49 protein-coding genes (2 of these 49 cut by a window edge) are annotated in these 57,671 nt (G+C 61.9%); 24 read left to right on the forward strand and 25 right to left on the reverse strand.

Features of this window, described 5'->3' with window-relative positions:
- Positions 1–1,621: the 5' portion of a GTPase domain-containing protein gene (locus M3N53_03335; protein MDP9067369.1), read on the reverse strand. It extends 71 nt beyond the left edge of the window; only the first 1,621 of its 1,692 coding nucleotides appear in the window; the start codon lies at positions 1,619–1,621; the stop codon falls past the left edge of the window.
- A 127-nt stretch (positions 1,622–1,748) separates the two neighbouring features.
- On the opposite strand from M3N53_03335, the gene M3N53_03340 reads away from it, so the two are divergent.
- From M3N53_03340 to M3N53_03380, 9 genes are all read left to right on the forward strand, one after another.
- Positions 1,749–2,912, forward strand: a complete 1,164-nt coding sequence (locus M3N53_03340) for a sensor histidine kinase (GenBank protein MDP9067370.1) — start codon at positions 1,749–1,751, stop codon at positions 2,910–2,912.
- Entirely contained in the window at positions 2,909–3,574 is a 666-nt protein-coding gene (locus M3N53_03345; protein MDP9067371.1) for a response regulator transcription factor, read from the forward strand. The genes M3N53_03340 and M3N53_03345 overlap by 4 nt, the downstream gene beginning before the upstream one ends.
- A 75-nt stretch (positions 3,575–3,649) precedes the next feature.
- The gene (locus tag M3N53_03350; protein ID MDP9067372.1) at positions 3,650–3,943 is read left to right on the forward strand and encodes a hypothetical protein; all 294 of its coding nucleotides are present in this window, start codon (positions 3,650–3,652) and stop codon (positions 3,941–3,943) included.
- 156 nt (positions 3,944–4,099) lie between these two features.
- Positions 4,100–5,773 (forward strand): right-handed parallel beta-helix repeat-containing protein, encoded by a 1,674-nt coding sequence (locus tag M3N53_03355; GenBank protein MDP9067373.1) that lies wholly within the window; start codon positions 4,100–4,102, stop codon positions 5,771–5,773.
- Between the two features lie 19 nt (positions 5,774–5,792).
- The gene (locus M3N53_03360; protein MDP9067374.1) at positions 5,793–5,996 is read left to right on the forward strand and encodes a DUF2277 domain-containing protein; all 204 of its coding nucleotides are present in this window, start codon (positions 5,793–5,795) and stop codon (positions 5,994–5,996) included.
- Positions 5,997–6,021: 25 nt separating this feature from the next.
- On the forward strand, positions 6,022–6,993 hold the full coding sequence (locus M3N53_03365) for an aldo/keto reductase (GenBank protein MDP9067375.1): 972 nt from the start codon (positions 6,022–6,024) through the stop codon (positions 6,991–6,993).
- A gap of 69 nt (positions 6,994–7,062) precedes the next feature.
- Complete coding sequence (locus tag M3N53_03370) at positions 7,063–7,983, forward strand: DMT family transporter (GenBank protein MDP9067376.1); 921 nt, start codon at positions 7,063–7,065, stop codon at positions 7,981–7,983.
- Positions 7,980–8,822 (forward strand): patatin-like phospholipase family protein, encoded by an 843-nt coding sequence (locus M3N53_03375; GenBank protein ID MDP9067377.1) that lies wholly within the window; start codon positions 7,980–7,982, stop codon positions 8,820–8,822. The genes M3N53_03370 and M3N53_03375 overlap by 4 nt, the downstream gene beginning before the upstream one ends.
- Before the next feature lie 36 nt (positions 8,823–8,858).
- Positions 8,859–9,893 (forward strand): 1-acyl-sn-glycerol-3-phosphate acyltransferase, encoded by a 1,035-nt coding sequence (locus tag M3N53_03380; protein MDP9067378.1) that lies wholly within the window; start codon positions 8,859–8,861, stop codon positions 9,891–9,893.
- Between the two features lie 76 nt (positions 9,894–9,969).
- On the opposite strand, the gene M3N53_03385 is transcribed toward M3N53_03380, so the two are convergent.
- The 6 genes from M3N53_03385 to M3N53_03410 form a co-directional block, all read right to left on the reverse strand.
- Positions 9,970–10,374 (reverse strand): response regulator transcription factor, encoded by a 405-nt coding sequence (locus tag M3N53_03385; protein MDP9067379.1) that lies wholly within the window; start codon positions 10,372–10,374, stop codon positions 9,970–9,972.
- 128 nt (positions 10,375–10,502) lie between these two features.
- Entirely contained in the window at positions 10,503–11,051 is a 549-nt protein-coding gene (locus tag M3N53_03390) for a DUF488 domain-containing protein (protein MDP9067380.1), read from the reverse strand.
- Positions 11,052–11,104: 53 nt separating this feature from the next.
- Entirely contained in the window at positions 11,105–11,848 is a 744-nt protein-coding gene (locus M3N53_03395; protein ID MDP9067381.1) for a hypothetical protein, read from the reverse strand.
- Between the two features lie 178 nt (positions 11,849–12,026).
- On the reverse strand, positions 12,027–12,623 hold the full coding sequence (locus M3N53_03400; protein ID MDP9067382.1) for a hypothetical protein: 597 nt from the start codon (positions 12,621–12,623) through the stop codon (positions 12,027–12,029).
- Between the two features lie 95 nt (positions 12,624–12,718).
- The gene (locus M3N53_03405; GenBank protein MDP9067383.1) at positions 12,719–14,986 is read right to left on the reverse strand and encodes an LPXTG cell wall anchor domain-containing protein; all 2,268 of its coding nucleotides are present in this window, start codon (positions 14,984–14,986) and stop codon (positions 12,719–12,721) included.
- 112 nt (positions 14,987–15,098) lie between these two features.
- Positions 15,099–15,893 (reverse strand): response regulator transcription factor, encoded by a 795-nt coding sequence (locus tag M3N53_03410; protein MDP9067384.1) that lies wholly within the window; start codon positions 15,891–15,893, stop codon positions 15,099–15,101.
- Between the two features lie 203 nt (positions 15,894–16,096).
- Here M3N53_03410 and M3N53_03415 point away from each other — a divergent pair, with 203 nt between their 5' ends.
- The 4 genes from M3N53_03415 to M3N53_03430 all read left to right on the forward strand — a co-directional run bounded on the left by M3N53_03415 (position 16,097) and on the right by M3N53_03430 (position 20,720).
- Positions 16,097–17,260 (forward strand): hypothetical protein, encoded by a 1,164-nt coding sequence (locus tag M3N53_03415; GenBank protein MDP9067385.1) that lies wholly within the window; start codon positions 16,097–16,099, stop codon positions 17,258–17,260.
- A 3-nt stretch (positions 17,261–17,263) separates the two neighbouring features.
- Positions 17,264–18,529 (forward strand): M10 family metallopeptidase domain-containing protein, encoded by a 1,266-nt coding sequence (locus M3N53_03420; protein MDP9067386.1) that lies wholly within the window; start codon positions 17,264–17,266, stop codon positions 18,527–18,529.
- Positions 18,530–18,719: 190 nt separating this feature from the next.
- On the forward strand, positions 18,720–19,562 hold the full coding sequence (locus M3N53_03425) for a cyclase family protein (protein MDP9067387.1): 843 nt from the start codon (positions 18,720–18,722) through the stop codon (positions 19,560–19,562).
- Between the two features lie 189 nt (positions 19,563–19,751).
- Positions 19,752–20,720, forward strand: a complete 969-nt coding sequence (locus tag M3N53_03430; protein ID MDP9067388.1) for a site-specific integrase — start codon at positions 19,752–19,754, stop codon at positions 20,718–20,720.
- 202 nt (positions 20,721–20,922) lie between these two features.
- Here M3N53_03430 and M3N53_03435 read toward each other — a convergent pair whose 3' ends face one another.
- On the reverse strand, positions 20,923–21,447 hold the full coding sequence (locus M3N53_03435) for a L,D-transpeptidase (protein MDP9067389.1): 525 nt from the start codon (positions 21,445–21,447) through the stop codon (positions 20,923–20,925).
- 489 nt (positions 21,448–21,936) lie between these two features.
- Between M3N53_03435 and M3N53_03440 the strand changes: the two genes are divergently transcribed.
- The gene (locus M3N53_03440) at positions 21,937–22,737 is read left to right on the forward strand and encodes a hypothetical protein (GenBank protein ID MDP9067390.1); all 801 of its coding nucleotides are present in this window, start codon (positions 21,937–21,939) and stop codon (positions 22,735–22,737) included.
- Positions 22,738–22,845: 108 nt separating this feature from the next.
- On the opposite strand, the gene M3N53_03445 is transcribed toward M3N53_03440, so the two are convergent.
- Positions 22,846–23,460 (reverse strand): hypothetical protein, encoded by a 615-nt coding sequence (locus M3N53_03445; GenBank protein ID MDP9067391.1) that lies wholly within the window; start codon positions 23,458–23,460, stop codon positions 22,846–22,848.
- Positions 23,461–23,681: 221 nt separating this feature from the next.
- Between M3N53_03445 and M3N53_03450 the strand changes: the two genes are divergently transcribed.
- The 7 genes from M3N53_03450 to M3N53_03480 all read left to right on the forward strand — a co-directional run bounded on the left by M3N53_03450 (position 23,682) and on the right by M3N53_03480 (position 29,580).
- Entirely contained in the window at positions 23,682–24,740 is a 1,059-nt protein-coding gene (locus M3N53_03450; protein MDP9067392.1) for a hypothetical protein, read from the forward strand.
- On the forward strand, positions 24,737–25,249 hold the full coding sequence (locus M3N53_03455; protein ID MDP9067393.1) for a ribonuclease HI family protein: 513 nt from the start codon (positions 24,737–24,739) through the stop codon (positions 25,247–25,249). The genes M3N53_03450 and M3N53_03455 overlap by 4 nt, the downstream gene beginning before the upstream one ends.
- A gap of 216 nt (positions 25,250–25,465) precedes the next feature.
- Positions 25,466–25,969: a hypothetical protein gene (locus M3N53_03460; GenBank protein ID MDP9067394.1), complete on the forward strand. Its 504-nt coding sequence runs from the start codon at positions 25,466–25,468 to the stop codon at positions 25,967–25,969.
- Between the two features lie 770 nt (positions 25,970–26,739).
- Positions 26,740–27,324, forward strand: coding sequence for a DnaA/Hda family protein (locus M3N53_03465; GenBank protein MDP9067395.1), 585 nt, complete (start codon positions 26,740–26,742; stop codon positions 27,322–27,324).
- Between the two features lie 164 nt (positions 27,325–27,488).
- Entirely contained in the window at positions 27,489–28,790 is a 1,302-nt protein-coding gene (locus M3N53_03470; GenBank protein ID MDP9067396.1) for a hypothetical protein, read from the forward strand.
- Complete coding sequence (locus M3N53_03475; GenBank protein ID MDP9067397.1) at positions 28,787–29,011, forward strand: hypothetical protein; 225 nt, start codon at positions 28,787–28,789, stop codon at positions 29,009–29,011. Before M3N53_03470 ends, M3N53_03475 begins: the two co-directional genes overlap by 4 nt.
- Positions 29,008–29,580, forward strand: coding sequence for a GIY-YIG nuclease family protein (locus M3N53_03480; GenBank protein MDP9067398.1), 573 nt, complete (start codon positions 29,008–29,010; stop codon positions 29,578–29,580). Before M3N53_03475 ends, M3N53_03480 begins: the two co-directional genes overlap by 4 nt.
- Here the strand turns inward: M3N53_03480 and M3N53_03485 are convergent.
- The 4 genes from M3N53_03485 to M3N53_03500 all read right to left on the reverse strand — a co-directional run bounded on the left by M3N53_03485 (position 29,577) and on the right by M3N53_03500 (position 31,990).
- Positions 29,577–29,987 (reverse strand): hypothetical protein, encoded by a 411-nt coding sequence (locus tag M3N53_03485; GenBank protein ID MDP9067399.1) that lies wholly within the window; start codon positions 29,985–29,987, stop codon positions 29,577–29,579. The genes M3N53_03480 and M3N53_03485 overlap by 4 nt on opposite strands.
- A gap of 57 nt (positions 29,988–30,044) precedes the next feature.
- Complete coding sequence (locus tag M3N53_03490; protein ID MDP9067400.1) at positions 30,045–30,236, reverse strand: hypothetical protein; 192 nt, start codon at positions 30,234–30,236, stop codon at positions 30,045–30,047.
- Positions 30,236–30,643 carry a DUF3883 domain-containing protein gene (locus M3N53_03495; GenBank protein ID MDP9067401.1) on the reverse strand — a complete coding sequence of 136 codons (408 nt, stop codon included), beginning with the start codon at positions 30,641–30,643 and terminating at the stop codon, positions 30,236–30,238. The genes M3N53_03490 and M3N53_03495 overlap by 1 nt, the downstream gene beginning before the upstream one ends.
- A 69-nt stretch (positions 30,644–30,712) precedes the next feature.
- Positions 30,713–31,990 carry a VWA domain-containing protein gene (locus M3N53_03500; protein ID MDP9067402.1) on the reverse strand — a complete coding sequence of 426 codons (1,278 nt, stop codon included), beginning with the start codon at positions 31,988–31,990 and terminating at the stop codon, positions 30,713–30,715.
- A gap of 251 nt (positions 31,991–32,241) precedes the next feature.
- Between M3N53_03500 and M3N53_03505 the strand changes: the two genes are divergently transcribed.
- Positions 32,242–33,627: a stress response protein gene (locus M3N53_03505; protein ID MDP9067403.1), complete on the forward strand. Its 1,386-nt coding sequence runs from the start codon at positions 32,242–32,244 to the stop codon at positions 33,625–33,627.
- A 288-nt stretch (positions 33,628–33,915) separates the two neighbouring features.
- Here the strand turns inward: M3N53_03505 and M3N53_03510 are convergent, their stop codons facing one another.
- The 5 genes from M3N53_03510 to M3N53_03530 form a co-directional block, all read right to left on the reverse strand.
- Positions 33,916–37,299: a TM0106 family RecB-like putative nuclease gene (locus M3N53_03510; GenBank protein MDP9067404.1), complete on the reverse strand. Its 3,384-nt coding sequence runs from the start codon at positions 37,297–37,299 to the stop codon at positions 33,916–33,918.
- Between the two features lie 52 nt (positions 37,300–37,351).
- Positions 37,352–37,603: a hypothetical protein gene (locus M3N53_03515; GenBank protein MDP9067405.1), complete on the reverse strand. Its 252-nt coding sequence runs from the start codon at positions 37,601–37,603 to the stop codon at positions 37,352–37,354.
- A gap of 290 nt (positions 37,604–37,893) precedes the next feature.
- The gene (locus M3N53_03520) at positions 37,894–40,872 is read right to left on the reverse strand and encodes a DEAD/DEAH box helicase family protein (GenBank protein ID MDP9067406.1); all 2,979 of its coding nucleotides are present in this window, start codon (positions 40,870–40,872) and stop codon (positions 37,894–37,896) included.
- A gap of 2 nt (positions 40,873–40,874) precedes the next feature.
- On the reverse strand, positions 40,875–42,923 hold the full coding sequence (locus M3N53_03525) for a site-specific DNA-methyltransferase (protein MDP9067407.1): 2,049 nt from the start codon (positions 42,921–42,923) through the stop codon (positions 40,875–40,877).
- Positions 42,924–43,086: 163 nt separating this feature from the next.
- Positions 43,087–44,100, reverse strand: coding sequence for a hypothetical protein (locus M3N53_03530; protein MDP9067408.1), 1,014 nt, complete (start codon positions 44,098–44,100; stop codon positions 43,087–43,089).
- Positions 44,101–44,331: 231 nt separating this feature from the next.
- Here M3N53_03530 and M3N53_03535 point away from each other — a divergent pair, with 231 nt between their 5' ends.
- Positions 44,332–45,399, forward strand: coding sequence for a DUF4268 domain-containing protein (locus M3N53_03535; GenBank protein ID MDP9067409.1), 1,068 nt, complete (start codon positions 44,332–44,334; stop codon positions 45,397–45,399).
- Between the two features lie 95 nt (positions 45,400–45,494).
- On the opposite strand, the gene M3N53_03540 is transcribed toward M3N53_03535, so the two are convergent.
- The 4 genes from M3N53_03540 to M3N53_03555 form a co-directional block, all read right to left on the reverse strand.
- Complete coding sequence (locus tag M3N53_03540) at positions 45,495–45,707, reverse strand: hypothetical protein (GenBank protein ID MDP9067410.1); 213 nt, start codon at positions 45,705–45,707, stop codon at positions 45,495–45,497.
- 267 nt (positions 45,708–45,974) lie between these two features.
- Positions 45,975–47,435, reverse strand: coding sequence for a restriction endonuclease (locus M3N53_03545; protein ID MDP9067411.1), 1,461 nt, complete (start codon positions 47,433–47,435; stop codon positions 45,975–45,977).
- A 477-nt stretch (positions 47,436–47,912) separates the two neighbouring features.
- Positions 47,913–49,076: a hypothetical protein gene (locus M3N53_03550; GenBank protein MDP9067412.1), complete on the reverse strand. Its 1,164-nt coding sequence runs from the start codon at positions 49,074–49,076 to the stop codon at positions 47,913–47,915.
- Between the two features lie 63 nt (positions 49,077–49,139).
- Positions 49,140–49,568, reverse strand: a complete 429-nt coding sequence (locus M3N53_03555; protein MDP9067413.1) for a hypothetical protein — start codon at positions 49,566–49,568, stop codon at positions 49,140–49,142.
- Between the two features lie 30 nt (positions 49,569–49,598).
- Here M3N53_03555 and M3N53_03560 point away from each other — a divergent pair, with 30 nt between their 5' ends.
- Positions 49,599–49,817, forward strand: coding sequence for a hypothetical protein (locus tag M3N53_03560; protein ID MDP9067414.1), 219 nt, complete (start codon positions 49,599–49,601; stop codon positions 49,815–49,817).
- Between the two features lie 14 nt (positions 49,818–49,831).
- Here M3N53_03560 and M3N53_03565 read toward each other — a convergent pair whose 3' ends face one another.
- From M3N53_03565 to M3N53_03575, 3 genes are all read right to left on the reverse strand, one after another.
- The gene (locus M3N53_03565) at positions 49,832–51,439 is read right to left on the reverse strand and encodes an adenylosuccinate synthetase (protein MDP9067415.1); all 1,608 of its coding nucleotides are present in this window, start codon (positions 51,437–51,439) and stop codon (positions 49,832–49,834) included.
- A gap of 1,733 nt (positions 51,440–53,172) precedes the next feature.
- Entirely contained in the window at positions 53,173–54,474 is a 1,302-nt protein-coding gene (locus M3N53_03570; GenBank protein MDP9067416.1) for a hypothetical protein, read from the reverse strand.
- Between the two features lie 137 nt (positions 54,475–54,611).
- A protein-coding gene (locus M3N53_03575; GenBank protein ID MDP9067417.1) for an AAA family ATPase crosses the window boundary here: on the reverse strand, positions 54,612–57,671 show its 3' portion. 414 nt of this gene lie beyond the right edge of the window; 3,060 of the gene's 3,474 nt are visible here — the last part of the coding sequence; its start codon lies off the right edge, out of view; it ends in the stop codon at positions 54,612–54,614.

Consider the following 57,671-nt stretch of genomic DNA (forward strand, 5'->3'; position numbering starts at 1 on the left):
CATCTCGGCGCGCCGCGGCCTCGAAACGGACGGCCTCGGCCTCCAGCAGATGGCGAAGCCGCGACAACAGGTCGCTGCGCGCCTCGTTCGTCAGCATCCGGACGGCCTCGTCGCCGAACAACGCCTCCAACAGGCGCTGGCTGAGCGCTGCGGTACCTCCCGCGATCGCGACCTCGCCCCCCGTCAGCCCACCGGTCTGCGCGAACACCGCGATCATCAGCGCCGCTCCCACCGCGTTCACCCCGAAGGACACCGCGCGTCCCGCGGCGCGTTTTCCCGCGCCCTGGGCTTTGACGAGCTCCAGCACCCGCCCCTGCCACGCCCGCACCTCAGATTCGATGGCGCCCGCGAGCTGCGCCGACGACCGGCGTGGGACGTCTGGGTCCTGCACCAGCGACCGCGCCGGCGGCGTTGCGCGCCATGCCGACAGCGTGTGCTCCACCGCCTTGTCGGCGGCTGCCACGACGACGGTTTCGATGCTGCGCTGCACCTCCGTTCGAACCTCCTTCTCGACCGGCGGCTGTCCCAGGATCAACTCGTTGAGGCGGTCGCGGAAGCGACCGATCCCACTCTGCAGCGAGCGCATGACGTCACCGGTCCCGACGAACTCGTGCCACCGCGCAAGCACCTCAGAGCGAAGCAACGCGCCGCCGCTCAGCGCGTGCTCGACCTCTTCGAGTGCAACGTCGTACGCGCGCGACGCCTCCGAAGCCAGCGCGTCCGCGGCGTCGCTCTGCGCCTCGAGCTGAACGACTACAACCTCGACGCGCGCCGGGAGCGAAGACAGCGCCCCGGCCAGCGTCCTCCGCACCACCTCCGCCCGAGCGTTCGCATCGGAGGCGAGGTCTTGCAGCCACGTCACCACCGGCTCGAGCTGAGCGCCCGGGATCAGCTCACCCTCGAGCGGCGCCTCTGGAACCGTCAGGACCGGCGCGTCCTCCAACCCCTCTCGCCGCAGCATCTCGCGCAGGTGGTTCGGGACCTCCTCCAGCGCCTCCACGGGCACCCGGTTCAAGACGAGCGCGAGCGCGGTGCTGCGGGCGCGCGCTCTCCGAAGGAAGTCCCACGGAACGGCATCCGCATAGCGGGCCGCGGTCGTCACGAACATCCAGAGGTCCGCAGCGGCCAGCAGTTGCGTCGCGAGCTCCCGGTTCGCCTGGACGACCGAATCAACGTCGGGCGCGTCCAGCAGCGCGATCCCTCTAGGGACGTCGGCATCGGCCACGAGATGCAGCGAGCGTGAGCCCGCAGCGGGCACGCCGGTGGCACGGGGAAGGCCCGGCAGGATCCGTTCCCCCTCGAACCACGAGATGTCGTCGGGGTGGGCAACCAGCACCGGCGTCGTGGTCGTGGGCCGCAGCACGCCCGCCGCCGAGACCACCCGCCCCACGAGGCTGTTGACCAGCGTGGACTTCCCGGCCCCCGTCGAACCGCCCGCCACCGCCAGCAGCGGCGCGTCGATCTGCAACAGCCGGGGCAACAGGTAGTCCTCGATCTGTCCCACGAGCTCGTCCCGGATCGCGCCGGCCTCCGCCGCTCCGTCGATGCCCAGCGGGAAAAGCGCCCGGCGAAGCTCTGAGCCGAGAGCCGACACGGCGTCGTGGAGGTGGGCACTGTCCATCTCCGGTTCCTACCCCACCTGGTTGCCCGCGGAGCCGGCGGTTGTCCTCCATCTACTCCACGCGGAGTAGTCGTCGCTGCTTCCGTGATACGACGACCGCGTCCCGGTGCTCGCCTAGGCTGGGTCGATGACCTGCGGTCCGGACCGCGAGCCGCCGCCGCGACCACCTTTCCGGCCGGCGCGCGTGGCGATGGTGCTCGGACTCGCGGCGTTCCAGGTCGCCGGTACGAGCTTCGCCGCACATCATCAGCCGGGCGAACCTCGACTCGGGGCGTTCGGTGTGGCGCTGCTGGTGGCCGGACCCGCGGCACTGCTGTGGCGACGGCGCCACCCGGTGGCCGTGCTGTGGTTCACCGCCGCGATCACGCTGCTATACCGGCTACTCGGCCTCCCCGACGGGCCCGTCTTCGTAGCCGTGGCGATCGCCTACTTCACCTGCATCGCGAAGGGCCATCGGGCCACCGCAGCCGTCGCCGCGGTGACGATCTACGTCGGATTCCTGTGGGGGCCGTACCTGCTGGGGCGCCCCGACGCTCCTGAAACCGGTGACATCTTCGGTATCCCCGCGTGGCTCATCGCGATCGCCGCAGCAGCAGAGGTGTTGAGGTCCCGCCGCCAACAGGCGAGCGAGGCGCGGCAGCGGCGGCGCGAGCAGGAGCAGAGGAGGGCATCGGAAGAGCGCGTCCGCATCGCCCGTGAACTGCACGATGTGCTTGCGCACAACATCTCGTTGATCAACGTGCAGGCGGGAGTGGCGCTCCACCTGATGGACAAGGACCCGGAACAGGCACGCACTGCGCTGGCGGCGATCAAGGAGGAAAGCCGCGGCGCGCTGCAGGAGGTGCGATCCGTACTCGGCGTGCTGAGGCGGGCCGACGAGAGGGCTCCCCGCGCTCCCGCTCCGACGTTGGCCCGTCTGGACACCCTTGTCGCGAGCATGGACGCGGCGGGGATCGAGGTATCGCTCGCTACAGACGGTAAGCCACACCCGCTGCCGGCGCAGGTCGACCTTGCCGCCTTCCGCATCGTCCAGGAGGCGTTGACGAACGTGGCGCGGCACGCCGGCACGTCTACAGCTCGAGTGAGGCTGGGCTACGGCGAAGATCACCTGACCGTGGAGGTCGAAAACAAGGTCCGGGGGCCCATCCAGACGCTCGTCCAGGACACCGGGAACGGCATAGCCGGCATGCGCGAGCGGACGCTGGCACTGGGTGGAGAGTTCTTGGCAGGGCCACGGCCCTCCGGCGGATTCCATGTATGGGCGCGGCTCCCGATAGAGCGACAGACATGATCCGCATCCTGCTGGCGGACGACCAAGTGCTGGTGCGAGCGGGCTTCAAGGCTCTACTCGAGTCCGAGGGCGACATCGAGGTCGTGGGTGAGGCGGGAGATGGGGCCGATGCCGTGGGACTTACGAAGCGGCTGGTTCCCGACGTCGTGCTGATGGACATTCGCATGCCGGGGATGGACGGCCTCGAAGCGACCAAACGGATCGCGTCTGCCGAGAGGTTGGACCAGGTCAGGATCGTGATCCTCACGACGTTCGAGATGGACGAGTACGTCTTCGAGGCCCTCCGCAACGGCGCCAGTGGATTCCTGGTCAAGGACACCGAGCCCGCCGATCTCATCCGTGCGGTCCGGGCGGTGGTGGCTGGAGACGCGCTCCTGTCTCCCAGCGTCACCGCGCGATTGATCGCCGAGTTCGCCTCGCGAGCGAAAGATCCGGGACCAGCGAGGCAGCTCGAGGTGCTCACCGCACGCGAGCGAGAGGTCCTGAGCTTGGTCGGCGAAGGGCTGTCGAACGACGAGATAGCCGAGCGTCTGGTGCTGAGCCCGGCAACGGTGAAGACCCACGTGAGCCGCGCCATGATCAAGCTTCACGCACGCGATCGGGCGCAACTGGTCGTTCTCGCTTACGAGTCCGGCCTCGTGCGTCCCGGCTGGGCCGGCTGACTACCCCGCAAGATGTAGACGAGGTGCCTCCGCACAGCGGATTCGCACGAACCGGTCCGGCTTCAGGATCGGTTCGTGACCGCCGGAGCGGCCGGCGGCGGAGCGAAAGGGGTTGCGATGCTTCTCGCAGCGGCACCGATCCTGGCGGACCACCTTCATCACGACCACAGCGGGTGGTGGCCGATCTTCCCGTTGCTGTGGCTTGCGTTCTTCTTCGGCATCATCTTTTTGATCCGGCGCCGCGGTGGCTGCGGCTCGGGCGGATGGCGCAGGGGCGAGGCGGTCCTGGCGGAGCGATACGCGCGCGGCGAGATCAGCGAGCAAGAGCTCGACGAGCGCCGCGAGATACTGCGCAAGCGCCGGTCTTGAACTTGGGCGGGGGTCCGTTCGGACGGGCCCCCGCTTGGCCGCCCCACGCAGGACGAGCGTGTTGTCTCGGCGGGGGAGGGTCCTGGGCGTAAGGGGCGAAAGGTTAGGGAATAACCGACGCAAGCACACCAAGCCGACCCAACCTCCGGGGGACAGATGAACCTCTCGACCCGCCGCACCACGTTCCTCGCCTTGGCGCTGCTGCTCTCACTGATCGCGAGCTCTGGCGTGGCTCTGGGGCATGCGGAGCGCGACGCCGCCTTCCCCGACGGCACCGGGAAGGTGCCGACGTACCGGCCGATGATCGCGGAGCCAAACCTGGTCGTGTGCGCGCGGGATAGCCGCGACCGGATCATGAACATCGACGACCGCGAGCTGCGCACGATCAACCTCAAGCTCGCGGCGAAGTGCGAGTTCGAGAACCTGCAGGACGCTGTGAACGCCGTAACCGAGCGCCGCACGACCATCTACATGCTTCCCGGCGTTTATCGGGAGACGCCTTACCGGGCTCAGCCGAAGTGCGCGAAAGAGCTGGCGCAGAACGACGGCGAGTCGGGCGCGCCGATCCTCAGCTACGAGCAGCAGCTCATGTGCCCCCACGCGCAGAACCTGATCGGCATCTTCGGAGACATCAAGCCCGGAGACGACAAGCGCGAGTGCAACGCTGCGGTCTGCGACCTCCAGATCGAGGGGACCGGCGACGACGCGGAAGACGTCATCATCACCGGGGGCTTCACCAAGGACGGCAACTGGATGAAGCTCAACGGGATCCGCGGCGATCGCGCCGATGGCCTCTACCTCAAGAACTTCACGATCGAGCTGTTCGAGTTCAACGCGGTCTACATCCTGGAGACCGACGGCTTCGTCATCGACGAGGTGGTCGGTCGCTGGAACGACGAGTACGCGTTCCTGACCTTCGCGGTCGACCATGGGCTCTACAAGAACTGTGAGGGCTACAACAACGGCGACTCCGCGATCTACCCGGGCTCGGCCTCGAACGTGAACGACGACGACGGATACGGCCAGACCAAGAGATGGTCGGTCGAGATCCGCAACTGCAAGGCTCACCACAATACGGCTGGTTACTCCGGCACCGCCGGCAACTCTGTGTACGTCCACGACAGCGACTTCTACGCGAACCAGACGGGCATGGTGACCGACTCGATCTACCCGGACCATCCCGGCCTCCCGCAGGACCACGCGTGGGTCACCGGCAACCGCTTCTATTCGAACAACTCGAACTACATCGAGCGCTACGTCCACTCGGGCATCTGCGACAAGAAGCCGGCCGAGCGGGGCTACAAGCCGCCTCCCGGGAAGCCCAAATGGGCCGGCACCGTATGTCCCGTGATCCCGGCGCCTGTGGGGGCAGGCATGGTGATCGCCGGCGGGAACTGGAACCTGCTCGAGAACAACGACGTGTGGGACAACTGGCGCGCCGGGTTCATGTTGATCAGCGTTCCGGCGATCGTGCGCAACGAGCCCGAGAACGGCTTCGACACCTCTCACTTCAACAAGTACTCGGGCAACACCCTCGGGATCGCGCCCAGCGGAAAGGTCGACCTGAACGGTCTCGACTTCTGGTGGGACGACCAGGGCGAGGGCAACTGCTGGGAGAAGAACAAGGGTCCGAAGGACCGGGGCATCACCACCAACACGATGTATCCGTTCGGGCTGCCGGACTGCGAGAGCGGCGGGTCGTACGGCCTCCCGAACAACCCGTACAAGTCAGGGCGGATCGCGAGCTGCGCGCTCTACGACCGCCGCGACCCGATCTTCCGCGACCCGCCCGGCTGCCCGTTCTTCGATACGCCCGAAGAACCGGAGTAACGTCCGGTAGGTTCGCGTCATGTGCAGAAGCATCAAGACGCTGCGTGACCCCCAAGAGCCACCGTCCAACGAGGAGATCCGCGCCGCGGCATTGCAGTACGTGCGTAAGGTGAGCGGCTACCGGGCGCCGTCGCGCGCCAACAGCGACGTCTTCGACCAAGCGGTCGAGGAGGTCGCGCTCGCGACGAAGAACCTGCTCGACCGCCTGGTGGTGAAGGCCTGAAGCCGCTTCACCTCCGCAGGACCTGATGGACTACAAGCACCTCGGCCGTAGCGGCCTCAGCGTGTCGCGCCTGTGCCTCGGCACGATGAACTTCGGACCGCAGACGAGCGAAGAGGACTCGCACGCGATCATGGATCGCGCGCTCGAGGTGGGCATCAACTTCTTCGACACCGCGAACGTCTACGGGTGGAGGAAGGGCGAGGGCTGGACGGAGCAGATCATCGGCCGTTGGTTCGCCCAAGGCGGCGGCCGGCGCGACAAGACCGTGATCGCCACGAAGCTCTACGGCTCGATGAGCGAGTGGCCGAACGACACCTTCTTGTCCGCGCGCAACATCCGACACGCGTGCGACGCATCGCTCGCGCGCCTGCAGACGGACCACATCGACCTGTACCAGATGCACCACGTTGACAGGAGCACGCCGTGGGAGGAGATCTGGGAGGCGATGGAGGTCCTGCGCCAGCAGGGAAAGGTGCTTTACGTCGGCTCCAGCAACTTCGCCGGGTGGCACATAGCGAAGGCTCAAGCCGCGGCCGAGCGGCGCAACTTCATGGGCCTCGTGTCCGAACAATCGATCTACAACCTCGCGACCCGGGCCGTGGAGCTCGAGGTGCTGCCCGCCTGTCTGGACTACGGCGTCGGCGTGATCCCGTGGAGCCCGCTGCATGGTGGCTTGCTGGGAGGTGTCCTGCGCAAGGAGCAGGAGGGCAAACGCCGTCGGACGGGACGGGCGAGGGACGCGCTGGAGGAACGTCGCGACCAGATCCAGGCCTACGAGGACTACTGCTCAGAGATCGAACAGGACCCTGCAACCGTCGCCCTCGCGTGGCTGTTGCACCAGCCCGCCGTGACCTCTCCGATCGTCGGGCCGCGCACGATGGAGCAACTCGACACATCGCTCGCGGCCCTGGAACTGGAGCTCGGTCCCGACGAGCTGGCGCGACTAGACGAGATCTGGCCCGGACACAAGCCCGCGCCGGAGGACTACGCCTGGTAACGGATCGCTGATGACGGACCCGCGCGACCCAGCAGGATCCGCACAAGGAGGGCCTCCTACAATCGCCCGATGGTGACATCGGACGAGCAGGTCGCGGAACAGACGACGCCTGCTCCCGCACTCAGCCTCGATGCCTTCTCCGCGACCGACTGGTTACTCCTGGTCGGCACCGCACTCACCTGGGGCTCGTCCTTCGTCTGGATCGAGGTCGGGCTCGAGTTCTTCGCCCCCACCCTCATCACTTTCTTGCGGATCGCCCTCGGCGCCGCCACCCTCGCGTTTTTCTCGAAGGCCCGGGCGAAGGTCGAGCGCGAGGACCTCGCCGCCATAGCTCTGCTCGGCGTCTTGTGGATGGCGGCCCCGTTTCTGCTGTTCCCGATCGCACAGCAATGGATCGACTCCTCGCTGGCCGGGATGATCAACGGAGGGGTCCCGATCTTCGCCGGGGTCGTCGCGGCTCTCCTCCTACGCCGGCTTCCGCCGCCCAAGACGGTCGCCGGACTGCTGGTCGGCTTCGCCGGAGTCGTGGCGGTGAGCTGGCCGGCGGTGCAGGGATCCAGCGCCACCGCGCTGGGGGCCGGGCTCGTGGTGCTGGCGACCTTGTTCTATGGGATCTCGCTCAACATCGCGGTTCCGCTGCAGCAACGCTACGGGCCGCTGCCGGTGGTCCTTCGCGTGCAGCTCGTGTCGCTCGTCCTCACGATCGGCCCCGGCATCTACGGCGCAACGCGCTCGAACTTCGACTGGGTGAGCTTCGCTGCCATGATCCCGCTCGGCTGTCTGGGGACCGGGCTCGCCTTCGTTTGGATGTCCACGCTGGTGGGGCGGGTGGGCGCCGCCCGAGGCTCCGTCACCATCTACTTCGTGCCCGTCATCGCGATCGCGCTGGGAGCGCTCTTCCGCAACGAGTCGATCTCGCCCATATCGCTCCTTGGGACCGCGCTCGTCATCGGCGGCGCCTTCCTCGCCAGCCGCGTGCAGCAGCGATGACCGCGTCCAAGCTCGCGTTCGTCCTTGGCGGGGGCGGACACCTCGGGGCCTACGAGGTCGGGATGCTCCGCGGGCTGGTGGAGAGCGAGATCGAGCCCGAGCTGGTGGTGGGCACATCGGTGGGGGCGCTGAACGGTGCCGCGATCGCGGCCGAGCCCAGTCTCGAGACGGTCGATCGCCTGGAAGAGGTGTGGACGACGCTCAACCAAAACGCGGTGTTCTCCGGATCACCGTTCCAGGGCGCCCGGAACCTTGTCCGCACTCGGACCGCGTTGCACTCGAACCAGCCACTGCGAGCGTTTATAGAAGAGGTCCTCCCCCCGCGGTTCGAAGACCTGAAGGTGCCGTTCCAGTGCGTGGCGGCGTGGATCGAGCAGGCCGCGGAGCACTGGTTCTCGTCCGGCCCCCTCGTCGACCCGATCCTGGCGTCGACGGCGGTTCCCGGGATCTTGCCGCCCGTCGCGATCGACGGGCAGCACTACATCGACGGCGGCATCGTGAACAGCCTTCCGATCGGACGCGCCGTGGAACTGGGCGCGACCGAGATCTTCGTCTTGCACGTCGGGCGCATCGAACGCCCGCTCGCGGCGCCGACCAACCCGTGGCAGGTGGCGATGGTGTCTTTCGAGATAGCGCGGCGACACCGCTTCGCGAGGGACATGGCTTCGCTACCGGAGGGCGTGATCGCTCACGTGCTCCCGTCCGGCGAGCGAGAGCCGGAGCGCTACGACAGCCTCTCGCAGCTCAGATACCGCAACTTCCGCTCGGTGCCGCAACGGATCGAACGGGCATATGAGGCGACGCTGTCATATCTAAAGGAGGCCGGGCTCTCCGGCTGAGCGCTAGGGTTCTCGTCAACCTCAGGGGGAGGGTGAGTGGACAGGCTGCCACCGCGGATCGTTCGACGGCTCGTCATCGCGCCACTTGTCGTCGTCATCTGCTTGGCGCTGCTGGCGGTGTCGCCGGTGCTGCTCCTGATCGCGGTCGTCGCGGACCTGTTCCTGCCGGGGAACTGGCGAACGACGCGGCTCCTCTCGTTCGCCGTGGTCTACGTGATGTTCGAGATACTGGGCCTCGGCGTGATGTTCGTGCTGTGGATCGCCTCAGGTTTCGGTACGCAGCTGCGTTCGGAGCGGTGGCAGGAGCGGCACTACGTCTTCATGGCCCGCTGGCTCTTCGCGCTTTATCGAGCCGTCTCCAAGCTGTTCGGGCTGCGGATCAATATCGAGGAGCGACCGCAGCCGCAGCCGGGTCCGGTCCTCGTGTTCTGCCGGCACGCAGGTCCGGGGAACTCGTTGTTGCTGGTCGGCACGATGATGATCGCCTACAACCGGCGGCCGCGGATCGTGATGCTGGCGAAACTGCAGTGGGATCCGCTGTTCGACACGATGGGCAACCGTCTGCCCAATCGCTTCATCACGCACGACAAGAACAGCAGCGACCGCTATGTGCAGGCGATCGGCGAGCTGGCGGAGGGGCTCGGCGACCAGGACGCGTTCGTGCTGTTTCCGGAGGGCCGCGACTTCACACAGCGACTGCGTCTGCGCGCCATCGATTACCTGAAGAACAAGGGGTTCCTGCAGCACGCGGAGAAGGCCGAGCTCTTGACCAATGTCTTGCCCCCGCGCCACCGCGGGCCGATCGCGGCGATCACCAGCGCGCCGCAAGCGGACGTCGTCTTCGTGGCGCACTCGCTGCTGGAAGACGTGGGCACGTTCAAGGACTTATGGAGCCGCATCCCGCTGACAGAACCCGTCGACGCGCGCTACTGGCGGATGGGACCGGAAGAGGTGCCGAAGACGGAGACCGAGATCATCGACTGGCTCTACTACTGGTGGGAAGAGATAGACACCTGGATCGACGAGCACAAGGCGGAAGCGGTGCCGGGCTCGGCGGCGTCGGTCACCTGACCGTCAGCGTCCCCTCCATGTCCTCTTTATGGGGCGCACAGTAGAAGTCGTACCGCAGTAGGTGGAGCACGCCGCTTCAGGCGGACTGCCCATCGACGTCGCCGCGGTCGACGCAAAGGTCTGCCAGTCGATCGATGATTTCTGCGGGAGAGGTGCCCTTGGGCAGATAGTCATCGGCTCCCGCGGCTTGCAGTTCCGGGCCCATCAGCTCCTCGTCGAGAACTGAAAACAGCATGACCTTTGCATCGGGGGCCTCGCGCCGGATCGACGGCAGGACGGTGAGTCCGTCGACGTCGGGCATGCGGACGTCCAAGACGATCGCATCTGGCTGGTGCGCCGCCGTCAGCGCGACGGCGTCATCGGCGGATTCACCCAACGCGATGACATCGAATCGTCCGTCGACCTCGAACGCGAGCTTCATCACCAGCCTGACGTCCTGGTCGTCGTCGATCACGATCACACTGAGGTTCTCCGCGGTCATCGCCCCCTCCCAAAGGAAGACGATGCCGCAAATGGGGCAAATCGACCATGTTGAATACGACGCCGCGCATGTGGATTTCTACAGGTAGCACTCTCCAGCCCAGAGCGCGGAACGCCTAGCTGTCGACGCTACTGATCCAGAAGAGGGACGGTGACGCCGATGTCGTAGATCAGCACGCCGCGATCGTCGCGCCGCGCCGCCTGGTGGAGCTCGTGAGCCGAGTCGCGGCCCATGCCGAGGTGGATCACCTCGTGCCCATGCGCAACGAGGGTGTCCGCGATCAGCCTGCGATGGCAGCGCCACCAGACCGTCTCCGCGCACATGATGGCTTGGCGGACGCCGGCGGTGGCTCGATCCTCCAGTTCACGGAGCCCAGAGCGGAACTCGGCCGAGGCCATGTGATCCGCATATCCGCGAAACGCGTCGACGCGCCAGGCGATGTTGGGACTTCCCGGGACAGGGTCGCGCCGCCCACCTAGCGCCTCTCCCCTCCAGTCGTAGCTGATTCCGGCGACGGGTAAGCTGTGTTCGAGCGCCTCGCGTGCGAAATGAGGATGGCGACGAGAGCCGGGGTACCGACGGACATCGACCAAGACGTCCACGCCGGCTTCCTGGAGAACCGCGATCAGTTCTTCGGTTGTGCGGGTGCCGTGACCAACCGTGAAGAGCTTCGCCACGGCACACCGATCTTCGCTCGCAAGCTGACGCAGCGAACGCCAGATAGGCGATGTCAGAGTTTTACGCGCTCAACGATGCCGGTAACCGTCGCGTAGCGCTCGATCATCGTGGCATCGGCGAGACGCGCGGTTCCGAGCATCTCGCCCAGAGGCGAGTCCGCAGAGCTCTCGATCGTCCCGGTGCCGGAAGTCGTTAGAGCCTCACTTTCGATCGCATAGATCACGCGGACGTAGCGATCCTTCCCCGCCGAGTACCACCACACGCTCGGGCGCAGCCCGAAGAGGCTTATGGGCGCGGGGTTGAGAAGTTGAACGGAGTAAGGCGCCCGCTTCCACGGCACCGTGGCCGAAACGTCGGCCCTGCCCGTCACGGATGTGAAAGTGGCGCGCTCGACCAATGGTGCGGTCATCCCCAGCCGGCTCAGGGAACGGCTGAGCTGTTTGTGGGTGCTCGCCTGCCACAGCCCGTAGTAGTGCCAGTGCCCGGGGCTGTCATCGACGTTCTCGATGTAGATGCCGACCTCGCTGAAGAACGTTGCTCCGGCGGCTTTGCCGACCGCCACTTCGTCGCACGAGGTCGTTGCCACTACGAGCTCCGCCAGCGGTGGCGTGTCGTTGACGAGTCCGATGGTGAATCTTTCGGGAACGTAGGGCCGCACGATGGCCGGGTCCAGTAGGAAGAAAGCAGCTGCCTCGGTGCAGTTCTGCCCAGAGAAGGTGAGAGTCTTCGGCGATCCGCCGGCGGGGTTCGCTGCCAGGATGATCACTGCCGCTGCGGCCGCCAGCACGCGCTTCATCTGCCCACCCTCCTTGTCCCTCGATGTCCTGAGGAGAGATTCTCCGCCCGGCACGTCCCATCCTGCTGGCCCTGGTGCGGAGGCGGCCGTTCCCGCTTCCCGGCTCCGCTCGAGCATCCGATCAGGTGAAAGAAACAACAGCCAGACCCCCTCCTTCCGAGACTATCCGGAAGGGCGGCTAGATCGAGCGGATAGAAGAGACGATCGACTCGAGCGGGGGGATCAACTGTTCGGGGCGCGCGTTGGCGTCGGAGAAGATCGTGACGGTGAAGTTCCGCTCCCCTTCCCTTAGCGAGACCGCGAGCCACCTCAACGCCACGCCCGAGAGGTTCTTTGCGGATCCGGAGACGAGGAAAGCTCGCTTGTCGCCGAACGATTCCGACCGGCGCGCATCGATAGTGAGCCCATCGTAGGACCTTCGCAGTGATGCGAGCAGGTTCCGGGCTGTGTCTTGGAGCTTTCCCTCCGTCCCGAGCCCCACGCCTACTACCGCGTCGCCGTCGGGCGACGTGATGATCGTGCGTGTCGCCGACGTGCGAGGCGACCAACCGGGCGGATACGAGACTTCGTACGAGCCGTCCTCGTTCTCGAGCATCGACAGCTCGGGCTCCGACGCGGGTCGCTCCCCGGCCGGACGATCGGCCTCGCCGTTCGCAGTGACCGCCAGCACGATCGCGACGACCAGCGCGAGAAGCAGGACGCTTCCGATCGCGATCGTGCGGTGCGACATGTGGCTGAGGCGATGCCACGCCTCAGATGCGAACTGGATGTTCATAGGGTCACTCGGCAGGGGGACGAAGACTCGAGACAAGAGTAGGACGGGGCCGCTGGCCCCGTCCTACTTCCTTCACGTCTCTCCTGATGTGGCTGCTACGCCTCGCTCGAGAGCATCTCAGACCGACGCCGCGCCAGTGCGGCTCCGGCTCCGATCAAGGCCACTGCGGCAAGCAGGTACGAGAGCACCTCGGCGCCCGTGTTCGGGAGCTTCTCGGGCTGCGGCGCCGCGAGGACTTCGGGACCTGCGCCCGGCCCCGGGCCTGGTCGATCGGCCGGCGGGCGAGTCGCTGGGTCCTCCTTCGGCACCCGCTTGCCGAGGACGATGCCGCCGGTAGCGGAGGCGCCGCTCCCGGATTCACCTGCCCTGCCGGAGACCTGCCCGTTTCCATCCTCGTCGCTCAGGATGTCGACACCCAGAACCGTCGTGCCGCCACTACCCCCGCCGCCGGCGCCGGCTCCCGACTGGCTGTCGTTGAGACGGACGCACGCAGGCGCGTTGCCGGCGCCGCAACCCGGCGGGATCGACGTCGGCTGATCGACCGTCAGACCGCACTCACCACCGGTCTCGACACACAGCACATAACCACTGCCCTCGTTCGAGCTACGGCCGTCGGAGGTCGCGGAGCTCTCGTTCTCCGAGTGAAGGACGTTCACACCCACTCCGTTACAAGCACCGTCATCGTTCTCGCCGCCCAAGCACACGGTGGCGCCGTCATTCTCATTGCGCGATTTCGCCTCGCCCTCGCTCTTGCTGTACTCGTTGCCGTCTGCGTCCCTTCCACTCTCACCCGAGGTGCGCTGCGCCGCGTCGCTGTGGCTCTCACCGACGGTCGTCCCGAAGACACCATCGCAAGGCTCGTTGGGATCGCGCTGCTCGCCACCCACGCACACCGATGCGCCGTACGTATCGCTGTGCGATTCGCGCTTTTCTTCGCGGCGCTGCGTTCCATCCTCATCGGTCGAGGAGCTCTCGGAGCTCTCCGACTGCGCCCGGGCGTACAGAAGGGTCACGCACACAGCGCCGCCGGTGACCTCGCAGGTCTCGCGGCCATACCCCGTCTCGGACTGGCTCTTGCCCTTCCGCCTGGACTTCGCTTTAGCCCCGATCACTTCATGACCGAGCACCGACAGGACGGTGGCGTCGCTGGAGGCGCCTTCGTCGTTCGTCTCGGCCGACGAGCTTCCCGCCCTTAAGACCTCGTTGCCCATGACGTTGACTCTGACGACACCGCCTTGCGCGCTCGCGGACGCGGAGCCGGTTCCGATAGTCGTGCCCTCTTCACTGCTGTTTCCCGACGGCTCCTTGTCGTTCGCCGACACCGAGCCCTCGTTCGCTGCCGCGCAGGTGTCCGATTCCGCGGTCGAGCAACCGGTCGGGAACGCCTGGGGAGGGTCGGCCTTCGCACGCTGTTCCCCCAGAACGTCAACCGAGGTATCGGAGCTCTCCTCGCTCTTACCGTCTCCGCTGACCGATTCCCTCTTCTGCAAGAGATTTACGCCTACGACCTTGCACTTGCCGTTGTCGTTGCGGCCGCCCACACATGCACGGGCGATCCCGGAGGAGCGGCTCGCTTTCGACCTGCCGCTTCGCTTGTCGTGGCTCGCGGAGCTGTCGCTCTCGCCCACGCCCACATCGGCGATCGCATCGTCATCACATCTCTCGTGTGGGTCCTTCTGATCGCCACCGACGCAGGCCGATGCGACGGCGGTGTGCGACCGGCTCGAAGAACCGTTCTCGTCATCGCGGCTCTCCGAGTAGCCGTACAGGACCCCGAGACAGATGGAACCGGGATTGATGACGCCCGTGACGCCGAACGTGCACGTTTCGTGCGCGTAACCGGTGACGGACGAGCTGGAGCTCTCACCCGAAGCCTCGGAATCCGACCCGATGACCTCATGGCCAAGCACCGAGAGGACCGTCGCATCTCCGGATGCCCCCTCCTCGCCGGCGCCGGCCTCCGTTCGCCCAACGGTGACGATCTCTCGACCCGCAACCTTGACAGAAGCAGAGGATCCGTCGGCCCTAGCCTCGTACGTCTTCTCCTTGTCCTCGTCGTGCCCCCGCTGCGACGGGGGAGCAACCACGTTCACGACGTTCTCGGTTACCGGCGCGACCGACACGGTCACTGGATCGACAGCGCCGGTATCGACGGAGGTCACGGTCGTTGTCGCTATCACGGCGGGCTGGATCGGGCTCGTTGTCGTCGCGGTCCCGGTGCTCGTTATCGTCGTCTCGATCGGAGTGCCCAATGATGCGCTGGCAGGTGCAGCGATCAGCAGTGCTGCCGTCACTGCCGCAGTCAGAGTCAAGCCGCGATGTCGCGACCGCTGCCGCTGCAACGAAGCTTCGTTCCGTTTCATCGAAGATGCGCCCCCTTCCGGCACCCCGCTACAAGGGTGAGTGCCCGCGATGTCGCGCCGACTCCGCTGCGGCGCGTTGCCCCATTTCTTCCCAGGGCGTGTTGCAGGGGGGTTACAGTGTCGTGACAGTTTCGCGAAGCCGCGGGGATGTCTCGCTCGGGTGGTCGAGCAAGAGTGGCCGCGAGTGTCGGCTCGAACTGGATCCGGCTGGTGCACCGGCTGCTGTCGCGCCATTCTCCAGTCGATATCCAACGCCTCTCACGGTACGGATAAGCGTTGGAGACTTCGGGTCTTCTTCGATCTTGTCACGCAGACGCTTTATGGCGACATCCACGACGCGCGACTCTCCGATGTACTCATAGCCCCATACGAGGTCGAGCAGAGTCTCACGCGTGAAAACGTGCCCCGGCCGCCGTGCCATCTCTAGGAGGATCTTGAACTCGGTAGAGGACAGCGGGACCTCGTGGCCGTTCTTGCACACCCTGAAGCCGTTCGGGTGGATCTCGATCCCATTGACCCAGAGAACATCTTCCCGCTTGCTGGGACTTACTCGGCGGAGCAGCGCTCGGATCCTCGCCACCAGCTCGATCGTCTCGACCGGCTTGCGGACGTAGTCGTCGGCGCCGGCCTCTAGATTCAGGGCGACGTCGAGGCTGTTGTAGTTATCGCTCAGGATCGCGATCGGAACGTCGCTCGCACGCCGGATCTGACGGCAAACCTCCAGACCGCCCACCGGAGAGATGCCGGAATCGAGCAGGATGACGTCAAAACTCTCGTCTTCGAAGGCCGCCAGAGCTGCTTCCCCATCAGCGGCATGCCTCACCGCGAAGCCGACGCTCCGAAGCGCCTCGGTGGCGTCGTTCACCAGGCATAGGTCGTCGTCGGCCACAAGGACCTTCTGTCTCATCTCCGCAGCAACCCTCTTTCCAGGAAGTAGGTGATACGGCCAGTTTCGGCGCATCGGTTCCTTCTCCTGCCGACAGTCCCCCATTTGGGGGAGCGGACCCCCCCACCGGCGTATGTGCACGCTCACTGCGGCCATCGGGAGGGGCAGGACTGGGTGGATAACCGCCGAATTGTCCGATACCGGAACCGGATCCTGGAGGGCTCGTGCGTAAGCCGCTTTCGATCGTCTCCTTGCTCGTGCTGGTCTTCAGCGCGCTTGCCGGCCAAGCGTCGGGGGGGCCGACCACCGGCGGGCTCGCGACCGACAACGTCGAGCACGTCAAGCACGTCCCGATCGCCCTGAACGGCGTCGGCGGCCGCCTGATCGGCCAGTACTTCTATATGAACGACCAGAACAAGGTCATGGTCTTCGACGTCTCCGACCCGGTGAATCCGGTGATGGTCGGCTTCGTCCAGATGCCACAGGAGTGGCAGTTCTCGCGCGAGGACCTCGACGGCAACGGCGACATCCTCGTGGTCCCGAACACAGTAAGTGGCCAGAACGACGGCAACCTCCAGACCTCCTCACCCACCAACGCGGTCTACATCATCGACGTCGAGGACAAGACGAACCCGAAGATCATCTCGAAGGTCCCGGGGGCCGCGCAGCACACGTTCTCGTGTGTGCTCGACTGCAAGTGGGCCTATGGCTCGGATGGAAACATCATCGATCTCCGAAACCCTGCGAAGCCGAAGCTCCTGAAGGATCAATGGGGCGACGGCACGCCCGGTGGCAGCGGCGGTCACGATGTCGAGGAGGTTGCGCCTGGACTGGTCGTAACCGCGACGCAGCCGATGATGCTGCTCGATGCTCGCAAAGACCCGGCGCACCCGAAGGTGCTCGCGCTAGCAGAGCGCACCGAGGAATTCATGCACGGGACGAAGTGGCCGCGCTCGATGAAGGATCGCTTCCTTTTGTCGGCCTCGGAGACCACGTTCAACGGCCGCTGCAACGATCGATCCGGGGCGTTCCAGACCTGGGATACGAGAGGGTGGAAGACCGACAAGACATTCAAGCTGATCGACACGTTCCGCCCGGTGAACGGGGTCATCGTCGACGGCAACACCGTCGCCCAGCGCAACTGCAGCACGCACTGGATCGAGGAGCACCCGGACTTCAAAAACGGCGGCTACGTCGCTGCCGGCTTCTACGACCACGGAACGCGGTTCTTCGAGGTGACCTCAAGCGGAAAGATCAAAGAGGCTGGCTACTTCTTGGCCTACGCCGGGCAAGCGAGCGCCGCCTACTGGATCACCGACGAGATCGTCTACACCGTCGACTACAACCGGGGCCTCGACATCCTTCGCTTCACCCCGCCGAAGGCGTAGCCGATGCGATCGCTCAGACGGGTTGTCGCGCTGGGTTTTGCAGCTGCGCTCGTGCTGTCGACCATGACCACCGCGCCTGCAGTGGGGGCCGCTCGTCAGAACGATGCGGCGTCGCGCCGCGACGCCGGCAACACCTTCGATGAGGCCACTGCCGTCAAACCGCACGGGTACTACGAGGGCGTCCTCGATAGGGACGGCGGCGACGCGCACGACTTCTACAAGTTCACGCTTCCCAAGGACGCGTCTGTCTCCGTGCTGATCAAGTTCTCCGACAGCACGATCGACCCGGTGACGATGCTCGACCCGTCCGGCGCCGTCATCGACGTCGGCACCAAGATCCAGGGCGTGGGCGTGAGCGCCAGCGCGGGCATGACCAGCGAGGTCGGCGCGGTCCGTCTCGCCGTGCATCGTGCCGTGACGGCCGGCGACTACCGGCTGCACATCCAGAGCGATCGCTCTGAGGTGCGCGACTACACCATGTGCTTCATGAACTGCGAGGGCGTCGTCGACGCCCCGATCGAACTGATCTTCGGTGGATCTCTGGAGACGCCCGATGCGCGCGTCTTGATGGTGCCGCCGAGCCACGGAGACCTCGGCAACCCAACTGGACCCACCGTCGTCGACTATCTCAACGCGACGCTGCGCGGGCTGGAGCGGTGGCGCAAGGCGCTGAAGGACTTCGCCCGGGACTACCCGCAGTTCGACTACTTGAACGAGGTCAAGTTCCACGTCGAGGTCTTCGACGGCGCAGACCCCGTCGACCCTGCGGGATACGACGTGATCCTGGGATACGTCGCGGCGGGACCGGCATTCCGTGGGATCGCGGGTGATACGCAGACGAAGGACTGGGTCAACGGGGTGCTCGAGACCGTCGGAATCCGGGACCAAGCGCGCTACAGCGGGCGCGTGATCGCGCTCAGCCTCTTCGGATCGTCTCCGCGTGCGGGCCAGGTCGCCTACGACTTCCCCGAGGTGAACGATCTCGAGATCGTGACGGCGCACGAGTTCGGTCACACCTTCGGACTCGGCCACACCACTACGTGGCACCCGAAGCTCGGCCCCGACCTGATGAACAGCCCGGCGCCCTTCGTCTACGGAGACGGTCAAACGATCGGAGCCGGCACCGAACACACCAAGATGAAGTGCCTGACGAGCCTCGACCTCTACGGGATGGCGGTTCTGTACCGCTGGATCCCGAGCGGCGAGTGGGTAGGCAGTGGGGGCTCGGTCGACCTACCGAGAGGCATCCCCTACCGCTGGTACTGCTAAGCGACAAACCACCTCCTCTGGGTGATCCAAAAGCCGGAGTCTTCAGCCGAGGCGACCGCAGAACCGACATAACCCTCTCCCTCCTGTTCATGGTGGAGCGCTGTACCTCACCGGAGTTGTGGCGTTGCGGACGATCGGCCGCGAAGAGGAAAATTCAGCGAGGTAGCTCGGGGCGGGAGAGGAGGAAGCGATGTGTCTTCCGGGAACGCAAGAGATCGTCAGGGACAGGGTGGAACGAGAGGGGCTGCCCGTTGTGACCCGGCGGTCGGCTCTCGTCGGTGGTGGCAGCGCCGCCCTAGCCTCCCTGCTCGTTAGTCCTGCCGGCGTCGTCTCCGCTGCGACACGCCGGCGGCGGATGAAGGACCTAACGCACGTCTTCCGCGCCGGGTTCCCCGTCTACGCTTTCGAGCCTCCCTCCAAGCGCACCCTCGTGACCGTCGAAGACGACGGCTTCTACGCGCAGGAGTGGACCTTCGGCGAGCACTCTGGGACCCATATGGACGCGCCGGGCCACTTCATCGCGGACGGACGTCTCACACCACAGATCCGCCCACGCGAGTTGATGTTCGTGCCGGTAGCGGTGATCGACATCTCCGCCAAGGCCGCGCAAAACCCCGACGCGGTCGTGACCGTGCGCGACCTCAAGAGGTTCGAGAGGCGCCACGGCAAGATCCCGAACCGCGCAGCGGTCTTCATATATTCGGGGTGGGACAAGAAGGTGGACGATCCCGCGGCCTTCAAGAACGCTGATGCGAACGGCACCTACCACTTCCCCGGCTTCAGCAGCGAGGCCGCTACCTGGTTGCTGGAGCACCGCCGGATCACCGCGATCGGCGTCGACACCCTCAGCCTCGACCCCGGCAACTCGACGACGTTCGACGTGCACTACATCATCCTCGGAGCGGACAGATACGGCCTCGAGAACGTCGCGAACCTCGACTCGATCCCACCGCTGGGAACGAAAGCGTTCGTCGGCGTGGTTCCGTGGGAGGAGGGCTCGGGCGGTCCGGCACGCGTGATCGCCGTGTGGTGACACGTTTCTCGATGGTCGTGGCCAGACCGGCCCCGGGATCGAACGAGCCGAAGGTTCCGCCGCCGGTACCAAGCACAAGAGTCCTGGGCTAGCCGAGAGCTGAGCGGCTAACCGTTTCGTTGCCGCGTCATCTGTTCGGAAGTGGGCTAAGTCACAGCGCGCGACCCGGGATGACGGTGACATGAACGGGTGGCGAAGAGGAAGGTCACCGTAGAGAGCTTCCTGTGGCAGACGTGGCTGCCGGCCATCAAGAGCACGATCCGCACCAGCACCTACCTCAGCTATCGCTCACATCTTCGCAACCACATCTGTCCCTACATCGGCGGGAAGCGACTTGATCGCATCGACGGCTCGACGCTGAACGAGCTCTACGCCACCCTGCTGGAACGGGGTCGGACGAACGGGAGGGAGCTGTCTGGATCTACGGTTCGACGCGTCCACGCCGTCCTTCATCGAGCGTTCCGTGATGCCACGCGGTGGGAGCTCATCAGCCGCAATCCAGCAACCAGCGCCGACCCACCGAAGCTGCGGGCGAGCCGGCGGATTGAGTTCTCGACCTGGACGCCGCAGGAGCTCAGGAGCTTCCTCGACTCCGTTCGGCACGACAAGCTCTACCCGCTGTGGCTGCTGCTCGCGACGACCGGGATGCGCAGAGGCGAGGTGCTCGGCCTGCGCTGGTGCGACGTCGACTTTGCTCGAGGCGAACTTGCGATCCGGCAGACGGTGGTCTCGCATGACTACGTGATCGCGATGTCGGAGCCGAAGACGGCACGTGGGCGACGGGTCGTCGCGCTCGACGAGCACACCGCGGCGGCGCTCCGGACTTATAAAGACGAGAGATGTCCCCAGCGGGAGGACCAGCTTGTCTTCTGCTATCGGACCGGCACGCCTCTCAATCCCATCGATATCTCCAAACGATTCGTCAGGCTGAGCAAGACCGCTGGGCTGAGAAGGATCCGGCTGCATGACCTGCGCCACACGCACGCAACCCTCGCTCTGCAGGCCGGTATCCACCCGAAGATCGTGTCGGAGCGGCTCGGCCACTCGACGATCGCATTCACGCTCGACGTCTACAGCCACGCGATCCCTCACCTACAGAAAGAGGCGGCGGCCGAGGTAGCAGCACTGGTGCTGGGGCGTCCCGAAGACGACACGTAACTCATTGATCATGAGGTGCAACCACGACCAGCAGCTGTACAGACTCCCCGTACGAGATCCGCACTGAGGTAACTGGCACGTCGCGCAGCAGGAGGACGGCTGGATCGAACGCAACCGCGCCCCCTTCGCGGATGCTCACGCGAATCGCAGACACTTCAACACGCAGCGTCGCGCCGTTTCACTTCCGCGAGTCCATCTCGTCTCAAGGCCTGATCGTCACCGGGGTGCCGAGAGTCAGCAACGGCTTCAGGCGTTGCAATGCGCGGCCCGACACACGCAGGCAACCTGCACTTGCTGCCTCACCGATAGAGCTGGGGTCGTTCGTCCCATGGATGGCAAGCTGATCCTCGCCTTTCCATCCGGCCGGTAGACGCGGCTGGATGCCCGAGATCCCGAAAGCGAATGCGCCGAGCGGACTGGACGGGTCGAATGGGACGCGGTCGGTAACGAAGTATCGGCCGGTAGGCGTCGGAGACCCAGGAGCTCCAATCGTCGTCGGGAATCTCATGATGACGTTGCCCAGCCGCATCACGACGATCTCGCGACGAGACAGATCGGCGCGAACAGCAAAAGGGGTACGGCGAAGCTTCAGAGATGCAATGCGGATCCAACCGGTGGAGCGAGTCCCGCTGTAAGGCACGGTGACCAACCCGTAGCGTCCGGTGCTGTCGCGTCGATGGATCCACGCCACCGTCGGGATGTCAAAGAAAGGAGAGCCCGCCGGCATATAACCGACCACTCGTTTTCCGCCAGGTCGCGCCGTGATGCGAAGGGTGCGGGGGACCTCCACCAACAGCGCGCGGCGAGGTCGCAGCGAACGTCGCAACGGCGCTTCGGATCGACGCTGGTGATTTCGCTCGAGCAGAGGTGCGTCCGCCACTAGAGGCGAATGGGTAACCGCGCGCGGCAGGGGGCCCCAGCGCACAGCTGACGCCGCGCCAGTTGATCGATGCAAAGCAGGCTCGCTCCAGGCCCGATCGCCCATCGTCCCCACGAGCGAGAGCGCGGAGACCACAACACCGAGCCGGAGCAGCCCGCGACGACTGCCCATCGCTACACCATGGGCTACTCAGCGAAGCGACGAATCCCCCAAGCGCGCCGAGCTATGACCCCAATCGGGTGAAATGACTCCGGCCCTCACGGCCAACCGGTGCCGCGGCCGCGAGCGCGTCATCGACACCTCACTTCTAATGAGGTGAAGTCGTAGGCTGAAATCGTGGCCGAAGGCATAACGCGACCAACAGAAGGGCAGCCGCGAGCGTGGGCGCACGTGGCGACTACTCACCTCGGCCTCCTCGCCACTTTGACTGCATTCTTGATTGTTGCCGCCAAAGCACTCTCGGTGGCAGGGCTCGATCCGTCCACGGCCTTAACGCTGGTTGAGCATGCTGGGCCCGTTTCGGTCTTGGTGGGGGCGTTGCTGGTTGGCTTCCCCATTCTCCTACTGATTGTCGTGATTGTGGCCCTGGTTCTCAAGCGGCTGACTGACACAACTTTAGATTTCCTTTTTGCACCACTCCTAGGTCTCGGATTTCTGGTTGTTCCGTGGATCGACTTTGTCGTCCTTTCGTTGCTGATAGTCGCGATCAGCATCTCCAGGGAAACTCCTCACACTCCGAGCCGGCTTCAACTGTTTATGTCCGTCAACGAGTGGCTCGATCGCAATAACCGAGGGTCCAAGTTCCTTTCCGGCCTGCTTGTCGTCTTGATCTTGGCTTTTTTTGCAGGCGGAATACCTTGGGTCCCGTTAGAAACTCTGGTGCTGGAGCACGAAGACATTGTTGGATACGTCATCGCAGATGACTCGCAGTGGACTCACGTACTCATCGACGACACGAGACAGATGCGTCGCCTTGCGTCGGACGAAATCAGCGCCCGCACGCTCTGCTATGAGGAGGGAAGGCCTCAATTCGAGGCGTCAATCGCCGGCAAGTGGGGTGCAAGGCAACCCTCTATCGCCCAACTTGTGTCTCGGAACCCAGTCTCCCGGCCTACTTACGCGGAATGTGGTGTGTAACCACGGATCCGGTGCCAACGTATGAGTTGGCAAGGAGTCTTCGGGATTTGACCTCGCGCCCACTGCCATCTCATCTGCAGTGGGGTGCGGCTCGAGAGCAAGCCCAACTCACGTGAGATTGATGGGTCGTTCAGTGGCAGATCCGGGCACCACAGCGGACGCGTGACTGGGTCGACGCCGTAGGAGCTCGCTTTGAACAGCACGGGAAAGTTCCACACTGCTCTGCTTGGCCTCCTCGTACATGTCCCGGGCTAGATCACGGCGAGGACCGCTTGGCCCCCAGAAATCCGCTTGGGTCACAGCAACATCAACGAGCTTCGTAGTTTCGTATACCTCCTGATTGAGCTCTGGCGACCAGACGTCGCCGGCAAAGGTGAGCATGAGCTGGCTCGCCTCTGCCCAACGCAGCTTGATCTCGGCAAGCTTCTGGTTGTCCGGGTGGAAATGAAAATCTGCTAGCAGAAACAGAGTCTGGTACAGCCGGCTCAGCATCTGGGAGGCATCGGCGCGCTTCTGTTGCCATTCCGCGAGCTCGGTAGCGCGCTCACTCTCGCTCAGCCGGATGAGACGGTCTTTCTCTTGCTGCTGCGCTTCTGCTTCTATCCGGAGCTGAAGTTCTCGCAGCCGGTGACGATTGTTGACGACCGTGACCACCAGAGAAAACAGGCCGGCAATCGCGGCTCCCCCTAGTGCGAAGATGCCCGGGATGTAGGGATCCTCCATGGAGTCAGATTTTGCGGGGTAGGGGGAGTCTGGATCAGGGAGTCAGGCCGAAGCTTGGCGGGAGGCTGGGCCTGCCTGGGAGGCCCGGGCCACCTGGTTGCAGAGCGGCTAGCAAGAGGAAGATCCCCAGGATCACCAAAACGATTCCTGCTCCTGCCAACAGGACGTCAGACTTTGAAAGTTCCATAGAAATCACCTCGCACATAGGTAGCCATTGCAGAATGACTTCGCCGGGTCTGAATCAGTTCCTTCACACCGGCTTCATTGCCACGGTTGGGCCAGAGAGAACGGCTGGCGGCCCAAATGGCTCCGATTCAAGTGGACAGAGGGAGTTTCTCGTTCTGCGAGAGACTGCAGGCGATAGCTTCAATCGCCACAACAAGGCGACGCAAGAGGGGGTGGCCGACTTGTCACGGCACCAGGCCCATGTGGGGCATACCAGGATCTCTGCTTCACGCCGACGCATCGTCGTTATTGATGACGAGCTAGCAACCCGGGCGCAATCAGAGCTGGAGAAGGATCCCAGCCCAGAAGAGCTAGCTCCTGTGCAGGAGGAGGGCGAGACTTCCTTCGCCGATAGGCTTAAGGGACGTTTGCGGCGGCGAACCGATGACGCTGTCGCTGGGGTGGTTACCACGGTGATCAAGATGCGCGAAGCCGCGTTGGACGTTGCGATCATCTCTGATTCCGAAGCAGCAGCAATGACTTTCCCCCCAGGTCACCCCGCACGCGGGGTCCTGTACGTGGCTCACCCCGTAATGCCAGGTTGGTACTACCCGGCCGCCCAGTTCCACCGCTTCGTTGTAGAGCACAAGTTCGCGGAAGCCATGGACCTCTTGATGGAGTTGGGTGCTCGCACGATGGAGATCGAACTTATCCGTGGGTACAAGAAACAAGATGTACTTGACATCTTGGCCGCGATCCCACTCGTTCGAATCGGAGGTAAGGCGGAAAAAGAACAGGACAGCACCTCGCACATCCACTGCTTGGCGGAACTAGAAGGCAGCACGGAACCCCGCTTGCCGGACGACCTCGTGTGGTACCCGCATGAACCGCTTTGGCGCAAGCTCGGCGAGAACCGACTTGAAAAGCGCCTTAAGAAGTTCCAGCTTGCGGTGCGTCACCTCGACAGCATGACCGTAGACAAGGAGCTCGAAGCCGCGGCCAAGGCAGCGAACCTCCGGATCGGAGGTCAACACATCCAACACGAAGAGGTAGTGATTCGCATTAACGGCGAATTTGCGACCTCCTCCGACGTCACGGGAGGTGGAACGTGTTGACGAACTCGAGGACACAGTCGGGGCACGACGCCGGCCTAGCCAGGTCGAGGTACATCTTGAACACCGACGGCGGAATCGTCGCGGCAGCGAACCAGCCAGAAGGTGAAGCCGCCATGGGAGTCCTCATCACCTCCGAGGATGGTCATGAGGTAGCGCGCGCCTCAGCGCGGCTGGGGTGGCAACAGGATCACCATGTCGCCGAGTTCAACGCATTGGTCTTCGGCCTCACCCTCGTCCGTCAACTGGGGATCGACAACTTAGAGATCAGAACCGACTCCGAGCTGGTGCACCGGACGGTGAAAGGTGAATGGAAGCTGCGCCCTGACCACCTCCGGAAACTTCGAGATCAGGCTGTCGAGCTGTGGGAGCTTGCCGGGCGCCCGACCATCGACTGGGTTCCGCGGAAACAGAACTCCCTCGCCGATGGTCTTGCCGGAGAAGTCCTGGGACCCCTCAGGCCGAAGCCTTCAACCCTTGCTCACATTATCGAGCGGGAATCTCCCGGATGAACGAACTCCTAAGGCGACGGCGGCCAGCGAAGACTCCGCCTCAGCAGGCTTCGGGTCGTCGGCATCGCTGCGGAAGAGCCGCCGTGCCGCGAGGGTTAACACTGTTGTGAACAGCCGCGCTAGGACGCTGGCTTGAGCGACAGATCAAGATCTTTGCAGGAGGAGGAAGCCCTTTCGCTGCTGCGTCAGCGTCGGGCAGACATATGCGATCTCCGAGTGGAGGAACACACGGTCAAGTTCGACGCGGACGAGTGGCGCCGCTGGTTCGATGGGAGTTTTTTCGAGCGAGACGAAGCGGTCGAGGTATTTAAGGGCGAGAGCAGCGCGCTGAGTCGGGACGAACTGTTTCAGCTGGCCGAGCGAGTTGCCGAGGCCGGCTACAACGTTCCAGATCTCAAGAAGCTATGGCTAGCCGTCTACGCGTGGGGCGGCGGTGTCGGAGCCACGGGCTACCGAGCGCGTGTCAGCGCGCGCCTGGCATTCTTCGATACCCGCTTCGACGAGAGCATGCGGCTTACAATCCAACGCTTGTCGAGCGACGACTTGGCCGGGGCCTATAGCGCGATCGACCCGGTGATCGGAGCGGGCGAGGGCTTCTTCACGAAGTTTCTCTACTTTGTCGCGAAGCCAGGTTCCGCCGACCGCCTCCCACTGATCTACGACGAACAGATGCGGCGAGCGTTACAAGGACTACTAGGAAAGAGGTGGGCGCTGCCCTAGGGGCAACGATGGCGACATCTGCCGCGGATGTCTATGACTTGTATGTCAGCAAAATGCACAGTTGGGCTAAGGAACTGACCTGCTCGCCTGAACAACTGGAGCTTTACCTCTTTAAGACTCGTGGGTCGGTCCGCGTTTAGCCAGGTTCCTCCCCAGGATCTGGTTCTGTTCGGGAGCGCACTAAATCGAGGCGGCAGAGGTCACATACCGTGACGAACTCCTCGTCCGATCCTTCCTGAGCCACACGCATCACGGAACGCGGATGAGCCTGCACGGCTGCCCCGCAGACGCGGCAACGGAAGTTGTCTCTCGTGACGACGCGCAAGATCTCTAGAGGCTTCAAGCGAACGGACTTGGGACGACGCCGGGCGAAATCCGCTAGAGCCTCGACCGACTGCGGATCGAGCAGTTCCCTACGGTCTCGCGCTACCACCCGCCCCGGCACCGTTCCCTGCAGTAGGCGACGTACCAGCGAACTCAGCGTTGAGCGGTCCACCGAGTTTGCGTGATGTTCCGACTGAACCTGTACCTCCACCAAAACCACCTCAACAACCACTTGAGACCTGTGCAAGAAGGCCTTCTGGCGGTGGCTGAGTCCAGCCTCCTCGAGAAAGCGCTTCCAGGTCACGGGGTCGAGGAGGGCTCGGATGGGTTCCATGCACTCATACAAGCGGAAGCCTGTGACAGTTTCGCCACCGCACTGCCGCAGTCGCGAAATGTTGTTTCGCGCTCTGCTTCCGAGCGTCCCTCCCGGTGGATAGCTTGCAGGTGTGCTGCACGAGATCGTGATCAGCAATTACAACCGTGAGGCATTTCAAAGTGTCGTGAGTCGAGCGCGGGCTGGCCCCTATCCTCCACTTCTCGTGGTCGGTCCTTCCGGTATCGGTAAGTCCCTCCTCCTAGACATGCTGATGTCGCGGACGGACGCACCCGTGACCAAGATGACTGCCGAGGAATGGATGACGCGGGCGACACATTATCGGTCACACATAGGACCAGCGACCGGGAAGATGTTCGAGGGGGCGGAGCTGGTCCTCATCGACAACGCAGAGACGCTCGCGGGAAAGCCCGCCACCCAGCGGGCGATGGCGCAAGCACTGTCGGCCCCGGGTCAGTCAACGGTGGTCGCCACCAATTCCGACGTCGCCTGTCTGGATCCGCTGATACACGGACTGCGGTCAGCCGAGATCTGTGGAATGGCGTCACCCGATGCTAATGAGCTCCACAGTATCGCTGGAGCGCTACTTTCAGATGACCCGGCAGAGGTCGTCCTGGATGCTGCTGCACACCCAGCCAACGTGGGCGAACTGGTCGGCGTCCTAGCCCGCAACCGCGCTCGAAAAGGCTTGCTGTAGCAACCTGGCGCCTTGGTCCAAAACATGTCTCACGCCTCCCCTAGCCTGATCTGAAGCCCGAGTAGGAGGTAAGGCATGGGCATCGCGACGCGTGGAAATCCTGAGCTGGGAACAGGTGGACACCGTGAGGCGCCGCAGGAAACTCGTTATAGGCGACCGCTAGGGTGATTGGACAGAACGACAGGGGGATCCATGGCGACGTTGGAAGCACGGGCTGGCAGTGGCATGAAGGTGAAGTAAGCGAAGCAGCCGAGCATTTCGAGATCCATCACTTCGAAGAAGTGGATAGGAAGACCACCACCGAATGGGGTCACCCCGTCGCGCGGGTTGGTCGATCCGGTGAGACCGTCGTCGTTCACTTCCTCACAGCCCACAGTGCGATACGAGACCTCGTGAAAGCAGATCTCGAGACATTCGTTCTCGAGGACGCAGGCGTAGACCCCTGGACTTATCTCAAAGCGTGGACGGGTCGGTTCGGGAACGCCTACTCCGAGACCCACTGGTCCTACTGGCCGGAGCAAGCGCATTCTCGGAACGATCAAGCCGACATGGGTGCAGAGATCTCCTGCTGGGAGAAGACCGACTACGTCTCCGGTGATGAAGAGATGACATCCTTCCGACGAGCGGCCAGGAAACACCAGTGCGAGTGGCGGGAACGAAACGGGCTGAAGCCGGGCGGACCGAAGCAGGGAGCTCAACGTCGACTAGTGGGCAGTTGGCTGGACCTCAGTGAGGCCGAAGAGACGTATGCCAACTTCCTCTCGAAGAGTGCGGGAGACGCCGCAAGGGACCGCATCGCCAATCCGCAGAAACACGAGGCCCCGCTGAAGGATCGCCTCTTATCGAACCTTCTGGCGTCTATGCCGATGTGCTTCAACTTGTTCGGCGACCTCTGGGCCGATCATGAGCTTGCAACCACAGCCCTGAAGACGTGGGTTCCGGACCTCCCCGGCGCGGTCACAGATGTGCGCTTCGAGTGGTCCCCTGGTCGCTCCGATCCCAGCTATCTCAACAACAGAACCGCGTTCGACGTGGCCTTCATCGTCGATATTCCGGACGGCACCAAAGGAGTCATCGGAGTGGAGACCAAGTATCACGAGTTCGCCATCAAGGAGGCGGTCCCTCGCGGCGACAAGTTGTTGCGATACACGGAGGTGAGCGAGCGGTCGAACTGCTTCAAGAAGGACTGGCCCCGTCACATCCTAGGCTCCACCCTGCAGCAGCTGTGGCTCGACCACCTCCTCGCGCTGTCCATGACACAGCACCCCTCGCACGAATGGACCTGGGCTAAATCACTGGTGGTTTTTCCGCACAACAACAGCTCGTTCGCGACTGCCACCGAGAGCTACAGAGTCGTACTAGAGAACACAACGGCTTTCGAGACACGAACGGTCGAGACCCTTCTGGATGCGCACGTGCTTCTACCCGACCTGGAGAGCGATTTCCGGGAGCGGTACCTGTGGTGAACGCAGCCGATATTCCGGATGGCACCATCGTGCGGGCGCGACTGATCGGCTACAGCGAGAAAGGCGGCGAAGTAGATGTCCCCGATTACGAAGCCGAAGGCGTCGGGCCCATCGTCCAAGGACCGCTGAAGACGCGCCAATCGATCCTCGGGCACACATCTTGCTTCGTGAACAAGTGGGCGGTCGAAGAGGATTCGGTCGAGTTGGTCGAGGGGCAGTGAGCTCAATCGACGAAATCGTCCAGGCGCTGAGCAGGCCTCCGAAGTCCTTACGCGAAGTGCAGGCTCGTGATGGGATCCCGGCGCAGCCAGGGCTTTACGCGTGGTGGACCAAGCGAGGATCGATCCCGTCGGTACCGGGATGCCCTCACCCCACCGAGGGGGAGCTTGACCTCTTCTATGTCGGTATCTCGCCGAGCCGGGGCACGTCATCAGCAACCCTCCGGAGCCGCGTCACCGGCAACCACATCGGCGGCAACACAGGGAGCTCGACCTTTCGACAAACACTGGCGTCGCTGCTCTCCGAGGAGAAGGGGTGGAAGCCGGTCAGGGTGGACAGACCGCTGCTCACGCCGGAGGACAACAAAGCACTCACCGACTGGCAGCACGAGCACCTACGCCTCACGTGGGCGACGCATCCGGAACCGTGGAGCATCGAGCACCAGGTGATCGGCCGGCTCCAACCGCCCTTGAACCTCATGGGCAACCGGAGTCATCCATTCGCCGCCACCGTCAGCGCCGCTCGCAAGCGCTTCAAAGACGCGGCGGCAGCAAACCAGAAAGAGATTTAACGGAGCTTCCGAAAGGTCACTCGCTCGGCCGTCAAGTCCAGGTCATCAACCCGCCAAGCCGGATCGAGCCATGCCTTCGCGTGATAATTGCTCGGGGTATTGGCCCACCAGGCCCGATGGTTGCGGGCCGACTCGGGGAGCTGCTGACCCAGGCGGTCCTCAAGCTGGGCGAACGTCACGTGGACGACCGTCCCCGTCTGAGCAGTCAGAAGCTCGCGCAGGGGGCCGTATTTCCGATTCGCCTTCTGTTGAAGGCTCCCAGGAGGCACGATCCAGCGGATGTCCCCTTCCCGCCAGATAAATCGTTCAGCCGCTCGGCGGCGGCGTTCGTCGAAGATCTCTTCTTTCGCTTCCTCAAGGTCCTTGCCCTGCAGCTTGTAGAAACTCAGCTGCCGACCAGGCGTCACACTTGCCGCCGCCTCGGCGATATCTGCAGGCGAAGCAGATCGCGCCTAAACCGCTCGTCACTGCTTCACGTCCCGCTGCTGCCGACGTCTCCACTTCTCTTCTATCTCGGCCGCGGCCCGTTCGTTGCCGAAGGCGTGGATGATCCAGTCCAAGATGTTCCCCATCGCCTTCCAGATGACGATCCAGATCGCGCCGGCCAGGACGACACTGCCAACCAGAATCACGATCCCGATGACGATCAGCTCCATCACAATTCCTCCAGAGACCCCGCAGCCGAGTCATAGTCGGCAACGGGCCACGGCACCTCGTAGTAGCGCCTCTCCTTCGCCCGCTCAAGCAGCGCCTGTAGGCGCTGTCCGCCGAGGACCTTGAGGGTGAACTTCGACGGGTCCCCTTGCCGCACGTTCTCAACGACGTAGAGATAGAAGTTGGGGTTGCGCCGGGCCTCATCGACCTGGCGGGTCTCGAGCCACAGTCCCAAGCCGCGGTTGAAGCCGCCGAAGGCTTTGACCTCGATGATGCGATCACCACTCTCAATGTCTGCTGGGGCCCCGCGGTAGCGTGTGTCGCGGGCGTCGCGGCCGGCTGCGCGCTCGATTTCGATGATCCAGTCGATCGCGGCCTGCTCTATGGCCTTGTTCCCCTTCAGCTCCACCAAAGTCCTCCCCGCAGAAGACCGGATGGTCGGCTCGAGATGAACCGGCCACCGAAGATGTCCTACCTATCAGCTTTCGTCCTTCGGCTCCTGGGACGGACGACGGCGGGCACGTTGCTTGCGATGCTGGTCGTAGTGCATGGCCTTGCTCGACATGGCGTCGTAGGAACCCGGTGCTGCCATGTTCGAGTGGGATTCAAGAATCTCAGCCTCGCTAAGGAGTTCCTCGGCGCGCTTGGAGTTGGCCGCGATAGACCTCAGGTTCTGCGCGGAGTTTCGCAGCAACTTCTGCGCCTCGTCGTATTCACCGTGGTCGGCGCGGTTACGGGCCTCTTTCTGGGCACGAGCGGCCTTAAGGATCACGACCTCTTCGATCACGTCTGGGTTGGGAACAGCAGCGTTGGCCTCATCCGCAGACACGGCGTTGACGACGATCGGCAGCGTCAGCTCGTGAGTAGCGACCTGATCTCCCACGGTGACGTAACGCAGCACCACCTCTGCCACCTTCTTCACGCCGAGCTTCGCCATCTCGGGAATGTGCAGTTCGAATACCACCCGCCGGTTCTCTTCTGTGTAGGCATCTCCAAGATTCACCTGCACGCCGCCCACGACGCCCGTCGTCGGATATTCGTTGAGGATGCCCAGCAACTTCACGTCCTCGGTGGCGCGGATCTCGATGCTCACGTTCTGAGCAACGAGGCTGGCGAGGTCCTCGAATTCCTTCGCGAAGATCCCAGGCGCGTCCTCGGGACTCGCCGCGAAGTACGACTTGCCGGCGCCGGCATCGGCGAGCGCCGTAAGTAATTCTTCGTTGAAGCCGTCACCGTAGCCAATGGTGGTGGTGCCAACGCCGTCGCCCGCGATCTTCGTGGCCATCCCCGTCAGCGTGTCGCTGTCGGTGATCCCGCTGTTGGCGAGACCGTCTGTCAGCAGCAGAACCTTACGGGCGGTGCCGTCGGGAGCGCGACCAACCTCTTCCACCCCCTTGAGCCAGCCGCCTGACAAGTTCGTCATCCCACCGGGATAGATCCCGTAGATCCGGTGGCGCAACTCGTCCTTATCGACGGGCGCAAGCGACGAGACCAGATCGACCTCATCGTCGTAGGTGACGATCGCTACCTGGTCGGTCGGGTCGAGGCGACGCATGAGGTAGTCGGCAGCGGCCTTCGTGTGCTCCAGTTTCGGGCCACCCATCGACCCTGAGCGATCGATCACCAGCGCCAGGTGGAGCGGTGGGCGCTTCTTGGCCTTCTTTGGTGCCGGCACATCGAGCTCGAACATCGCGTGAACGACATGCTCCCCCTCCACCGCGACCAGGTTGTGGTCGAGCTTGATATTCGCCTTCATGTGGATCCCCTTTCCATCCCCGATCTGTCTTCCTCAATATGGGGAGGGGGTGTGACACTTTTGGAAGAGGAGCGAGAGAGGGAGCTTCAGTCACGGCGTCTGGGGGGTCGGAGCCGTAGCGAGGCTACGTAGAAGGCTGCGTACCGTGAATTCACCGTCGTATATCGGGCGCCCAGCACGCGTGAAAGCGGCTTCATGCCAGGCCGCTGCGACAGTCCTCCGCTAACCTTGCCGCTCGAAAGGGGGACGCAATGATCAAGGACGACCATTGGCCGGTAGCCCGACTGATCCCGATCTCATCCGCCTCCGGGATTGAGGCTCAGGAGCGGCGAGCGGCGTCGGCTCTACTTGCCGTCATCTCTGCCGTTCCCGAATTCGGGAGGAGCTTGCTCAAACCCCTCGGTGCAACTGCTGGAAAAATCGAGGCCTTCGTCGAGGTCCCATTCAAACTCGCTGACGGCAGATCGATTCGACCAGACGGGATCCTCGTCATATCCCGCGGCGCCACGTCTTGGGGAGTGATCGTCGAAACCAAGGTGGGCTCGGCTTCCCTGGAGAAGGACCAGATCGACGCTTACCTTGATCTGGCGCAAGAGCTCAAATTCAACGCGGTTCTTTCCATCTCCAACCACTACGTCACCTCATCCACCGCCTACCCAATCGAGGTCGACAGGCGGAAAGCGAAACGGATCGCCCTCCATCACTGGTCCTGGATTGACGTGCTAACCGAGGCGGTGGTTCAGAAACAACACCGCGGAGTGAGCGACCCAGACCAGGCCTATATCCTCAACGAGCTCATCCGCTATTTGAGCGATCCTAGATCTGGAGCTGTGTCCTTCTCCTCGATGGGCCCGAGCTGGATCAAAGTGAAGGATGGCGCTCGAGAGCAGACCCTGCGCAAGACCGATGCGGACGTTGCTGCCATTGCAGGCCGCTGGGATGATCTAGTTCGCTACCTCGGGCTGGAGTTGACCAAGGACCTAGGCCGGGATGTAAAACAGGTATTGAACAAAGATGAACGCACCCCGACCGCAAGACATGGGGCTCTGAAAACGAGTCTCGCAGAGCGAGGACTGCTGTATGCAGACTTGCAGGTTCCGGATGCGGGCACTATGCACATCGTCGCGGACCTGCGAGCTCGACAGGTCTCCGTGTCGACCGACATTGATGCGCCGAGGGAGGGCCGTTCCAAAGGCCGGGTGTCGTGGCTCTTGCGGCAGCTACAGAATGCGCCCGAGAACCTCAAGGTCGAAGCCCGGTTGGCGCGTTCGCAAGCCACGCTAGCGGCCTCCCTAGCAGAAGCTCGAACCACGCCCGAACGTCTACATCCAGAGCAGCCTAGAGAGATTCGGCAGTTCGGGCTGACGCTGACTCGAAACATGGGTCTCAAGCGCGATGCAGGCAAGGGCTCCTTTATCGACAGCGTCTTGGAAACAACCAAGGACTTCTACGGCGAGGTTCTACAAAACCTTCGGCCCTGGAAGGCCAGCCCGCCCAAGCTTCAAAAGCAACCCCCGGTATCAGAACCCGAGGCGCCCGTCACCCAGATACCTTCGCAATTAGAGGAGCCTGTCAACGCCGCACAGAGGGAACAAGCTGAGGCGCGAGATTCTGCCGAAGCAATCTCCAACCACTAATAGTTGAGGTATGGCCTGTGCTCTAGCCGCGCTCTTCTCTGATGACGTCCTCGGACCCGCAGGAAGGGCAGTTCACTCCTCCGGCCTCAGGATCATCGGTCCAGGTCAGGTCTAGATCTTGATCCGCCCAGGACGCGTCACAAGCCTGACAGAACAACAGATCCCAGACGCCTGCCCCTAACTTCGCTGCAATAACCATGCCGTCCCCCTCGGTGAGTGCCTGTTTTGTACCTTCGGCCGCGAACAGGAAGACTGAAATACGTAAATCAGGCAAGCAAGAGAAGCCGTTCAGCCTTGCCCAGCATGTTCAGCCAGCAGACAAAGTGCGTTGGCGAGTCGCATGTGCTCGGGTTTGCGACACATCGGCAGGAGCATGATGGGGTTGCAGACAACGATGGCGTAGGACTTCCCGCGCGACACCGCTACGTTGAGCCGGTTACGGCTATAGAGGAACTCGAAGTTGCGCGGGATGTCCTCGGGCGACGACGTCGTGATCGAGTAGATGGCGACGACCCCTTCCTGACCCTGGAACTTGTCCACCGTGCCGACCGGCACGCCGGTGGGGACTCGTTGACGGAGCCGGGCCACCTGGGCATTGAACGGGGCGACCACGACGAGGTCCTCAGGAGAAATGATCTTCTGTTCCCCGTCGGAAGTCGTCCAGGTTCTGCCGATGAGGTCTTTGGTCAAGTCCGCGATGGCATCGGCCTCCTCCCAGGAAAAGATCCGATTGCCCTCGTGCGACACGCCCAGCAGATGGATCCCTGGGCTCAGTCCTCCGTCCACCACCTGTCGATCGCGCCCGTCGACAGACTCGAGCCGGGCATCATAGAAGGCCTCGGACACATAGCTCGTGAGAGCGGGATGCATCCGAAAAGTGCGCTCCAGGAAAAGTCCCCGTTCGCTCGGGATCGTCTCGGACCCGGTCAATACATGAGTGAGAGCGGAGGCGTCCGCCCCCTCGGGATGGATGCCTTGGGTTGGCTGGTTCAGCTGTTGAGGGTCGCCGAGCAGGATGATGTTGCGCGCTGACACCCCCACGGCAAGTGTGTTGGCCAGCGAGAACTGTCCAGCCTCGTCGATGAACAGCGTGTCCAGCTGAAGATCGAGAGCGGGGCGACCAAGAGCCCAGGCGGTGCCGGCGACCAGGTTGAAGTCGGGAGACCGAGCCATGTCATCGAACTGAGCCGGTGAAGCAGCCAGTGTCGCGGCGGCATGCTTGCAGGCATCCTGTTCGTTGCAGCGCTGAACGGCCTTGAGGGAAACGCCTTCCTCGTCCGCCGCCTCAAACACTGCATCCAACAGGTTCGAGATGACCTTGTGGCTGTTGGCCGTTATGCCGACCCGTCTGCCAGCCTGGATCAGATCGAGAATCATCCGAGCGCCCGTGTATGTCTTGCCGGTTCCAGGCGGCCCCTGCACGGCCAGGTACGAGTTGACCAGCTTTGTCACTAAACGACGCGCGGCTTGAATGGCAGCCTCCCCAGCATCGGTGAGAGCCGCGCCGGATTCGAGCGCGTGGACCACCGGCAAGTCACGACGAAGCAGAGCGGTGACTGCTCGGAACCTGCAGGCCTCCAACGAACCGGTCGCGATCACATCGCGGGCAAGACGCAGCAGAGCAGCTCTCTGGTTGTCCGAGACGTACGGAGCTCCCGGACCAATCGCATCAGGATGCGTGAGCTCTCGACCCCGGCCACGTTTGAGCCAGACCTTGCGGTTCTCGAAATCGATGTTGGCGATGGATCCTGCGCCGGTTCCCGTGCGGGTGTCGACGACCGAGTCGCCTACCTCAAGTTTCGTCTCCTGATCCGGAAAGGAGTAACGGTGCAGGTCCGAGCGAGCGACCGCGCCGTCGACGCCCTCATACGACAGCACCGCGAGCGCATCCCGGTCATCCAGCAGGTCGGGGGCGGACTGCTTCTGCCGCTCGAAATACGCCCACCACTGGGACTTCTCCTCGCGGCGATGCCAACCCAGAAGTTGCGCCAGAAGCCATCGCGCTCGTTGATCAGCGTCCCACGACCCCGCGTCCTCGGGGAGCTCCTGGGTCAAAGCATGAACGAGTTCAACGACCTGGGTGCGATCCTCCTCAGCCTCGGCACCCTGAAGCCCGTCCAACACCGGGGGTCGCGATAAAGCGCCCCAGGCTCTTTCCGCCTCGTGCCGACGTTCCTCCAGCCAATCGCGGAGAGCGATCAAAGAGCGGCAGTCGGCTTCGTTGTAGATACGGATCTCTTCAAGAATGCGATGGTCGCCAGTGCGCAACCAGCGGTCGTACTCCACCATGCTGGAGCCGGCCTCAGTAATGTCGTCAGTGCGCTCGAAGTCGTAGAAGAGCTCCATGACCTTGATCGAGTAGCTCTCCTCCGAGATGCGCATCGTCTGTTTGACGATCCTGAAAAGGTCGACAAAGACCTTGCCCCGCAGCAAGGTGTCAAGCTCTTGCTCTCGCGTTCCATAACGCCCCTCAAGACGTTTGAGTGCCCCCGCCTCGTATCCGCCGTAGTGGTAAACGTGCATCTGAGGATGAGAGCGGAATCTCGCGAGGACGAGGTCGACGAAATCCTCATACATATTTTGTTCGTCGGCGCGAGTGTGGGCCCAGCGCTCAGTGAAGCTGCCATCAAGACCGTCGATCCAGCCGAACAAGTATTCGAGTCCAACATCCTCGCTTGTGTACTCCGCATGCTCGATGTCGAAGAAAAGGTCACCGGACGCCGGCTCCGGAAGAGCTTCGAACCCCAACCCTTCCCCGGGGGGCTCGAGAAGCTTGTAGATGTGGCTGCCGGTGCGTTCGCGCTCGACCTGCAGTGAGGCCTGATCCTGGAGGCGGGCAAAGTTCGCGGGTGAGACGCCGTCCACCGGGCGATCGGACACGGAGCCAGCCAGTTCGTCGATCGTGGGCACCTTGTCCGCTACCAGCTTCTTGATCTGGTCCTTGCGAATGTCCGCTACGAAGGTCAGATGGCGGTCGGCACGACGCTGCTTGTTACAAGGACCCGCCCAACGACAGATCTTGCAGTGCTCCACGGGATCGGGATAGGTAGGAAGGGGTGACGCCTCGATCGCTGACTCGAACTCGCGTTTGACGGCCCGGTAGTAGGCGACGTAGTCATTCAGTTTGAAGGCTGGAGCGCTGCCGTCGCCTAGGAGCAGGTGGCCATATTGAGGGTGCGTCCCCTGCAGACGCTGCAGATGCTCGGAGTAGTTACAGATTTGAAGCACGGCGGCAGCCTTAGCCCGGCGGGCCAGCTTCGTGTCCCAGACCTCGTAGGAGTGGGGGCCGAGATCGCTGGGGGTGTCCACCTTCAGTAGGAAGTCGGCGTGACCTCGCCAAACTCCGTCGAAGAAGGTCGCCTGGTAGATAACGTCAGCGCCCGACTTCATCACCCCGGCCGTTTCCGCGGCGCGCTCCTCGAGTGATTCCACGTCCTTGTCGGTATCAGCGACCTCAACAACGGTCAGGCCCCGCCCCTTCAGTTCTTGGAGGTACTCAGCCTCGTGCTCATCCCCGAGGCGCGAGATGATGTCGAGGAGAGGGTCATGCCGGTGGGGTCGCTCGACCTTTCCCTTAGCCAGAAGCTGGTCCAGCTGCGTGAGATGCCGACATGCCAGGAAGCCTGTGAGGTCGCTTGCCGAAAAAATGAGTTGGTCGTCCGCCTGATACATGTGCTTCCTTCCGGCCTAAGAAACCCTGCGACCCACTACGCCCGCCGAGGCTCTAATCGAAGCGGAGCATCCGCCGGAATGTTTGCGCTGCCTGGCTGCGTTTCCCCACGCCACTGTTGTACACGCCGCTAATTGCGAACTGGGGAGTCTTAGTCCCCTGCTTGTTAATGAGATTCGGGTTGGCTTCCTTGGCCATCTTGATGAGCCACTCCTCGACCGCACGAATAACCCTCTTGTTCGCTGCTCCGCGGCTAGCTTGATAGACGACAAAGAACAGAACCAGACGACCGGTGCGATTCCTCATTCCCCTGTGAGCCTTATTGATCTTGTCGGGAGTGAAGCATTCGTTGCGAAAGGTCCTGCTGGAGGTCCTACCTACATAAATGGGCAAGAGCGCTCCGCGGCTGGTGCTAAGAGCGAAGACATAGCAGCCCCGCGCGTCAGCGGCAGCCTTCGTCGTCTCCCAGAAGTCTCCGAGCCGCTTCTCGACTATCCATTTGTTCGCGCCCGGACCAGCCGTCGGAACCGAGAACGGACCGCGAACGGTGAAGTTACGGACTGGCATCCGTCCTCCAGAGGTTAGTAGCTACCTGGTCATACTTCGTCGGCGGTGACCGCTACAGCGAAAGGCACGTCCAGCGTCTCGAAGTGCCTAATCCCACAACGAACCTTGTCCGCCTCGCTTGTCCGCAGCTTCAAGAAGTCCTTCGTACCTTTGGTCTCGCGGGCGAGATAAAGCGCCTCCCCATCGTCCTTCAGAATTGCCCAGTCTGGGTTGTAGGTGCCAAGAGGCGTCTCGATCTTGAACCAGTCTGGCAGCTTGACGAAGAGCTTGATGTCCTCGCGCTTATCCAGATCCTCGGCAAACTGACGCTCGATGTCCGACTCATAAACCACATACTCGTAAACAGACTTCGTGACCGGAACGGCGTTCAAGTAGTTGATCAACTCCTGGTTCTCGAACCTCAGCATCTCCCACTCAGCCTCAGCGGGGTCACCCTCGAGCTTTTCGTACTTGATGCCGTCGACCAGGAGTCTGCGCAACTCACCTTTCAGGATGGCGCTCACTTGATCGAGGAATCGCTGGGGGTTCAAAAACACATCCCCAAGGCGCCCGCTCGTAATGAGGATCTTCGCCAGAGTCGATCTGGTGAGTTCGGTCTCGTTTTGGAGGTAGGCCAACAGATCTGGCAAGCCTGTCCCTCTCACGTCGACCTTCTCGTCGGAGATCGTGATTGTCTCCCCTGCGACTCCGCCCTTAGCTACGGTGAGCACGCCCGCTTCGACATGAATTGTCGGAGGCTCCACCTTGGGCATGTTCTTGATCGCGTACACCGCTCGCTCCACGAGCGTTGCTGAATCGAATTCCACGCGATAGGTCGTTCGAGGTTTGATTTTGTTCCAAAGCGCCTGGAACTCAGGACTCAGCCGGACTTCCTTCTTGAGGTTGTTGACCCCCTCGTCCCTCTCCCTGCGGATGTGCCGCAAGATCTGGAACCCGGCAATAAGGTCCACAACCGAGGGTTTGACATCATTGAGGTCTTCAGGCAGCTCTAGCGAGAACTTCGGTGCCTTCGGATCAAACGCGGGCTGAATCCGACCCTCTGCGTCGAGCATGCCTTGATCTACTAAAGATGACCAAATGCTCTTGGCCGCTTCCTTGCCTATTGGTCGCTCGGCGTTCTCAACTACCCGCACGATTCGCGCTAGTGCAGTGAGCGGAACCTTTCCGAAGGCCACCCCGCAGTCCTCTTCGTACTCCGTTTGGAGAGCTTTGGCAAAATCCTCATAGCTCTCGTTCGCCATTACGTAGAGTTTGTTTACGGAGTCATCAAAGACCCGCTCACCAGCCTGATTAACCGGCAGTCGCAGGCCGCGGCCAATCTCCTGTCGTTTCTTCACGACGCTTTTGGACTCGTTCAGGGTGCAGATCTGGAATACGTTCGGGTTATCCCATCCCTCGCGCAGGGCCGAATGGCTAAAGATGAAACGGAGCGGTTGGTCCAGCGAGAGCAGACGCTCCTTGTCTTTCATGATCAGGTTGTACACGTCGTCATCTGCCTGCGTGTTCCCCTTCGTGTCCCTGAAGACGCCCTTCTTGTCACTCGCGAAGTAGCCGTTATGTAACTGATCTATCGGCTCGTTGTGCCAGGGCAGCCCGCTGTAACGGTCCTCTTTGATCAATTCCTGTAGGGATTCCTCAAATGCAGTGGCGAACTTGCCCTTTACTGGGTTGCCGTCCTCGCCGTAGTCCCGGTAATTGGCAACACGATCAATGAAGAAAAGAGTGAGGATTTTTAGACCCCGCTCCTGGACCGCAAGCTCTTTTTCTAAGTGCTTTCGCACGGTGTGATGGATTTGAGCGCGCCAGAGATCGTCCTGCAAGCCACCGGTCTCCTGTCCCAGTCGAAGGGTTTTCCCGCTTGAGAATCGGACGTACTCACCACCGGGTTCGGCATTGATCTCCGCAACCTCGAATCCACTGGAGTACAAAGACCGCTCATTTGAAAGAGTGAACAAATCGGCGCCTTGCTTGACCGTGATCACCTTTTCTTTCGGACCGACAGAAGTCTGCACTTGAATCCGAAGCCTCGCCTTTATTCCCTTCTTGTACTCAATGGATTCGACTCGAACGAAGGGGGCATTCGCGTCCCCCTCAGCCTTAGCGCTGGCAACGACGATCTGCTTGACTAGTCGAAGTTCAAAGGCTCTGATTGGATCAAGGCGGTAAACCGGGTTGTAAAGGTTCCGGTGCGTTGCCGAGTACCGCAACGTAAACAGCGGATTCAAGGCCTTTATGGCCTCCTGAGCCTTGTCGGTGGCATCCACACTCTGAGGCTCGTCGATAATTACTACAGGACGAGCCGCTTGGACGAATTCGATGGGCTGCCGGCCCGATAACTTGTCGCTTTCCTTGTAGATGACGTTGCTCTTCTTTTCCTCTTCAGTACCCGTGAAGTTCTTCCGGAAGGCATCGATGTTCATGACGAGAATCTGAAGCGTGTTACTTCTAGCGAACTGTCGCAGTCGATTCACCTTCTTGGCGTCATAGACGAACGACTCGAATGGCAGGTTGTTGAAAAGCGCCTCGAAATGATCAGCCGTTATCTCGATGTTCTTCAGAACGCCCTCCCGAATAGCAACACTGGGAACAACGATGATGAATTTTTGGAACCCGTATCGCTGAGATAGCTCAAAGATCGTTCTCAGATAGACGTAAGTCTTGCCGGTGCCGGTCTCCATTTCCACCGAGAAGTGAGGACATAACCGCTCCTGATTCGCGGGCAGATCAAAGAGCCGCCACCCCTCTGGCTCGACAGATTCATCAGACACCTCGATGTCATTACGCGACTGGACTGCACGCAGGTTCTTACGCAGTTCTTCGGCGTCCAGCAATAATTGGTTGCCAACGCCGAGTTCCATTTGCGAATGACCGGACAGCAACCCGCCCGCAGACCCGAGGTCAATGACGGAGTACTCGGGCGCGCCTTGGGGCTGGCCCTCGAAGAGGTCCGCGACGGCCGCCATAGCGTCCAGCTGAAACTGCTGGTTCGGATCGAACTGGAGCTTCATCGTCATACTGTCTTGAAGCTGGGGACGTCTTTGGTCTTGAAGATCTGGACCGCGTTAGCCTTGAGCTGATCGTTCTCAGCAAAACCTTCGTCCAGGCAGACCACGCGGTGGGGTTTCAGCTCGGCCATGGCGCGGATGGCGTCGAGCGAGAGATTCCGCTCTAGGCAAATGAAAAGGGCGCCGTCGGCGATGCTATGGACGACGGCGTCAGCACACTTGATCTCTTCGACCGAGGTAGTGAGAGGGAAGCCGCTCTTGAGCAAGATCTCGTAGAGAAGATCTTCATCACTCCTGCCCTCGCGTATGTGGGCCACGTGAAGGTCCAGTTGTTCGGAAAGAGCCTCCTCGTCCGTAGCGGCAGAGGCATCCCACGTCTGGAAGTTGGACTCAGCCAGCTTGAAGACTCGGAAGCCACGGTCTGGCAGCCCGGCTGCAGCGGCCTCTAGGTTCCGTGAGTCCTCTTCGTTCAGCCTGTCGATGACTCGCCGCACCCGCTCCTTCGTGATGTCCGCGATCGTCGCGAGGCTCATATCCAAAGCCGCTTTTCCGGATCTAGACGACGCGTCGCACGGTTCCGGCAGTTGCACCAAAATGAAGCGGTGTTGGGACCCCCGACTCTTGTTGAGTCGCAGCACCGCTTCGCCGGTGGTTCCTGATCCAGCAAAGAAGTCCAGGATCAGCTCACCTCTGGAGTCGCCCAGAATGTAGTCAAGGAGCTTTGCTATTTCTTCATGGTCCTTAGGGTTATCAAATACCTTCGCCCCCATCAGTCCACGGAGATACTTCACTGCCACCTGTGACTGCTTATAGAAGTAGCTACCTCGAACTTGCGTGGCGAGTTCTGCCTCCTCATGGCCCGCTGCACTCTCGTCTGGCTCCCCCTCTAGTTCCTGGCGGATGGGGCGAATGTGGGCTTTGCGGAAAGGCGGTTGCGTGTGGTCGTCCCGGAATACGACAAGTCCTAAACGGATTTGCCGTTGCATCTCGGCAGGAGAGGAATAGATCCAGCCGCGCTCCGGCACTCTGCACGGCTGCCCTGTGATCGGGTGGATCACGTCGTAGGTCGGACCATCACCTCCTGGCCATGAGATGTCTCGGTCTCGCCACGGACCATGCTCATCAATCCGCCTGTATCGAGACCACTTCTTCGAGGGGTGAGAGTTCGGAAGCGACTGGAACCAACGCTGAATCTCCTTCTCAACCGCCTCGTCCGAGTCTCCATGAGCCGCGCGTAAACGAAGATATTCTTCCCATATCTCCCGCGCCCCCGGCTTCTCCTCACGCCAGACGGTATCCACCTCGCGGAGCTTCTCAAGTGACTTCGCATATACGAGCATGTATTCGTGTCCAACGGAAAACAACTTCGCGTCGTTCTTCCGTCCCTTCTCCCAAACAAGAGCAGCGACCAGGTTTTCTTCCCCGAACACCTCACTCCCAAGTTTTCTCAAATTGTCGAGCTCTGCATCGTCGATGCTTACAAGAAGGACCCCTTCTTCCTTCAGAAGATTTCGGGCCAGGTACAGGCGCGGGTACATCATCCGGAGCCAGTTCGAGTGAAAGCGGCCAGTCCTGTCTGTATTAGTGCTGAAGCGAGTTCCTTCGGCGTCTACCTGACCGGTGTACTGAAGATATGTCTTCAGGCTCTCGGCGTAGTCGTCCGGATAAATGAAATCGTTGCCCGTGTTGTAGGGCGGGTCGATGTAGATCATCTTGATCTTGCCGAGGTATGACTTCTGCATCAGCTTCAGCACCTCGAGGTTGTCTCCCTCGATGATCAGATTCTCCGTCGAGTCAAACCCGACCGACTCCCCCGGCGCCGGCCGCAGCGTCGCCAAACTCGGCGCCTGAATGGTCCGGAAACAATCGGCCTTGCCCGGCCAGGACATCCCGTATCGCTCCTTGCCGACATCCAGGTCATCGCCAAGTGCGAGCCGGAGTCGATCGAAATCGATCAAGCCACCTTCGGTCACTACCTCCGGAAATAGGCGGCCCAGCTCTCGCGTCTTCTCTGCTACGACGACCGGGGGGGCAAGGTTGAAACGCTCGGGCATCTCCCCGTCCTCAGGCAGTCCTACCGCTCCCTGCTGTATCAAACCAACCCCCACCTCGAAATGGTCAACACGACTCCGTCAAGGTTCGGCTTGATGGGTCACTGTGGCTCGGAACCTGGCCCAGACCGTCGGAGCAAAAACTGACGAGACGCACCGCAGCAAATTACTTGGTGGGGAAGTCGGTCAGGGAATCCGATGCGTCGTGCGGATCGGCGCCGGGCGCGTTCAGCCCCTCCGCCTCGGGAGACTCAGGATGTGCCTGTGAGTAGGGGGTGGCCCCCGGCTCCAGGATCTTGAAACTTGACCGCAGTAAGTCCTGCACTACTGGCTTCAAAAGGTCGGCGCGTTGCAGTCGCAGACCGATCGGGTTGGAGCCCGCGTTGTAGTTCGGCGTCCACGAGCATGAGAGCGCATTGTCTTGAAGGCGCTCCTGGAACCGCTCGAAAGCAACGGAGGGCTCTGCACGTGATCCGTCAGGATCAGGCAAATACACGGTACCGCCATCCTGCTTGGGCCATATAGGAGCCCACACCCGCCGACCGCGCCGTACCCCAATGTAGGATTTGGGCCCGTAGTCCACTCGAACATCGCCGAGGTTTTCCTCGACCCATGCAACGAAATCGTTATGAAATTCCCATGCCTCCTCGGTGCACTGCTCCTTCCAATCCTCTGCAGTACGAAGACCACCTTCGGCGCTGGCAACACCACTGATGTCGAGGCTCTCGTTTACGAAGAGGGTCTCTGGCACCAGCACCGCTTCAGTCCCAGCCATCCAGGCTCGAAGCTCGATTACGATCATTGGGACGTATTCGGCAAGGCTTTTGAGCGCTTGGTGGTAGCGGCCCCCGGCGCTCTCGGCGACAAGAACAGCTACGTGGTCCTTGTCCGGATAACGAACTCGATTCTTTCCCCAGTAGTCGAAGACCCGGAACCCGTGCGAGGCGTCGACCTCGCCAAGCTGAACCTCGATGCTGTAATAGCGGTCACCGTCTGCGGCAAGGATGTCTAGGCTGCCGCCCTTCTCCTGAGTGAGTTCTTGAGCAACGATCGACACGGGGCCGAGTCCGAGGCGCGCTGGGTCTTGAGCTAGCCAGTTCTGGAGCCAAATCTCGTCGCGGCCCAGATCACGGATTCGCGTTCGCCGACCGCCGAAAACGGCCTGTGGCTGTTGATCCACATGATCCCCCTTTGACGTCCTTGACCATAGCGCGATGCGGGCCGACGAAAAGGGGGATAGGTCCGGGTCACGGAGATTACGCGCTCTAACAAAGCAGCTCCGGCTCCCGCCCGCTGAACGACGACAGGTTCAGAAGCAACCGCTATAAAGAGGTCAGACGACGACGGAGGACGGGATGCGCCATTGAGTCCAGGGATATTTGTCATCAAGCAGGGCGGTGAGCTCGTAGAAATGGGAATTCAGCCCTATGAAGCCGAAGACGTTCTTCAGAAGCTGGTGGCGGACTACCCAGGAGTTCTTGCCGGAGAGGGCCAAACGTCAGAGCGCCGTTTCGCCTTGATAAAGCGCGAGGCGGGGATCCCCTCGCATGCGGGGGGTGCGGACCGCTGGAGCCTGGATCACCTATTCGTGGATGATGAGGCCGTTCCCACCTTTGTCGAGGTCAAGCGCCGGACTGACAACAGGATCCGGCGCGAGGTCGTCGGACAGATGCTCGACTACGCCGCGAATGGCCTGTCCTACTGGCGTGTCGAGACCCTGCGCGAGAACTTTGAATCCACACAGACAGGTCGCGGCGAAGATCCGGCTGAGGTGCTGCGAGAGCTTCTAGCAAACGAAGATGACCCGGAGGCGTTCTGGGAGCGGGTGCGAACCAACTTGGCGGCCAGGAAGGTCCGTCTCGTGTTCGTCGCGGACGACGTACCCGATGAGCTACGAGCGCTTATCGAGTTCCTCAATGAGCAGATGCGTTCGGTGGAGGTGCTCGGCCTCGAGGTGAAGCAGTACGCAGGCGAGGGAGGGCTTCGGACACTGGTTGCGGCGGCTGTCGGTCAAACGCAAGCGGCACAGCAGGCCAAGGGCGATCACGAACCGGGCCCGCGGGGACGGCTCTACAAGGAGTTTTGGGAGCAGTTCCTGCCTCAGCTGCATGCCCGCTACCCCGGCTGGAGTAAGACCAACAAGGCCTCAACCGTGTCCTGGCTAGAACTTCCGGCTAGAAAGACGAATATCGCCTACTCGATCAACTTCACGGGTACCCGACGGCTGCGCGGGGAGGTCTACCTGTACAAGGGCAGCGAGACATTCCCTCAGCTGGTGGCCCAGAAGGATGAGATCGAACGTGCTTTCGGTGAACCCCTCGCCTGGGAAGAGCTTCCGGAGAAGCAGGCATCGCGGATCGCCGTGTACGGAGAAGGCGACGTTGGGCAGGTCGATACCTGGCCCGCCTACACGAAGTGGTTCCTGGATACGGCGGGGCGGTTGAGAAGCGTATTCCAGCCACACATCGATGCGCTCTAGCGCCCCCGCGCCCCGCTACCAGGCGACTCAGATCGACATGCTCGACGAGCATCACCCTTCCTGGAGGGGGTGGGTCACGTGTTCGAAGCGCTCCATCAGCTCGCCGACGACATCCAATTTCTCAAGACGCGCATCATCAGCAACTGCTGTGGGTTGTTGCGGGATTCAAATGGGGCCTCAAGCACAAAATTATTGCGTGCTGGCGCAGGCCAGCCGCTCATGATCTGGCAGTTTGGAAGAAGACAAAGAGAGTCCGCCATGAACACGTCATCGAGCGCCGCTGGATGGTCAAGTTTCTCGACGGTCATCCGGAGGCGACCAAGGCCGCTATCTGGAACTACCCAGCCCGTGTAGTAGCTACCAGGAACATATCGGTCTAGCCGCGAGCAAAGCCGGGCTTGGCGCCGCTACATCGCGGCGGGCCTTCATGTCATTGATGGGCAAACTGACAGACGCTCGAACTCACGCAAGCTGACGTCGCGCTTCGTTCAACGCACAAGGAGCTGGATGAGTTCGACGGCTTCCATAGCCGTCATCCTTTCCTCCCAGACAATCGCAGGAGATTCGTAGGACTGTCAGCCCTGGAGGATCGGATCTATCCAGTCTTCGGGTGGTTCGATCTTTGCCTCCATGCCGGCGTGCTCAGCAAGGAGATAGAGCAGATTCGCGCCATCGAGCAGCTCCATCGGCTTACCCTGAGCGAACTCGAAGGACGCTTGCCCATACCCGCTGGTTGTGACCAGGATCCCTTTCGACGCCCCCTCATTGTGAACTGTCCCGAATAGATCCCTAACCGCGGCAACGCCGACCGTGTTCTTATACCGCTTCGCCTGAATAACTACCTTGCCGCCGAAGACCGGTCGCGGATCGTATGCAACACAATCAACCCCGCCATCACGGGACGGCCGGGTCTGGCGCATCTCCAAGCCCATCCTTTCAAAAAGGTTCGCGATAAGGCCCTCGAACTCCGTGGGGCTCAGCTCCATCAGGTTGGCGCGATTGTCGAGACCACCGATCACATCTTGACTATCGATGAACCGCGGATCGACCATATCGAACTCGATGACGGGACGAACCGGAGCCAGTTCCGCAGGGCTCTTCGAGACAGATGCATTAAGCGCTCTGAGGCAGGCGATCGGGTCAACCCGACTCAGATCAAGCGCCTCTAAGGCGTTACGCGTAGTCCGAACCGTGACCAAACAAGGACGAATCCGCTTCCCCGTGCCCTTGTCTATGGAATTAACCATTCCATTGAAAACGATGGTCTCCAGTAAGTGCGTGCGATCCGCCTCGAATAGCTCATGCAACGTGCGAATCGCTATCTGAGCGACAACTGACGCATACAGTTGCTTCCGCTGTGTTTGCGGACGCTTGGTCTCGGTCACGGAGTTCTTGGCCTTCACATACTTGTAGGAAGCAACCGCTGGAATAGCGTCGAACGTTGGCAAGTCGTACTCGACAACGAGTTGCTTCGACTCGGGCACAAACGCGAGGCGGGCGGTCTTTGGAAAGTCATCTGGGTAGGAACTTCGCTCTAACACCAGATTGAAGTATGCACATACCGCGTCGGGCTTGCCCGCGTGAAACTCATCTCGCAACTGCTCAATCCGTTTGTGTTGTTCATCAACTTCTATCTTGAGCTGCCTCGCTGTTTCTTCATGCTCACGCTGAGCCGTCGCAAGCTTCTCCAGGCGCAAGCGCTCGCTTTCCTCGTATCGTTCAAGAGAAGACGCGTAGGCAGCCTCGGCCGCTCTGACCGCCTCTTGATGGTGAACGTGCGCGGTTGTGACGCGCTCAGAGTGAACCTTCTTCCATCCCGGCCGCAGCTTGGCAAAGAACGTGGGTTCGGGAGGCAGCTCGACCTGGGACTGCTGGAGACTTGGCTTCGGAGTCGGGGCTGCAAGCTGTCCTGGGTCGAAGTCAGGGAGGTCGGGGTCGTCCTTCAGTGTTTCAAAATCAAGGTGGTCATCAACGTCGAGAGTTTCCTGCAGTAAACCTTCCAGACGCGCGACCTGAACCTCGAGCATTTCGTTCATCCGCTCGACTTCCCTGGTTGCGGTCCGCACCTCTTGCTGAGCCGCTGCCCGATCCGCTGCCTTCCTCGAACGCTCTGCTTCACGGCGCCGACGCTCTTCCTCGCGAGCTCTAATGGCTTGTTGTCGGAGGTACTCAGGGAGCCGATTCGAGCAGTACGGACACGTGACTCGACCCGTCGGGACTTCGTGGCGGCAGAACGGGCAATGGATTGGACTCACCAACTATCCGCTCCTTTCGAACCACGCTCCATGGGCGAGGTCTCGTCGAGATTAACCCTGCGAGGTGGCATCTGAGCGCTCCGCTACGGCGACCCCTCGACCCTATCCAGCGCGAACCTATGAATGCTCAGCTCACCAATAGTTCATCACCTCACTCATAGTGAAATGCCAGTTGGCCGCGGATATTTGATGAGATCAAGGACAGATCCGGTCCGGATGGCTACGGTAAAGGAAACATCTTTTCTGCCGTGTCAGGCGCTACGTTCCGATAGCTTTCACCGCTTCGATTAGAGCGGAAGCCCAGAGGCTTGACGACATACCGTTTAGGAAATTAATCACTGCGTTCCTCTGCGGCTCATCGAGCGCAGCGATTGCTCGCGAGAGTTCATCAATGCTTTCCTGCGTGATTCTCTGTCTCTCAGAAAGATCCTTCACTGTGTACAGGGTCTCAACGAGAAGCATCCACTCTTGACCAGATGCTTCCTTTAGGCCGAGCGTTAGTTGAATCAGTTGGCGTAAGCCTGATCTCAGCTCGGCGATGAGAGCGGGGGTCAACTCCAGCTCCTGATCACCAATGCGGATTGCCCTGGCGCCTGCCTCAAACAGCTGCATCGCCTCCTCGAGAGGAACCAGAGGTCTACCTTCGAAGGAAGCACTTTGAAGAGGCGCGTCGTGCGCTATTCGCCCCAATGTGCTGGGCAAAATAGGTGGACAAGTACAAACCGGGTTGCCACAGTCTTTGCATTTTCCCGGGTAGTTCGCTCCGAAGGCCTCGTCAAGACTCTTGCCCCGGTCTGCGATTGGTACTCTGGCCTTCTCGTAGATGAGCTCCTGCAAGTGCATCAGCCAAGCAAAGACGTCCGACGCCTCGCTTACGAAGTATCCGGGTGCGATTGGGAGCACCCTTAATGCCTCCGCAAGCTCCCCCATCTCCTCAGTGAATCGGGCGAAGGTCTGGGCGTAGGTCTCAGTCGCGTTCACTGGATACACATCTGCAAACATCCGCTGCCATCCACCGAGAGTCGTCGGACGCTTTCTCATATTGCTCTTACACAGATCCGCGACGCTTTGCCAATCCGGTCCGTCCGAATTCAGTTTGGTTTCCGCGCACTTCGCCGGCTTATGCGGCTCGGAGCGGCAGTAGGGACATACATAAGGAAACTTCGACCAAACTAGCTCTTCCACACTGATGACACCTACTCGTCCACAAAGTGCCATCCACCACGCCAACGCCTTCGGCACGAACGACTCGGGCGTCACGTCTGGCTTCTGTTTCTCGCTAGCCAAAAGGCTGAGACCCCCCACGACCTCAGAAAGGTGCGTGAACACTGAGAAAGGCTCGCGGTAGAAGTTCCGGTCAAGATAGATCCGATTGACCCGCCGGTACCAAGCGTCCAGACTACGGTCTTCGATTAGAACCACGCCAAGACGTTATACACTGTTGAGTGACACCTGCGCCTTATGTGGCGACCGAAGGGCGTCGGCTCAGCGAACATCGTCGGAGTCTTCTGCGTAACCCCGATCCCAGATCACTTCCTCTATTGAGGCGCCCCTGCGACGCTCAACCTTGACTACGATGTCGTCAACCTCCGGAATGCCGTACTGAACGGCGACCTCCACAACGGCATTTCTCTTGCCTCGAGCCTTTCGGCGCTCCTCGAAGGGATATTCCCGGATTGGTTGGAATGTCTGTGATCCACGTGGTCGCGCGTTATAGATAGTCGCCCCCGAGTTAATCGGGCACAAGAAGACGCGGTCTCCGTGGTGTTCAACCAAGGCGCGGCAGTCGACCGTTATAACCTCGTGGGCACGATCCCGATACATCCGTCCTTCTAGTAAGCCCATCAGCCGTTCCTCGGTCGCCCAGAAAAACACCCGAGAGTTCAACATCTGGAGCCATTCCCCGAGGCTCATGTCTGTAAGGCAGTTGCTAAGACGAGACTCATGAAGTACCAGCTGATCTCGAATCACCGCCGATCCAAACTGCGGATGCTCGATCGTGTGGCTACGGGTTCGACGCCTGGTCAATATCTCAGTGCGACGCTTGCCCTTTACGCCGAACAGATCAAGCAGGGCTTCCGTCGACAGCAGGCCGTGCCTTCGGATGCCTTCCCAAGACCCAATTTCGGCCATGTGAAACAGGAATGGATATGTCTCAACTAGGTCAGCCGTTTCCATCATTGACCCCGCCAGGACCGGCGGTCAATCACGCTGCGCAGGTCAAACCGTGTCGAGATGAGCGATACCGGGCACCCCGACACATACTCGAGTTCCTCAATGAAGCGAATGGTTTCTGGGCGTAGCTGATCAAAGCGGCGAGCCTTGCGGTTCTCTATATGTAAGTAATCCGCAAAGGTAAGGGCAATGTCACTGGGCCCATTCAGCAAGACCGACTTTCGAAATAAGGCCCAATCGAACTCACCCACCCTACGCTGCTTGAGGCTGACGGATCCCTTTTCAACGTCGTCCAGTTCTTCGAGTGGAACACCAGAGCGTGTCGACACGTCCTTCCACGTGATCTCCTGCGCGATGAATCCAGATGTCTCCCCTTTGGGACTCGCAACACGGATCGGATATGTACGACAGACCATCACAACGCGGCGTACGTTCCGTGGCGCTATACCGGCCTCAGCTAGACACCCTGCAACCGTGGTGTCCCTGCTCGTCACGTGAGGATATTCGCCGTGATAAAGGCTGAGCCCAGTTCCCTGAGTGCCTTCCAAAAGGATGCGATCACCACGAGCCATCGCATCCTCCAGAACTTCCGACGCGGACTTGATGAATGGACGGAGTTCCGCCACGTCCTTGGCGAGGAGAACACCCTCCTTGCGGTTCCGAATCCGTCGCGCCGTGGCCTCGCCCACCCCTTGACCGGTTGACCCGATGGACTTGACCAGAGCCTCTTCAGCAGCGACATCCTCGGGCGAAACGATCATGGCTTGAGGGTCGATCATCAAGCGCCCATATTCAGCGCCTGCTTCACGGATTTCCTTTAGCAGGGTCTCGACACTCAAGACGGCTCCAGGACCGATGAGCAAGTTCGCCTCAGCGGCTGCGAGGGTCCCTGAAGGCAACGACCGGTGCGTTACGGGCGGGTCGAGCGGCACCTTGTGGCCGGCGTTAGGTCCTCCTACTCGAACTAGCAGGTCATATTCAGGTGCTAGGTAGAAGGCGACATTCCCCTTTCCCTCACTCCCGTACTGGCCGCCAACTATCACGTCGACGTTGGCCGACGTAAGACCCACTCGAAATCCAAGTCGCGTAAGAGCTCGAATCTCTACGTCATCAGCAGTGCAAAGTTTGGTGTCAATCACGATGTCGGCATCAGCAGAAAGTCCCTCAACGCGTGCCTCCGTAGGGTCCTTCTTGACATCGGAATACTTGGGCAGTTCCCCCGCGCGCTCCGCTTTGCGACGTGAATAGCGCGCTTCGAGCTCTTCGGTCGGTGCCGTCAGATGAACATGAACGACGGCCCGCAAGAAGATTTCTCGCAAAGCCTCGATTTGAGAATTAAGCCGGACGGCATCAATGACGACGACAGCGCTTTCATCCAGCTGCGCAATCCTGGGCGCCAGCGACTCGGCGAGCCACCTGCCCTGCGTTGACTTGTCCAGTTGCTCACCCGCTTTCTGAAGCGCGGCTCGACCTTCTGTCTTCGGTTTGAGTTCTCGCAGAAGATCGTTCGTCTTCAGGTGAGTGGCGTCTAAACGGTTAGCCAGTCGAGATGCCAAGGTGCTCTTTCCGCTTCCGATAGGGCCGGAGAGCACGATGATCGAGCGGGCCATAGTTATCCCGCGCTAGATCCCTAGCGGGAGACTCTCCTGCGCAGGCTCCGACGCGACAGCGGGGGGCTCGGTGGCAAACTCCTGCCCAGGAAGGGTGTACACGTTCACATGGACTCCGCGACGAGTTAGAGCCTCGTCAATAAGCTCCTCAATGAGTGGCCAATGGCCCCGACCCTGCCCCGCACCTATGCGAGGCATATGAACACGTGCTCCGCTCTCCTTCGCTTTGTCACCGACGTCCTGAAGGCACTGCATTAGAGATGGATAGCGAATCCGAGGTTTCACCGACTCCCCGTACCCCTTCTGGGCCACCATGCTGGCGATGCGCAGGGTTGAACTGACAGAAAACCAATGGACTGTGCCCAAGGTTTGGTCAGAACCAGCCCGAGCCCACTCCGAGAACTCCTTTTGTGCCGCCGCGTACCGCGCTCCAAGAGATCGAGCGAAGGGTCCACCCCAAGACTTCGCACGATCATTGACCACATGAGCAATAATCTTTGGCCCATCGCCGCGGGGATCTGTGGCATCGCCAAAAAGATGATTGACCGTGGCGACACGTGGCTCCAGGTGCTCGGCCGGTAGCAGCAGCCCCAGAATCCGAGGTAGTTGATCACCTGGGTACGGGGGAGCTCCTACTGCCTGAACCTCAACCTCCAAATCACCCCAACGTTCGCGGGCCTTGGCTGTGAATCCAACCGCTGTGCACTCCGCAAGCACGGAGTCGTTCGGGAGTGTGACCTTTCTCGAAAGTGGAGGATCCCACCCCCTGGAACCAATCACGTAATCGAGCCGGAACCCCGACTCTGACGACGCACCGTCCAGTCTCGCTGCAGCGAACACAGCTACTGGGTGAACCGTTTCCTTTGCGACACGCAGCATCAGAGCTTCGATCGAAACATCGAACTTTTTGCGAAGCTGCATTAGGTGGTTGATGTCGAGGTGCTCCTGTGCAATCTCCCCGAGGCTCGATGTCGGCATCAACAATTCACCCGCGGCGATGTTGCACAAGAGCTCCAATTGCCAGTCATCCGAACCCCACACGCGATGACCCGATCGATAGCGAATTGCCTCGTGGACGTCCGGGAAAAACAGGTGAGCCAGTTCATGCGCGACAGAGAATTTCAATCGGCCGCGCGGTCGAGTCGGGTTGTATTCGATCCGAGGGGGGTTTGCAAGGACTCGAGCGTCTTCAAGCCCGGGATGTGGGACGACATTCACGCCGAGTAAATTTGCGAGTTCGAAGGGGTCGAACGGAGGACCATCCCACCCTTTGTCGACCGCCTCTAGGACGGTCGAACGTGCTCGTTCCCGGATAGCGTCAATCGGGTCGGCCTCGCCCGCGAAAGCCAACACGGAGGCGTTAGTCCAGAATTTCTCAGTCTGCGACACGATTTATCGTACACACGGCTTGCGACACAGTCCCGAACCCTGAACCCAGGGCGCCTCTCACCATCCAGGGATGTTAAGAGGAGGTCATACCCGGACCGGCGGCAATGGGGAAGAGGGAACGACGCTGGCATCGCAGGTCGACCTAGCCCGAGGCAGGCGACTCTAGTCTGCGCGTCCTTTGGAGGACGGCATTCCGAGCGTCCTTTTCTTGGTTCGACGAAACACATGCAACGTCATCTCATTCCGAATGAGGTGCTGGCTGTGTCGAGCAATCGGGTTCCCGCGCGTCCTGCGTCGGCTAAAAACCAGACGGACCTACGTCCCCTCCGCAACCAACCTCGACGTCAGGGGCGGATCTGCAGTTGCGGGTTCAGTCGCGGTTTGAAGTGGACTCCATCGCCAGAGCCGAGACCCTCCATCTCGTAGACCGTCACCCCGAAGCCAGACGTCCAGTCGTTCGAGTAGATGCGGCCGTTGTACCAGTAGGCACCCCACGGCTCAGGCAGGGTGCGGCCCTGAGCCTCTGCAGCGAAACCGATCTCCTTGGGGTTGCGTGGGTTCGAAAAGTCCACCACGGTCGTGCCTCCGTTGTAGAAACCCGCGGTGAGAACGTAGCGAGAGCGATCCTTCGTCGGAACGACCGAGAAGTTGTGGGCCCAGCAGAACGATCCGACGACCTTGCGCGGCAGGTGGAAACGTCCTACCTTCTTCGGACGTTTGCGATCCCTGATGTCGTAGAAGGCGATCTCGCCCTCCTCCGTCCTGCAGTTCCCCGCCTCCTGGCCTACCGCTAAGTAGTTCCCGTCCCAGGTGAACGCCGCGGCGTGGTGCCCCTCGGCCCAATCGCTGGGTAGCTTCGAGATGATCTTCGGAGCGGCCGGCTTGGTGATGTCCCACAGCCAGGAGTGCTGCCAGCACGCTCCTAGAGCCATTCCCTCCTCCGGGAACGCCGTGATGTCGTGGCATCCCTCGCGCAGGTTCATCCTAGGCTCGGCGACGATCTCGGCCTGAGTGGGGTCACCGGCAGGCATCTCGATGATCGTGATCCGCGCACAGTAGGGGACGTGATCTCCCGCGTAAGGAGGCGCCAGCGCGGAGTTGTAAAGGTAGAGCTTGTCCCCGTCGGGGATGAGGGTGTGGGTATGAGAACCACACACGATCGGGATGAACTTCACCTGACGGGGCTCTCGAGGATCCGAGATGTCGATGATCCTGATGCCCTCCATCCCGAAGCCCACGCCGGACTGGTTACACGTACCGTTCACACCGATGTTGGGCGTGAGTCCGTACGAGCTCTGGTGCTCGATCGAGACGAAGACGTAATCACCCCACACCGACACGTCTGCTTGCGCGCCGGGGCAGTCGAAGAAGGAAAGCTGCTTGAGGTACGGGGCTCGTTCCAAGATTCTGAAGAAGCCGATGCCCTCCCAGGCCCCGGCAACCAGCAGATCGCCCTGGAAGGCTAGATCGGATCCTGCCGCCCTCCTGCTACCGGTTGTGAACGAGGTTCCGTTGTTCATCTCGATAGGCACCTGGGCGAGCTGTTCCAGATCGGGCCCAGCGGGGGTCGCGGCCTCCAAAGGAGCAGCGGCGGCGGCGATAACAGCTACAACCGCGATCGTGGCCCTTACGACTCGTCTTCCCACTGGCCCCCCAGAGTTAGCGTGCCCGCACCTCTTCTCCAGGGACCCTGCGTCTTCCTGCAGGTCGCCTCAAGTGGCCGCTCCGCGTGCGTCTTAGACGACGTCGTCACTGATCGACTTCCCCCGAAGGAGGGAGGACGCTAAGACGCGGCTTCCTGGAGCTTCCGAACAAAGAACTTGTTCCCCGACGCCTCGAAGAAGGCCTCCGCCGCCGCTCTGGCATCCTGGGCCTCCACTCCCCCGACCAGCAGAGCGAAATCCATCTGGCATAGCGCCTTCCCCAGCGGGATGTCCAGCTCCTCCCACGACCGAAGTGCCCGCCTATACAGCTCTATGGCCGCATCGCGGTCTCCGTCTAAGGCGGCGATACCCGCCTCCAGAGTGATCCGCCTGCACCGCTGCCATGGGTTTCGTAACGGGGACCTCTCGAGTACCTCTAGCTGTTCTTTCGCCTCCTCGAGGAGGCCGCCCCACAACGCAGCTCGCCCGACGATCAGATGCGTGGAGAACGACTCTGCAAACCCTTTCTCCTCCATGCCCTCTGCTTCGGCGAGAGCGCTCCGGTAGTCGCCTCGCACGAAAGCGACCGTGGCTTCAGCCAATGCCAAGGAGGAGGAGTCCTGCATAGAAGAGGTGTCTTGGATGAATGTCTTGAGCTTGGCGAGGTAGCCCTCCGCCAGATCGAGGTTGCCTGCGTAAGCCTCTGCCACCGCCGCCGATGAGAACAGATAGAACTGGTTCTCTCCGAGAGAGTCCGCCTCCTCACTCATCACCAGCCGGATCTCGTCCCAGCGCGCCAGGTGCACCGAGGCGTCGATGAGGTTGTCCAAAAGGTAGGACCGTTGATCGTGGGAGCCCAGGCGGTCGGCGACCTCCAGACCCTTTCTCGCATTTTCTACGGCGGCCCTGGGGTCAACGGCTAGGTCGTTGGCAGATACGTTGACAAGGGCGCGTGCCTGCTGGCTGGGCAAGCCATGCTTCTCGCTGAGGTGAAGAGCGCCGCGCAGCAGAGCGTCGGCCTCCCGCGTCCGACCCGCCCATATCGCGCCGATGGCCCTAGTGGAGAGGCAGTCTGCGATCAACGCGACGTCATCGGCTCGCTCGGCTATCTGCATCGCCAGGGCCGTGTAGCGGCTGCTGACCTCGTGGTTACCCAGGAACGTACTGATGCGCGCGTACTCCTCGTACAAGGTCGCCGCAGCAATAGATCCCTTGTCGGGAACCTCCTCGACAGCTTGGGCAAGCAACCTCGCGGCATCGTCTGAACGCGCGGTAGACCAATAAACAATCGCGAGCTGAGCCTGCGCACGGGCGCGCAGGTCGAAATCATCCGTCTGACGCAGTATCTCGATCGCAGCTTCGAGAAGCGCGGCGGCTTTCTCGAGCTCGCCGACGTGGGGAGCGGCCTCTCCCGCCTTGAACAACAGGCGCGCCTGCTCCACCTTCGGTGGGTTGAGGCTGAGAGCCGTCTCGAGAAGAGAGAGAGCCTGCGCGCTAGATCCGAGAGACCCAGCTCGTTCTGCGGCTGCCTCCAACGCCTCTCGGGCACGCTGAGCCAGGGTGGCCGAGGCAGCATCGTCCTTAGTGGAGTTCTTGTACGCCTCCATGTAATGGGAGGCGATTACCTCGATCGCGTCAGGTTCTTCGAGGGAAGTGAAGTATTCCGCGGCCTTCAAGTGTCGGTCTGTGCGATTTTGCCTCGACAGCGTCTGGTACGCGACCTCGCGGATCAGACTTTGAACGAAGCCGTACTGGCCGCGCTCCGGCGAGCGTGGATCCGTATCGACGACGAGGAAGTCACGACGAACAAGATTATTCAGGCGCGCCTCGAGGTCGGCGGAACTCTTCGAAGTCAACGCGCTGAGCGAATCAAGCGTGAACGTCTTTCCCAGCACCGACGCGTCCTGCACGAGCAACCGGTCCTCCGTCGCCAACGAATCCAGTCGCGACGCGATCAAGGAGTGCAGAGTGTCGGGAATCTCCACGTCTGCCGTCTTGCCTATCCACCGGTACCCAGCGTCGGCGGGCGCCAGATCTCCCTTGTCAATGAGCATCCGGACCATCTCCACGGCATACAGAGGGACCCCTTCGGAGCGCGAACTGATGTCGTTGCGCACCTGCGCGGGGAGATCCTCGGCCACCGATTTCAAGAGCATCATCATGTCGTCCTCTACGAGGGGTTCCATGTGGATCGAGCAGAAGTTCCGCAGACCAGCCCCCCAGTTCGGGCGTTTGTCCAAGAGCTCAGGGCGGGCAAGGGCCAAGATGAAGATGGGACTGTTGCGCGCCCATGCGAGCAGATACTCGATGAAATCGATGACGCCGGCGTCGGCCCAGTGAAGGTCCTCGAACACCAGCACCACGGGACCCCTCTCCGCGATCCGCTCGAAGAAAGTGCGCCAAGCCGCGAAGTGTTGCTCCACGCCTACATCCGCGTCCTGGACCAGCCCGATCAAGTGCGCGAGGTGTGGTCGGAGCCAGTCACCGTCCCCTTGTGGGAAGTGGTCCGAGATGCAGTCATCCAGTTTCGCTATAGCTGCCTGATCATCGTCGGTCTCCGCGATTCCCGCGCGCATCCGGATCATCTCGGCGAGGGCCCAGAAAGCGACCCCCTCGCCGTATGCAGGCGAGCGCCCCTCGTGCCAGAAGATCGAGTCGCTCAGCCCGTCGACGTATTTGAACAGTTCCCAGACCAGACGCGATTTGCCGATCCCACCGACGCCCACGATCGATGCGAGGCGCGGCTTGCCCTCCCGGCCGGTGGTGTGCAGCAGATCCTTCATCAACCGGAATTCCTCGGCTCGGCCGATGAAGGCGGGTTCCATCGAGTCCGCGAACTTGCGACCACCCAACCCGGCCACAACCCTCAGCGGCCGCCACGTCTCCACAGCGACCTGCTTGCCCTTGAGCTCGACCTCACCGGCCGGCTCGAACGCTAGGGTGTCTCGCGCCCCAAGGTAGGTGGCGCGGTCCACGAGAACCGTGTCGGGTGCTGCTGCCGACTGCAGACGAGAGGCGGTGTTAACCGTGTCTCCAGTCATCATCCCTTGACCCACGGCCGCTAGGTTGACGGCGGCCTCCCCCGTGAAGATGCCGGCCCGAGCATGCAGCTCTGTCCCCACGGACTCGCCGAGCTGCAACACCGCCTCCACGAGGTCCAACCCGGCTCTCACCGCTCTTCCGGTGTCGTCTTCGTGCGC

Source organism: Actinomycetota bacterium, assembly GCA_030776625.1.
GTDB lineage: Bacteria > Actinomycetota > CADDZG01 > CADDZG01 > WHSQ01 > MB1-2.

Coding starts and splice junctions, on each gene's coding strand:
- M3N53_03340 (MDP9067370.1), top strand. CDS start 1,749: ATGACCTGCGGTCCGGACCGCGAGCCGCCGCCGCGACCACCTTTCCGG.
- M3N53_03345 (MDP9067371.1), top strand. CDS start 2,909: ATGATCCGCATCCTGCTGGCGGACGACCAAGTGCTGGTGCGAGCGGGC.
- M3N53_03355 (MDP9067373.1), top strand. CDS start 4,100: ATGAACCTCTCGACCCGCCGCACCACGTTCCTCGCCTTGGCGCTGCTG.
- M3N53_03360 (MDP9067374.1), top strand. CDS start 5,793: ATGTGCAGAAGCATCAAGACGCTGCGTGACCCCCAAGAGCCACCGTCC.
- M3N53_03365 (MDP9067375.1), top strand. CDS start 6,022: ATGGACTACAAGCACCTCGGCCGTAGCGGCCTCAGCGTGTCGCGCCTG.
- M3N53_03370 (MDP9067376.1), top strand. CDS start 7,063: ATGGTGACATCGGACGAGCAGGTCGCGGAACAGACGACGCCTGCTCCC.
- M3N53_03375 (MDP9067377.1), top strand. CDS start 7,980: ATGACCGCGTCCAAGCTCGCGTTCGTCCTTGGCGGGGGCGGACACCTC.
- M3N53_03385 (MDP9067379.1), bottom strand. CDS start 10,374: ATGACCGCGGAGAACCTCAGTGTGATCGTGATCGACGACGACCAGGAC.
- M3N53_03395 (MDP9067381.1), bottom strand. CDS start 11,848: ATGAAGCGCGTGCTGGCGGCCGCAGCGGCAGTGATCATCCTGGCAGCG.
- M3N53_03400 (MDP9067382.1), bottom strand. CDS start 12,623: ATGAACATCCAGTTCGCATCTGAGGCGTGGCATCGCCTCAGCCACATG.
- M3N53_03405 (MDP9067383.1), bottom strand. CDS start 14,986: ATGAAACGGAACGAAGCTTCGTTGCAGCGGCAGCGGTCGCGACATCGC.
- M3N53_03410 (MDP9067384.1), bottom strand. CDS start 15,893: ATGAGACAGAAGGTCCTTGTGGCCGACGACGACCTATGCCTGGTGAAC.
- M3N53_03420 (MDP9067386.1), top strand. CDS start 17,264: ATGCGATCGCTCAGACGGGTTGTCGCGCTGGGTTTTGCAGCTGCGCTC.
- M3N53_03425 (MDP9067387.1), top strand. CDS start 18,720: ATGTGTCTTCCGGGAACGCAAGAGATCGTCAGGGACAGGGTGGAACGA.
- M3N53_03435 (MDP9067389.1), bottom strand. CDS start 21,447: ATGCCGGCGGGCTCTCCTTTCTTTGACATCCCGACGGTGGCGTGGATC.
- M3N53_03445 (MDP9067391.1), bottom strand. CDS start 23,460: ATGGAGGATCCCTACATCCCGGGCATCTTCGCACTAGGGGGAGCCGCG.
- M3N53_03450 (MDP9067392.1), top strand. CDS start 23,682: ATGACTTCGCCGGGTCTGAATCAGTTCCTTCACACCGGCTTCATTGCC.
- M3N53_03490 (MDP9067400.1), bottom strand. CDS start 30,236: ATGGAGCTGATCGTCATCGGGATCGTGATTCTGGTTGGCAGTGTCGTC.
- M3N53_03500 (MDP9067402.1), bottom strand. CDS start 31,990: ATGAAGGCGAATATCAAGCTCGACCACAACCTGGTCGCGGTGGAGGGG.
- M3N53_03505 (MDP9067403.1), top strand. CDS start 32,242: ATGATCAAGGACGACCATTGGCCGGTAGCCCGACTGATCCCGATCTCA.
- M3N53_03510 (MDP9067404.1), bottom strand. CDS start 37,299: ATGTATCAGGCGGACGACCAACTCATTTTTTCGGCAAGCGACCTCACA.
- M3N53_03515 (MDP9067405.1), bottom strand. CDS start 37,603: ATGAGGAATCGCACCGGTCGTCTGGTTCTGTTCTTTGTCGTCTATCAA.
- M3N53_03520 (MDP9067406.1), bottom strand. CDS start 40,872: ATGAAGCTCCAGTTCGATCCGAACCAGCAGTTTCAGCTGGACGCTATG.
- M3N53_03525 (MDP9067407.1), bottom strand. CDS start 42,923: ATGCCCGAGCGTTTCAACCTTGCCCCCCCGGTCGTCGTAGCAGAGAAG.
- M3N53_03535 (MDP9067409.1), top strand. CDS start 44,332: ATGGGAATTCAGCCCTATGAAGCCGAAGACGTTCTTCAGAAGCTGGTG.
- M3N53_03540 (MDP9067410.1), bottom strand. CDS start 45,707: ATGACCGTCGAGAAACTTGACCATCCAGCGGCGCTCGATGACGTGTTC.
- M3N53_03545 (MDP9067411.1), bottom strand. CDS start 47,435: ATGAACGAAATGCTCGAGGTTCAGGTCGCGCGTCTGGAAGGTTTACTG.
- M3N53_03555 (MDP9067413.1), bottom strand. CDS start 49,568: ATGAGCCTCGGGGAATGGCTCCAGATGTTGAACTCTCGGGTGTTTTTC.
- M3N53_03560 (MDP9067414.1), top strand. CDS start 49,599: ATGAAGTACCAGCTGATCTCGAATCACCGCCGATCCAAACTGCGGATG.
- M3N53_03565 (MDP9067415.1), bottom strand. CDS start 51,439: ATGGCCCGCTCGATCATCGTGCTCTCCGGCCCTATCGGAAGCGGAAAG.